The following is a 55,764-nucleotide window of genomic DNA, read 5'->3' as shown; positions in this document are numbered from 1 at the left end:
CGGAGATCGTGATCGCGCACCGGGTGGCCTCGCTGTGCTGCAGGAGGTTCGTCACCCCTTCGCGCACCACCGTCGCGAGCACGGTCCGCGACCGCGGGGCCAGGTCGGCGAGGTCCGCCTCGATCGTCGTCGCCACGCCGGCGGCGTTCAGCACGGACCGCGCCGACGCGAGCTCGTCGACCAGCGAGAGCTCGCGGTAGCTCGAAGCGACCGCACGAACGTCCGTCAGGGCCTCGCGGGTGATGCCGATGATCTCCGCCAGCTCGCGCTGCGCGCGGTCGGTGTGCTCACCGATCAGCTTGCGGGTCAGCTCCACCTTCAGGGTGATCGCCGAGAGGCTGATCCCGAGCAGGTCGTGCAGGTCGCGGGCGAACCGCAGCCGTTCCCGCGACACCGCGAGCCGCGCGAGCTCCGACCGCGCCGCCTCCAGCTGCTCGACCTGCGACGGCAGGCGGGACAGACCGAAGACGACCAGGCCCGCGACCAGCGAGGACGCCATGTAGTACGCCACCACGCCGGTGTCCCACTGGCCGATCTTGGTCACGGCGTTGGCGAGGGCGACCGCGACGAACACGAACCACCGGACGCGGCCGGGCAGCACCAGCAGGGCGCTGCCGGCGAGGAACCCCGGCATGCCCGCCCACGCGTTGGGGAAGAACGCCACCGGGACGAACGCCAGCAGCGCCAGCGCGCCGAGGGCGAGGTAGGCCTTCGCTGACCTCAGGTCCGTGCCCGGCCGGGAGAACACCCGCAGCTGCAGGTAGCCGATCGAGAGCAGGCAGGCCAGCGAACCCGCGATCCGCGTGGGCGTGGCACCGGCCTGCAGGACGTAGAGGAAGGCGTTGCCGAAGTAACCGGCGAACACCACGGTGATCACGACGTACGCCAAACGACGGGACACCGATGAGCGTTCCTGTCGCAGCGTCACAGCAGCTCCCACACGTGGGTCGGGACGCGGCCATGATACGGGCGCTTCCTGGGAAATCCCGCCTGCCGGGATCCGCGATCGGAGCAACATGGCGTCAGCTCAACGTCTCGCCGGGACGACGAGACCGGCCCCGGCAAGGTAGGCGACGACGTCGGCGACGAGAGACCGCTGCAGGTGCAGGACGTCCGCGATGTCGGCGATCGTGGTCTCGGTCTCCAGCAACCACTTCGCGATCTCCGTGGCGGGCGCGTTGTGCAGGATCACCTGGTACTGCTGGCCGGCGCACGCGAGCGCCTGGTCCCCGTTCAGCCGCTCGATCTCGGTGCCGCGCCGGATCGTGACGAGCTCGTCCTCGGTGATGTGGGGCAACCCGAACACGGCGTCCTTCGTCACCGCGACGACCGACAGGATCGGTCCCGCGCCGTCGTTGAGGCCCAGCGACGGCACGAGGCAACCACCCAGTTGGTCGAGCGTGTTCTTGAGCTTGCGCCAGATGAGGCACGGCCCGGAGCCGTTCTTCCAGCGCACGAAGTTCTCGTGCAGCGCCGAGATGTTCTCGAGCGCCACCGGCCCGAGGCTCATCCGCTGCAGGGCCTCGCGCACGAGCGGGCTGGTGTCCGCGATCTCGATGGCGCCCCACCTGCCGTGCACGGTGATGCTGTCGCCACCGTCGTCGACGAAGGCGTCCTCCAGCAACGACCACAGCGGGCGGCCGGTCGGGACGTGCGACTGGGTGGGCACCACGGAGCCTCCGCTCTGGCAGTCACATGAAGAAGGGGACGGGGTTCAGCTCGTCGAGGTGACGGGCCCGGGTCAGTCGCCCCAGTTGTACCGGCACGTCGTAGAGCCGTCCTTGAGCGAGTCTTGACCAGAACGAACGCAGCCCCGGGACGACGACCCGCACCACCGGCAACCCGAGGTCTGGCCTGGTCTGGTCGAGCACCAGCACCTCCATGCCGCGGGCCTCCAGCACCTCCCGGATCGCCAGGACGTCGTCGGCGAGGTCCCGGCGGTGGACGTGGCCGTGGTGCAGCACGTCCCGCGCGGGCACCGACGGGTCCGGGGCCAGCCACTCGTTGCCGGCGAGCCGGGTGTTCTCCACCCAGCGCCGCAGGTCGACGTCGAACTTGGACAGGTCGACGGGCTCGCAGACCGCGGGCATGCACTGGTTGAGCTCGGTGAGCGCCCGCCGTGCCGCCAGCCGCGGGTCGAGGTGCGCGCCGCAGCCGAACATGATGTCCTCGCGCGGCCCGTCCGTGCGCCGCGAGACCGCGACCATCACCGGGACGCCGAGGTCCGTGGTGACGTCGAGCAGCCACACCTCGCGGCCGATGCCCGCGTGCACCGCGCGGAGCTCGTCGACCCACGGGTCGTGGAACGAGTCCAGGTCCACGCCGGGAACGGGGGTGCGGTTGTACCACCAGATGCCGACGGCGTCGCGTTCGACCAGCTCGAGAAGTCCTTGCAGCACCGCGTCCTCGAGGCTGCTGCCGGCGGCGCAGCCGTTGGAGTCGGACGTGACACTCGGCGGGCAGGGGGCGCCGAAGAAGCACATGCCGGTGGGCAGGAACTTGTGCCGCTGCTCGGTGAGCGACCACAGCGGAGTCCAGTCCATCACCTCGTCGTCGTCGAACACCGCGGTGACGTGCTGGAACGGGGAGTGGTCCGCGTTCCACGCCTCGCGGCCGCGGTACTGCTCCGGGTGGTACAGCTGCACGGCCGAGGGGTGGATCGCGGCGTCGCCCAGAGCGGAGAAGCTGCTGCTGACCCTGGCCTCGTCCCCGAAGTAGGCGCCGCTGCGCCGTTCGACGGCCTCGCACAACGCCCCGACCTCGGCGTCGAGCGGGGTCACGCCCTTGCCGCCGGTGTCGGCGCGCAGCGACGACCGCAGGCCGTCGATGCCCTCGCCGACGGCCGCCAGGTTGGAGCCGGAGACGAAGGAGTTGAAGAACGCGGGGCCGTGGTCGTTGCGGCGGATCTCCGTGACGACGCCGGTGACCGGTCCGACGAGGTGCCGGTAGGTGTCGAGCACCTCCTGCGGCGACGACGACCGGTGGCCGCCGCCGTCGCAGGAGCGCTTCACGCGACTCGTGAGTTCGACCGGCTCGAACGCCCTGCGCGCGACGATCCCGGGGTCACCGCAGCCGGGGCACTGCGGGCGGCGCCGCACCTCGTGCTGGGTGACCTTCATGGTGAGGCTGTCGTAGTTCCAGATCGCGGTCTGCGTCTCGTGGCGGATCCCGGCCAGCCACTTCGCCGCCTCGACCGACGCGATCTCCAGCGCCATCGCCCGCAGCGACGGCAGTCCGATGGTGGGACGCGGTGCCGGGCCCCGTTGCCCGCAGCGCGCCCGGACGTGCGCCTCCGCCTTCCGGTTGACCGAGAGGCGGGTGGCGAGGCAGCGCCAGCAGGGGCCGTCGCCGGTGGAGGTGATGAAGGGGCCCACGGACACCTGCGCACCGACCGGTTTGACCAGCAGCCAGGGCGTGCCGGAGGCGCGGTGTGCGTCATCGATGTCGCGGAGCTCGGGGGTCAGGTAGTCGGCGCACGCCACGACAGTGAGGTCAGCACTCCCCGAAGTGACCGTCAAACCGTTGTGGCGCAGAGCTTGTGCGATTTCCTCGCGATCGACGTCGCCGATCGCGACCACGGACACGAGCGACGTCGTCGTCGCCTCCGCCGCGTCCGAGGGGTCGAGACCCGCCGCGTCCCAGTACGCGAGCGAGGCCTCTGTCGTGGCCGAACCGTCCTCCGTGCCGCGCCTGCCGATCAGGCCCGCCGCGGCGAGCCGCGTGAGCATGCGGGCCACCTTCTCGGCGGTCAGGCCGGCGGGGACGTCCCGCAGCAGCGCGGCGAGATCGCGGGTGCCGTCAAGCAACGGCGCCAGAGCTTCCACATGAGTGCCCGCGACGGCCGTGACCCCTGACTCGCCGATCAGGTACACCGCCTCGCCGTGCACTATCTGCGGGCGCAGGTGCCGTTTGAACCCGATGCGTTGCTCGCCCGGTTCAGCCAGTTCGCGTCTCATGCCGCGAGAACCTCGTCATCGGCCAGGTAGCTGCTGCCCGAGCCGCAGATGCCGGAGGCGTACACGATCCACCAGTCCATCGACGCCTCACGGTCGAACTGGTAGATCTTCATGTCGTCGGCGTCGTCCGAGATCGTGGGGACCGAGGTCAGGTGCTGCACCGTCGTACCGGACATTTCGTGACTCCGATGTTTGGGTCGGGGTTGATGTGGGTAATCATGCGGACCTGCGCTAATGGCCCGGTAGTTACCGGCTAATGCGCCCCGGTATGAAGTTTTCATACCCGCCCCGGGCAGAACTCACCTGACATCGATGGCCTGTGCACTAACGCCGTCCCGTTGGTCCGAGCAGACTAATCACGTGCTCGGAATCGAAGGAGGGGTCGCGATGCAGATCAAGGTCCTGGGGCCGGTCGAGGCCAAGGTGAACGGTCGCTCGGTGACGCCCACCGCGGCCAAGCCGCGGCAGATCCTGGCGCTGCTCGCGCTGCACTCCGGACAGGTCGTGTCCGTCCCCACGCTCATCGAGGAGCTGTGGGGCGACCGGCCGCCGCGCAGCGCGCGCACCACACTCCAGACCTACATCCTGCAGCTGCGCAAGCTCATCGGTGACGCGCTGGGGAGCTCCGACGAGACCGGCGCGAAGGAAGTGCTGGTCACCCGCTACGGCGGCTACCTGCTCGACGTGCCGCCGGAGGCCGTCGACGTGCACGAGTTCGAACGCCTCGGCCGAGCCGGCCAGCAGGCCTACGACGTGGAGGACTACGCGTCGGCGTCGAGGCTGCTGCGCCAGGCCCTCGACATGTGGCGCGGCACGGCCGTCGTGGACGTGCGGCCCGGCATGCCGCTCGGCATCGAGGTCGTGCGCCTGGAGGAGGCACGGCTCGGCGTGCTCGAGACGCGCATCGACGCCGAGCTGCGGATGGGCAAGCACAAGGCCCTGCTCAGCGAGCTCTCCGTGCTGACCGTGCAGAACCCGATGAACGAGAACCTGTGCGCGCAGTACATGATCTCGCTGTTCCGCGCGGGCCGGCAGTGGCAGGCGCTCGACGCGTTCAAGGCGCTACGCAACACCCTCATCGAGGAGCTCGGCGTCGAGCCCTCGTCGCGCCTGCAGACGTTGCAGCACGCCATCCTCACGTCCGACCCGCGCCTCGACAGCGCGGAGACCAGGCAGTTGCAGCGCCTGCTCGCCTGAGTTCGGCTCCAGCGGCCCCCACCACACTGTGGTGGGGGCCGTTTTGCTTTGTGCCGCAACGGTTTCTTCGAGGAACCCTCCAGTGGCCCACATGTGTGCGCTGGCAACCTCAGTCGTGGGCGCGCGAGAACTCGCCCGCTGGAGGAAAGGAAGCTAGCCGTGAGCGCACTGACCATCGAGGGCCTCAAGGAGATCCTCAACGAGGCCGCGGGCGACGACGACTCGTTCAAGCCGGGCCAGGACATTCTCGACATCCCGTTCCTCGAGCTGGGCTTCGACTCCCTCGCCCTGCTGGAGACGGTCGCGCTGATCAAGCGCAAGACCGGGGCCTCCGTCGCGGATGACGAGATGGCGTACATCGAGACGCCGCGTCAGCTGCTGGACAAGGTCAACGGACAGATCGCGGCCTGACGCCGGCGACTCGGGAACGGAGACGGACATGACGCACACCACCACGCACACGGTCATGATCGGGGCTCCCGCCAAGGTGGTGTACGACCTGGTCGCGGACGTGACGACCTGGCCGTACATCTTCGGACCCACGGTGCACGCCGAGGTGTTCGAACGGGACGGCTCGACGGAGCGGTTGCGGTTGCACGCGTTCGCCAACGGTGACGTGCGCACGTGGACGTCCCGTCGCGAGCTCGACCCGGCGAACCTGCACATCTCCTTCGAGCAGGAGCGCTCCGCCGCACCGGTGAAGACGATGGGTGGGGAGTGGCGGATCGTCCCGATCGCCGACTCGGCGACACGGGTCGATCTGCTCCACCACTTCACCGCGGCGCAGCCCGAGGCGGTCGACCTCATCCTGAACGCCGTCAACAACAACAGCGACGCCGAGCTCGCCGCCCTCAAGCGGGCGGCCGAGTACGGCGACGACTACGACAAGCTGGTGCTGTCGTTCTCCGACAGCATCACGATCCACGCGAGCCGCAAGGACGTCTACGAGTTCCTGTACCGGTCCGACCTGTGGCCGGAGCGCCTGCCGCACGTGGCGCGGCTGGACCTGAAGGAAGCCGTCACCGGGGTGCAGTCCATGGAGATGGACACCCGCAGTCCGGACGGGTCGATCCACACCACGCACTCGGTGCGGGTCTGCACCCCGTACGACGGCATCGTCTACAAGCAGACGCACACGCCGCCGATCATGGCCGCGCACGTCGGCAGGTGGACGTTCCGGGACATCGGCGACGGCATCGAGGCCGGCATCGAGGCGACCTCGCACCACACCGTCGTCATCCGGCCCGACGTGATCCAGCAGGTGCTGGGCGCCGACGGGACGATCGAGCGCGCTCGTGAGCTCATCCGCCACGCGCTGGGCACCAACAGCCTCACGACGCTCCGGCACGCCAAGGAATTCGCCGAGAACGGATGAGGTGGAGCGATGGGGTTGAGTGGCGCGGATTTGCTCACCGCCGCAGCACGCGCTGCAAGCCGCAACGGTCTCCACGTCGTGTCCATGTACCTGGAGAAGGCCGCGGCCGACCACGCGCGCAAGGGGTGCCCGTCCTCGGACGTCGCGCCCTGCGCGTACGAGATCGAGGCCTCCCGCGTACTGCTGTCGGGGTTCTGATGGAGTTCTACGACATCTCGCTGCGCCGCACCGGACTGTCCATCTCGGACAGGCTGGTCGCGGCGCGGCGCCTCGACGCGCTCGGCGTGGCGTTCGTCGACGGAGGTCGCCCCGCCCGGTCGTCCCACCCCCAGGGGTTCTTCGGCAGGGCGGCGATCGAGCTCCGGCTGCGGGCCGCCACCCTCATCGCCTCCGGAGGTCCCGAGGACCTCACCGCACTGATCGCCGCGGAGACGCCCGCGGTGGCGATAGTTGTCCAAGGGCACGGTTTCTCGGTCCTGCGGGATGCCGTGCGTCAACTCGTGCGCGCCGAACGACGAGTCGTCGTGGAGGCGCGGGACTTCTTCGACGGCTGGCTGGTCGACCCCGAGCACGCTCTGGAGGTCGTCCTCACCGCCGCGGAGGCTGGGGCGGAAACCGTGTTGCTGCACGACACCGCGGGCACGCTGTGGCCCGACCAGATCGGCGAGATCGTCGAGGCGGTCGCGGAGACCGGTGTGCCCCTGGGTTTCGGATGTCACGACGACGGCGGCTCGGCGGCGAGGCAGCTGCTCGCGGCCGAGGCGGGGGCGGGCCTCGTACAGGGGTCCTACGCCGTCGTTCGAGGTGGTCTCGATCGGGCCGTTTCACCATCGGTTCATTCGGCAGAGACAGGTATCGCTCCCGTGCCCTGTCCGAGATTGGAGCAGACCGTGTCCGCACACAAGGCGATTGGAGGTGTCCGATGAGTCGTCGCGCCGTCATCACCGGGGTGGGCGTGGTCGCACCTGGTGGCATCGGAACGAAGGCGTATTGGAAACTGCTGTCCGAAGGGCGTACGGCGACTCGCAACATCACGCACTTCGACGCGTCTCCGTACCGCTCCCGCATGGCGGGAGAAGCAGATTTCGATCCAGTGCGCGAAGGCCTCACTCCGCAGGAGATCCGCCGGCTCGACCGCGCCGCGCAGTTCGCGGTGGTCGCCGGCCGTGAGGCCATGTCCGACTCGGGCATCGAGTTCGACCAGCTCGACCCCGGCCGCATCGGTGTCTCGCTCGGCACCGCGGTCGGCTGCACGACCTCGCTGGAGCGCGAGTTCATCGTCGGCTCCGACCGGGGCAAGTACTGGGAGGTCGACGCCTCCTACGCCGTCCCGCACCTCTACGACTACTTCACGCCGTCCTCGATGGCGACGGAGCTGGCGTGGACAGTCGGCGCCGAGGGGCCGGTCTCCGTGGTCTCCACGGGCTGCACCTCCGGTCTCGACTCGGTCGGGTACGCGGCGGAGCTGATCATGGAGGGCTCCGCGGACGTCGTCGTCACCGGCGGCACCGAGGCCCCGCTCTCCCCGATCACCGTGGTCTGCTTCGACGTGATCCGCGCGTCGAGCACCCGCAACGACGACCCCACCACCGCGTGCCGGCCGTTCGACAAGACCCGCGACGGCCTGGTGCTCGGCGAGGGCTGCGCGATCATCGTGCTGGAGGAGCTGGAGCACGCCCGTGCCCGCGGCGCCCACATCTACGGTGAGATCGGCGGCTTCGCCTCGCGGTGCAACGCCTACCACATGACGGGCCTGCACCCCGAGGGCATCGAGATGTCCGACGCCATCAACATCGCGCTGAAGCAGGCGCGGGCGGACGCCACGGACGTCGGCTACATCAACGCGCACGGGTCGGGCACCAAGCAGAACGACCTGCACGAGACGGCCGCGTTCAAGCGGTCGCTCGGCGCGCACGCCTACAAGACCCCGGTCTCCGGCTTCAAGTCGATGATCGGGCACTCGCTGGGCGCGATCGGGTCCCTGGAGATCGTCGGCTCGCTGCTGGCGTTCGAGCAGGACCTCATCCCGCCGACGGCGAACCTGCACGAGCCGGACCCCGAGTGCGACCTCGACTACACGCCGCTGGTCGCGCGCGAGAAGAAGGTCAACACGGTCCTCACCGTGGGCAGTGGTTTCGGTGGATTCCAGAGCGCCATGGTGCTCAAGAAGGTGGAAGGGGCAGGCCGGTGACTCGGGCGGTGGTGACGGGAATCGGCATCGCGTCGCCGAACGGATTGGGGCCGACCGCGTACTGGCGGGCGACCCTGCACGGTGAGGCGGCGATCAGGCCGATCACCCGGTTCGACAGCGCCAACTACTGGGCGAAGATCGCCGGTGAGGTGCCGGGCTTCGAGGCAGGCCGGCACCTGCAGGGCCGGCTGCTGCCGCAGACGGACCACATGACGCGGTTGACGCTGGTGGGCACGGACTGGGCGCTGCGCGGCGCGGGCGTGCAGCCGAACGACATCCCCGACACCGACATCGCGGTGATCACCGCGGCGACGGCGGGCGGGTACGAGTTCGGCCAGCGCGAGCTGCAGAAGCTGTGGCACCAGGGCCCGGAGTACGTCTCGGCGTACCAGTCGTTCGCGTGGTTCTACGCGGTCAACACGGGCCAGATCTCCATCCGGCACGGCACGCGCGGTCCCGGCGCGGTGGTGGTGTCCGAGCAGGCCGGTGGCATCGACTCCATCGGCCACGCCCGGCGCCAGCTGCGCAAGGGCGTCCAGCTCGCCCTGACAGGCGGCATGGACTCCTCGCTGTGCCCGTGGGCGTGGGTCGCCCACCAGGCCTCGGGTTGCCTGTCCCGCAACAACAACCCGAAGCGCGCCTACCTGCCGTTCGACCGCGACGCCTCCGGGTACGTCGCGGGCGAGGGCGGCGCGATCATGGTCGTCGAGACGCCGGAGTCGGCGGCGGGACGGCCGGGGACGCGCATCTACGGCGAGATCGTCGGGTACGCCTCGACGTTCGACTCGAAGATGCCGTCGCGGGAGCCGGGCCTCAAGCGCGCGGCCGAGCTGGCGTTGCGCGACGCCGGCATGGACGCCTCGGAGATCGACGTGGTGTTCGCCGACGCGGCGGGCATCCCGGAGCTCGACAAGGCCGAGGCCGAGGCGATCAAGGGCATCTTCGGGCCGTACGGCGTGCCGGTGACGGCCCCGAAGACCATGACCGGCCGTCTCTTCGCCGGTGGCGGGTCCCTCGACGTGGCGTCGGCGATCCTCTCCATCTACTGGAGCGCGATCCCGCCGACCATCAACGTCGAGAACCTCGTGCCGGAGTACGAGCTCGACCTCGTGATGAACGAGGCGCGGCACGGCAAGATCAAGGCCGCGCTGGTGCTCGGGCGCGGCAAGGGCGGCTACAACTCCGCCATGGTGGTTCGCGAGTACAGGTGATGTCGGGCCTCGAGGGCCGCGAAGGTGTCCCCTTCGCGGCCCTCGAGCCGTCTCTGGAGGCTTTCTGTGGACGTAGCACTGATGTTTCCCGGGCAGGGGTCGCAGTACCCGCGGATGGCGGCGTCCCTGTACGGCACGGACGCCGTGTTCACCTCGGTGGCCGACGAGGTGTTCGAACTGTTCGGCGAGGTCGGCTCGGTCGCCTGCGAGGACTGGCTGTCCGGCGCCGACGTCGACCACGTCTCGCGCGCGCAGCCGTTGCTGTTCGCCCTCGACTACGCGCTCGGGCGCACCGTCCTGTCGTGGGGCGTCGAACCCGTCGCCTTGATAGGGCACTCCGCCGGTGAGGTCGTCGCGGCCACGCTCGCGGGCGTCTTCTCGTTGGAGGAGGCGGTTTCTCTCGTGCGCGACCGGGTGGTGTCGGCCGTGCCGATCCCGTCCGGCGGCATGCTGGCCGTCGCCGCGTCCGAGGCCGATCTCCTGCCGTACCTGGAGGGCGACGTCGCGATCGCCGCCGTCAACTCCGCCCGGCAGACGATGCTGGCCGGCTCCGACGCACCGCTGGCCCGCGTCCGCGCGCGGCTGGAGGCCGACGAGTACATCGTCGTGACGGTGCCGGCGTCGACGCCGTTCCACAGCCCGGCCATGCAGCCCGCCGTGGACGAGGCGCTGGCGAACTGGACCGCGTCGCCGGTCGCGCCGTCCCTGCCGCTGTACTCGGGCTACACGGGCAAGCTGATGACCGCCGAGGACGCGCTGTCGGCCCGGTTCTGGACGCGCCAGCTGACCGACGCCGTCTACTTCGGACCGGCGCTGAACGAGCTCGTGGCGATGTACGACGTGCTGCTCGTGGAGGCCGGTCCCGGCCAGACGCTGACGTCGTTCGCGCGCCGCACCAAGGCCGTGCGGTCGGGTGCCTCGCAGGTGCTGCCGTTGCTGGACGCCAACGACACGATCGAGACCGCTCGCGCTCGTCTGGCGTGAACCCGGGAACGTAAAAGGGCCGCCCTCCGGTCGGAGGGCGGCCCTTTGGCGGTGTGCTCAGTCGATTCCGCGGACGATGTGGTCTTCGTTCTCCGGTGGCCATATATCGCTGTTTTCCATACCTACGAAGGTAGGTACGGTGATTCAGCTCTCACTTGAGGAACGGTTGTCCGGTTTTCAGTCGTCGAGCAGCGCGACCGCCCGCGTCCAGCCGGCGCCGGCGCCCTTGATCTTGACCGGGAACGCGACGACGGTGAACCCGAAGTCCGGCAACGCCTCCAGGTTCGACAGGCGCTCGATCTGGCAGTACTCGCGGTCGCGGCCGGCGAAGTGCGCGGGCCACAGCACGCTCTCGTCCTTGGTCTGGAGGTAGCGCTTGACGATGTCCGGGAACGGCGCGTCGAGGCTGAACGCGTCGGTCGCGATCACCTTGACCCCCAGGTCCAGCAGGAAGTTCGTGGCGGGGCCGTCGAGTCCGGTGTAGTCGGTGAAGTAGGTCTGGGTGCCCGCGTGCTCGGCGGCGCCGGTGTCGAGGATGACGATGTCCATCGGCTTCGGCGTGTAGCCGATGCGGGCGAACTCCTTCTCCAGCACCTCGACGCCGATGACGCCGGTGCCGTGGCCGCGGACGTCGAGCTTCACGCCGGGGTTGTGGAACCACTCCAGCGGCATCTCGTCGATGTGGCGCGGGATCCCGTTGCCGTACGTGGTCTTCGAGCCGTAGTGCGACGGCGCGTCGACGTGCGTGCCGGTGTGGGAGGTCAGGCTGATCCGGTCCAGCGTCAGGAACTCGGAGTCCCGCAGCACGGACACGTCGAACTCGATGCCCAGCCGCGCCTGGAGCTGCTCGGCCATGTGTTCGGCACCCTGGGCGGCCGTGAGCACCTCGTGCGTCACCGGGTCCGCTTCGTACGCGGATGCGTCAATGTGGGAAGACAGATCGATGATGCGCATGGTGCAGAGCGTGGCGGTCGTCCCTTGAGCACGTCTCAAGAGGTGGTGGGCATGGTTTTCCCTGGTATGACACCGCTTCCGGAGGAGCTACCTCATGATCACCTTCCTCAACCGCTTCACGCTCACCGGTGACGCCGAGGAGTTCGAGAAGGCCTTCGACGAGACGGCCGCCTTCCTGCGCGAGCAGCCGGGCCTGATCCAGTACACGCTGTCGCGGCAGCTCGACGACCCGGCGTCGTACATCAACATCGCGCTGTGGGAGAGCGCCGACGCCCTGCGCGCGGCACTGGGACACCCGGACTTCGGCAACCACGCCAAGGCGATGCGCGGCCTGGCCGAGTCCACCGGTGCGATCTTCGCCCCGCGCCTGTCGTTCGAAGCCCCCGCCGGCGCCTGACGTGGGTCCGCTGCAGGGCCTGAAGATCGTCGAGTTCGGCGGCATCGGGCCGGGCCCGCACGGCGCGATGCTGCTCGCGGACCTCGGCGCGGAGGTCACGCGCGTCGAGCGCCCGTCCGGTGGCCTGTCCGTGGTGCCGGACGCCTCGCGCGACTTCCTGTTGCGCGGCAGGCGTTCGGTGTCCGCGGACCTCAAGTCCGCCGAGGGCCGCGCCGCCGTGCTGGCGCTGGTGTCCGAGGCCGACGTGGTGATCGAGGGCTTCCGGCCGGGCGTGCTGGAACGGCTGGGGCTCGGCCCGTCCGACTGCCTCGCGGTCAACCCGCGGCTGGTCTACGCGCGGATGACCGGCTGGGGCCAGGACGGCCCGCTCGCGCAGCGCGCCGGGCACGACATCAACTACCTGTCGGTGACCGGTGTGCTGCACGCGATCGGCAAGCCGCCGCTGAACCTCGTCGGCGACTTCGGCGGCGGGTCCCTGTACCTGGTGGTCGGGGTGCTGGCGGCGGTGTGGGAACGGCAGTGCACCGGGCGCGGCCAGGTCGTCGACGCGGCGATCGTCGACGGGGTGGCGTCGCTCGCGCAGATGATCTGGTCGATGCGGGCGCAGTCGGTGTGGGAGGACGAGCCCGACGCGAACCTGCTCGACGGCGGGTGCCCGTTCTACTCGGTCTACGAGTGCGCGGACGGCCGGTCCGTAGCGGTGGGGTCGCTGGAGCCGCAGTTCTACGCGTTGCTGCTGGCCGGTTTGGGACTGACCGCCGACGACCTGCCGCCGCAGATGGACCGCGACGGGTGGCCGGTACTGCGCAAGACGTTCGCCGAGGTGTTCCTGACGCGCACCCGTGACGAGTGGTCGGACGTCTTCGCGACGTCGGACGCGTGCGTGACGCCGGTGCTGACGCTCGACGAGGCCGCCGCGCACCCGCACCTGGCGGCGCGCGGGGTGTTCACGCAGGAAGGCGCCGCCGTGCCTGCACCGCGCTTTTCCCCCGACTAGATTCGGTCTCGTGGAACTGCGCATCTTCACCGAGCCCCAGCAGGGGGCGAGCTACGACGACCTGCTCCGCGTGGCGCGGACGGCGGAGGACGCCGGCTACGGCGCCTTCTTCCGCTCCGACCACTACCTCCACATGGGGCAGGTCGACGGGCTGCCCGGCCCGACGGACCCGTGGATCACCTTCGCGGGCCTGGCCCGCGACACGTCGAGGATCCGCCTGGGCACGCTGATGACGGCCGCGACGTTCCGCTACCCCGGACCGCTCGCCATCAGCGTCGCCCAGGTCGACCAGATGTCCGGCGGCCGCGTGGAGTTCGGCATCGGCGCCGGCTGGTACGAGGCCGAGCACACCGCGTACGGCATCCCGTTCCCATCGCTGGGGGAGCGGTTCGAGCGCTACGAGGAACAGCTCGCGATCATCACCGGCCTCTGGGAGACCCCGCTCGGCGGCACGTTCTCGTTCGAGGGCAGGCACTACTCGCTCACCGACTCGCCCGCGCTGCCCAAGCCCGCGCAGGACCGCGTCCCGGTGCTGATCGGCGGCAAGGGCGCCAAGCGCACCCCGGCGCTCGCCGCCTCCTACGCCACCGAGTTCAACCTGCCGTTCGTCGGCGTCGACGAGGCCGTCGAGCAGTTCGCCCGCGTCGACGCCGCGTGCGCCGAGATCGACCGCGACCCGAAGGAGATCATCCGCTCGGTGGCGCTCGTCGCGTGCGTCGGCCGCACCGACGCCGACGTCGCCCGCCGGGCCGCCGCGATCGACCGCGAGGTGGACGAGCTCAAGAAGAACGGTCTCGCCGGCACCCCCGCCGAGGTCGTCGACCGGCTCGGCGAGTGGCGCGACGCCACCGGTGTGCAGAGGGTCTACCTGCAGGTCCTGGACCTGTCCGACCTCGACCACCTGACCGACGTCGCGATGGACGTGGCGCCTCAACTGGTCTGATATATCGGATATCAGGCGAGCGCCGCGCGGACCTTCGGGTGCATCGGCAGCACGTGGTCCGCGTAGCGCCGCCGATGTCCGATGTACCGCAGCTGGAGCTGCGGGTCGTCGAGGTAGCGCCGCTCCAGCCCGTCCTCGCCGAGCACGAGCTCCAGCCCGAGCCCGAGCATGGACGGCGCGTCGAGGCCGAACCGGTCGCGCAGCACGTCGGCGGCCGCGTGGTCGCCGAACTCCAGCGCCGCCCGCCGGACGGACTCGACCGGCACCTCCAGGTACTGCTCGTCGGCGCGGACGCCGTCGCGGTGCGCGATCCCGAGCGCGGCGAGCGCCTTCTGGTGCGCACCGCCGTCGAGCCCGAGGTGGTACCTCTCCCACTCGGCGAGCTGGACCTCGCCGGACCACGTGCGAACGGGAGCGGCCGCCACCGGCCCGTTCGAGGTGAAACCGCCCGCCAGCACCGAGACACCGGCGGCGGCGAACAACTGGCGTCGGGACAGCCTCACGACGCACCCCTCCTCCGCAAGCCTGCGGCTCCCCGCCGCAGGGCTACGGAATGCTAGCGAAGGTGATACCGGGAGCGACGGGTCCAGTGCGGGTCAAAGTGCGGTCCGTCAGGGGGAGCGTGCCGTCGAGCGCCGCGAGCACAGCGTCACGGGCCAGCGGCAGCACCTCGGCCACCGTGACGTCCCGGCCGAGCTCGTGCGACAGGGAAGCGACGCCCGCGTCCTTGATGCCGCACGGGATGATGTCGCCGAACGCGTCGAGGCTCGCGTTGCAGTTGATCTCGAAGCCGTGCATGGTCACACCGCGCTGCACGCGGATGCCGATGGCGGCGACCTTGCGCTCGGGACCGCGGTCGTCGGCGGGCAGCCACACGCCGCTGCGGCCCTCGACGCGGCCGGTGTGCACGCCGAGCCGGTCGCACACCTCGATCAGGCCCTGCTCGACCCGGCGCACGTAGTCGACGACGTCGATCGGGTCGGCGAGCTTCACGATCGGGTAGCCGACGAGCTGGCCGGGACCGTGCCAGGTGATCTTGCCGCCGCGGTCCACGTCGACGACCGGGGTGCTGCCCCCGCGCGGCCGCTCCTCGTCGAGGGTGCGCTTGCCGCAGGTGTAGACGGGCGGGTGTTCGAGCAGCAGGAGGGTGTCGGGGACGGTGCCGCCGGCGCGTGCCTCCGCCACCTCCTTCTGGAGGTCCCACGCCGCCATGTAGTCGATGAGCCCCAGCTCACGAATGGCGACGGGGTCTGACGAGGCGCGACACGAGTTCACGACCCGACGTTACCAACCCCAGCGCCGTGGCCGCCAAAAGGCCGACGCCCGTCACACCCAGCACCGCGCCGACGACGTCGGTGACCCAGTGCATCTGCAGCACGACCCTGGCGAACCCCGCCACCAGCACCGCGAGCACCGCCCACAGCACGCCCCGCCTCAGCAGCACGACCATCGTGAACCCGACCGACGCGACCGCCACCGTGTGCCCGCTCGGATAGCTCGGCAGGTGGTACTCGACCGGTCGCACGCGGTCGAACAGGAACCTCGTCAGCACCGTCGCCGAGCAGATCCCGTGCAGCGCCAGCGCCTTCCACAACCGGGGGTCGCGCCGCCGCCACGCGAGCACGAACAGCACCGCCGCGAACGCCCAGCCGATCGTCGGCCCCATCACCAGGCTCACCGCGAACGCCGTCGCCCGCAGCCACTCCGGCCGTGGGAGCGCGTCGTGCACCCACACGTCGAGAGGGGTGGTCTCGGGAAGTCCCAGCAGGACCCACGAGATCACCAGCACGGCGGCGAGGGCACGAGTCACGCGACCGCCGCGCTCAACGCCGACGGCAGCGCCGGGTGCAGGAACGGGAACCCGTTCGTCTCCAGCACCTTCGGCGTCAGGCCGGGCCCGGTGAGCAGCAGCTCCTGCGCCATCTCACCGCCGAGCAGCGTCTTCAACGCGAACGCCGGCACCACCCACGGGGTGGGCCGGTTCAACGCGTGCCCGGCCGCCTTGGTGAAGTCCGCGTTCGTCGCCGGCGTCGGCGCGACGACGTTGACCGGCCCGCTGATCTCCTGGTGCTCGGTGACGAACCGGTACGCGGACACCACGTCGTCGAGCGACACCCACGGGAAGAACTGCTCGCCGCTGCCGAGCTTGCCGCCGAGGAAGAACTGGAACACGGGCTTCAACCGGCCGAACACACCGCCCGACGGTGAGATGACGACGGCGGTGCGCATCAGCACGACCCGCACGCCACCCGCCTGCGCCGCGGCCGTCGCCGCCTCCCAGTCCCGGGTCAGCCGCGCCAGGTAGGTGTGCCCGCCGGGGGCGTCCTCGTCCACGAGCCGGGAGCCGGTGTCGCCGTAGAAGTGGGCGCCCGAGGAGTTGACGAGCGCCGGAACGCCGTGCTCGACGGCCGCGGCGGACAGCACCTCGGTCGGCACGACCCGGCTGTCGTGCAGGACCTGCTTGCGCGCGTCGTCCCACCGCTTGTCGCCGATGCCCGCGCCGCACAGGTTGATGACGGCGTCGACGCCGTCGAACGTGCCGTCGCCGACGCGGCCGGCGTACGGGTCCCAGCCGCGTTCGTCGGGCGCGGCGGCCTTGCGGCGCACCAGCCTCAGCACCTCGTGCCCGGCGGCGCGCATCGACGCGACCAGGCTCGTCCCGATCAGGCCCGACGATCCCGCGATGACAACTCGCATGCCTGGATCGTTCCGCACCGGGGCATTGCGTGCACAGTGGCACGAATGTGCGGAAGGCCACCCCGCAGATCCGGGGTGGCCTTCCGCGATATCCGATATATCGGATATCGGTGCTGGTCAGAGACCCAGGTCGGCCTCGAACGCGCCCTCCTCGAGACGGTTCTTGACCGTCGTGAGGAAGCGGCCCGCGTCCGCACCGTCGACCAGGCGGTGGTCGTAGGTGAGCGCGAGGTACATCATCGAGCGGATCGCGATGGTGTCGTTGCCGTCCTCGTCGGTCATGACGACCGCGCGCTTCTTCACGACGCCGACGCCCAGGATGCCGACCTGCGGCTGCTGGATGATCGGGGTGTCGAAGAGGGCGCCGTTGCTGCCCAGGTTCGTCAGCGAGAACGTGCCGCCGGCGAGCTCGTCCGGGGTGAGCTTGTTGGAACGGGCGCGCGCCGCCAGGTCACCGATCTTGTGGGCGATGCCCGACAGGTTCAGGTCACCGGCGTTGTGGATCACGGCGTTGAGCAGGCCGCGCTCCGTGTCGATCGCCAGACCGAGGTGCTCGGCACCGTGGTAGGTGACCTCCTTGCGCTCCTCGTCGATCGACGCGTTGAGCACCGGGTGGGCCTTGAGCGCCTCGATGGCGGCCTTGGCGAAGAACGGCAGGAACGTGAGCTTCGCGCCCTCCCGCGCCTCGAACGCCTTCTTCGCCTGGTTGCGCAGGCGGGCGATCTTGGTGACGTCGACCTCGAACACCTGGGTGAGCTGGGCCGACTGCTGCAGCGACTCGCGGGTGCGCTGCGCGACGATCTGGCGCAGGCGCGGGAGCTTCTGCACGGTGCCGCGCTTGCCCGAGTTGTCGACCGCGGCCGGGGCCGCGGTGCGGGCGGCGGGAGCGGACGCGGCTGGAGCAGCGGCGGCGGGCGCGGGAGCCGGGGCCTTCTTGGCCTCGACGGCCGCGAGCACGTCCTGCTTGCGGATGCGGCCGCCGACGCCGGTGCCCTTGAGCGAGCCCAGGTCGATGCCGTTCTCCGAGGCGAGCTTGCGCACGAGCGGCGTCACGTACGGGGTGCCGTTCGCGTCGTCGCCCGACGAGGACGCGGCGGGAGCCTCCTGCTTCGGCGCGGCCTGCGGAGCCGGTGCCTGCTGCTTCGGCGCCTCCTCCTGCTTCGGCGCGGGCGCGGGAGCCTCCTGCTTGGGCGCGGGGGCTTCCTGCTTCGGCTCGGGCTTCGGCTCGGGCTTCGACTCCGGCGCGGGCGCCGAGGACTGGGCCGGGCTGCCGGAACCGACGACGGCGAGCTTGCCGCCGACCTCGACGGTCTCGTCCTCACCGGCGACGATCTCGAGCAGCGTGCCCGCGACCGGCGACGGGATCTCGGTGTCGACCTTGTCGGTCGAGACCTCGAGCAGCGGCTCGTCGACCTCGACGCTGTCGCCGACCTGCTTCAGCCAGCGGGTGACGGTGCCCTCGGTGACGGACTCGCCGAGCGCCGGCATCGTGACGTCGGTGCCCTCGGCCGAACCACCCGACTGAGCGGGCGCGGGCGCCTCGGGAGCCTCCTGGGCCTCCTCGGCGGGCTGCGTCTGCTCGGGCTCCGCCTGCTCCTGGGGAGCGGACTCCTGCGCCGGGGCGGGCGCCGAGCCGGAGGAACCGCCGTCACCGTCACCGATGACCGCGAGCTCGCCGCCGACCTCGACGGTGTCGTCCTCCTGCGCGACGATCTTCTGCAGGACGCCCGCCGCGGGGGAGGGGATCTCGGTGTCGACCTTGTCGGTGGACACCTCGAGCAACGGCTCGTCCACCTCCACCCGGTCGCCTTCCTGCTTCAACCACCGGGTGACCGTGCCCTCGGTGACGCTCTCACCGAGTGCGGGCATCTGGACGGAGAAGGCCATTGTTCGCTGACTCCTCGTGCTCTCGTGTGGCTGACTTTGTGTGGGGAACGGTCAGCCGTGCACGTGCAGCGGCTTGCCGGCCAGGGCGAGGAACGCCTCGCCGAGGGCTTCAGTCTGGGTCGGGTGGGCGTGGATCAGCGGAGCCACGTCGTCCGGGTAAGCCTCCCAGCTGTAGATCAGCTGGGCCTCACCGATGAGTTCGCCGACGCGCTCGCCGACCATGGTGATGCCGACGACCGGGCCGTCGGGCGCCTTGACGAGCTTCACGCCACCGGCGGTCTTGAGGATCTGGCTCTTGCCGTTGCCCGCGAGGTCGTAGACGAACGTCTCGGCGGACCCGTACTTCTCCTTCGCGACGGCCTCGGTGAGACCGACGGAGGCGACCTCGGGCTTGCAGTAGGTGACGCGCGGGATGCCCGCCTCGTCGATCACCTTCGGGTTCTGGCCGGCGATCTCCTCGGCCACGAAGATGCCCTGCTGGAAGCCGCGGTGCGCGAGCTGCAGGCCGGGCACGATGTCGCCGACGGCGTAGACGTTCGGCAGGTTCGTGCGCAGCCGCTCGTCGGTGACGACGAAGCCGCGGTCGATCTTGACGCCGGCCTCCTCGTAGCCGTGGCCCGCGCTGTTCGGGCCGCGGCCGACCGCGACGAGCAGCAGGTCGGCGTCGAGGACGTCGCCGTTCTCCAGCGTGACCGACACCGTCGAGTCGGTCTGCGAGGCGCCGGTGAACTTCACGCCGGTCTTGAACTTGATGCCGCGCTTGCGGAACGCGCGCTCCAGCTGCTTGGACGCGTACTCGTCCTCGGCCGGGACCAGGCGCGGAAGGGCCTCGACGATGGTCACGTCGACGCCGAACGAACGCCACACGCTCGCGAACTCCACGCCGATGACGCCGCCGCCGAGGACGACGGCCTTCTCCGGGATGAAGTCCAGGTTGAGGGCCTGGTCGCTGGTGATGACCCGGCCGCCGATCTCCAGACCGGGCAGGCTGCGCGCGTACGACCCGGTCGCGAGCACCACGTTCTTGCCGGTGTAGCGCTTGCCGTCCACCTCGACGGTGTTCGGGCCGACGAACGTGCCGGCACCCTCGACGAGCGTGACCTTGTTGGCCTTCGCGAGACCCTGCAGGCCCTTGTAGAGGCGCGAGACCACGCCGTCCTTGTACGAGTTGACGCCGGCGATGTCGATGCCCTCGAGCGACGACTTCACGCCGAACTGGTCGCCTTCACGGGCGTTGTCCGCCACCTCGGCCGCGTGCAGCAGCGCCTTGGTCGGGATGCAGCCGCGGTGCAGGCACGTGCCACCCAGCTTGTCCTTCTCGACCAGGACGACGGACAGGCCCAGCTCAGCGGCGCGGAACGCGCAGGCGTAGCCACCTGAACCACCGCCGAGGATGACGAGATCGGCGTTGGTGGCCGACTCCAGTTCCGGCGAAGTCACTTCGGATCTCCTCGGGATTACTTACTACGCGCGGGTGCGCGCGAGGTACGCGGCCATCTTGTCACTAGTTGTCCGGGCGCGGTGATCCGGCATGGTGACACCACGCCACGATCCCGATCATTCACCTACTCATAACACCCGAACCTGGCACCATGGTGGAGGGAAGCGCTGGAGGTGCTCGATGGGCTTGTTCGACCGTTTTCGCAGGAAGTCACGTCCAGGTGTGCTGCGGACGGCCTCGGGCCAGGACACGAGCCACCTCGAGAAGTGGGCGGCGAGCCGCCAGGGCGTCGAGGCCTATGTGGAGCCGAAGACGACGGTGACCGAGACCACTGTGGTGTTGGTCGCGCACGACGGCGAGTGGACCCGCCGCCGCGTCGCGTCCCCGGACGCCGCCCGCTCGTTCGCGCGCAAGCTGAGCATGCCGATCTACGACGCCGGGATCGTCGGTTACCCGAAGCGCATGCGCGACTACACCGCGCGCCAGAAGAAGCTCGGCAACGGCTAGAGCGCGGCGGCGAGCCACTCGTCGCTCACGCCGGTGTCCGCCGGGTCGGGCAGCGGCCGGCCGCTGATCGTCTCGGTCAGCACCGCGAACCGCTCCAGCAGTCCGCTGAACTTCGCGATGGCCTCGCGCGCGTGCGCGTCCACGACGGGGTCGGGTGCGGTCGTCACCAGTTCCGGCTCCGCGGCCCGCCCGGTCAGCGCGGCGAGCGAGGCGAGCAGCCGCCCGGCGATCTCGCGCCCGCGCGCCGAGCCCGGCTCGACCCCGGCCCGTTCGGCCTCCCGCGCCTCGACCTCGACCAGCCGGTGCGCCTCGACCGCCGCCATCCTCTCCGGACTGGTGGCCGCGAACGCCTCCGGCGAGGCGAAGCTCGTGTGGAGGAACTCCCGCACCGCGGCGCGGAAGTCCGCGTCCCGCACCAGGCCGGCGAGCTCGATCCACGCCTGCAGCTGGTCGGTTTCCGGTTCCCTCGGCAGCACGGGCCGCATCCGGTGCAGGTGCTCGACGAACGCCGGGTGCACGCGCAGCCCGTCGGTGACCTCGTCCCAGAACTCGTCGAGCAACCGCTCACGGTCCTCATCGGACATCGACACCAGCTCGTGCATCAACGCCACCCGCCGCGCATCGCTGCCCTCGCTGACGACGGTCCGCAGCACGGCCCGCCGCGCCCGGAGGTGCCGCAGCTGCCGTTCGACGATCCCGAGGTGCGTGGACGCGAGGTCGTGCAACGAGGTCTCGTCGGCGAGGTGCCGGCGCACGTCCTCCACGCTCGCGCCGAGGTCGCGCAGCGTCCGCACGAGCTCCAGCCGTGCGACGGCCTCGACGTCGTAGAGCCGGTAGCCGCCGTCGGTGTGGCCGGTGGGCGGGACGACGCCCTCGTCGGCGTAGAACCGGATGGCGCTCACGCTCAGCCCGGTGCGGCGGGCGACGTCCCCGATGGGGTACAGCTTCGTGGTCATGCCGTCCACCGTGGTGCCTCGAGCGGCTTGAGACTCAAGCACTTCCTCCCGCGAAACGGAACGGGCGGAGACCCCGAGGAGTCTCCGCCCGTCGCTACAGGAACGTCAGCCCTTGGCGGCGATGTCCGCCAGCACGGCCGCGATCGTGCGGACCGGGACACCGGTGCCGCCCTTGGAGATGTAGCCGTATGGGCCGCCGGTGTGGAACGCCGGGCCGGCGACGTCGATGTGCGCCCACTGCACGCCCTCGGCGACGAACTCGCGCAGGAACAGGCCCGCCGCGAGCATGCCGCCCCAGCGGTGGCCGGTCACGTTCGCGAGGTCCGCGAGGCGCGAGTCGAGGTCCGCGCGCAGCTCCTCGGGCAGCGGCATCGGCCACGCCGACTCGCCGACGGCCGTGCCGATGGCGGCCACGCGGTCGCGGAACTCGTCCGAGCCCATGACGCCCGCGGTGCGCTTGCCCAGCGCCACGACCTGCGCACCGGTCAGCGTCGAGGTCTCGATCAGGTAGTCCGGGCCGTCCTCGCACGCGCGCACGATGGCGTCGGACAGGATCAGGCGGCCCTCGGCGTCGGTGTTGAGCACCTCGACGGTCTTGCCGCCGTACATGGTCAGCACGTCGCCGGGGCGGTAGGCGTCACCGGACGGCATGTTCTCCGCCATCGGGATCGACGCGATGATCTCCAGCGGGTACTTGAGCCTCGCGGCCAGCACCATCGTGGCGACGATCGCGGCGGCACCGGCCATGTCCGAGGTCATCTCGTCCATGCCCGCGGCCGGCTTGATCGAGATGCCGCCGGTGTCGAAGGTGATGCCCTTGCCGATGAGCGCGACCTTCTTGGTGGCCTTGGCGCCCTTGTACGAGATGCGCACGAGGCGCGGCTGGCGGGCCGAGCCGCCGCCGACGCCCAGGATGCCGCCGAAGCCCTGCTTCTTGAGCGCCTTCTCGTCGAGCACCTCGACGTCGAGACCGGCGGCCGAGGCGAGCTTGGCGGCGCGGTCGGCGAACGAGCCGGGGTAGAGGTCGTTCGGCGGCGTGTTCACGAAGTCGCGCGCGATGGCGACGGACTCGGAGATCGCGACGGCGGCCTTGAGCGCGGCCTTGTTCTCCTTGGACCCGGCGGCGTGCAGGTCGACCTTCGCGACCGCGTCCTCGCCCTTGTCCGACCGGTACTCGGTGAACGAGTAGGCGCCGAGCAGCGTGCCCTCGGCCGCGGCACCGACGTGCAGCGCGGCGAGGGTGTTCACGGCGCGCTTCTTGCCGGCGAGCGCGCGGGCGGCGACGGCGGACGCGCGGCGGACCTGGTCCTCGCCCGCGGTCTTGCCGAGGCCCACGGCCAGCACGAGCGGAGCGGCGATCTTGCCGAACGTCGGGACCTTCACGAGCTCGTCGGCCTTGCCGGACGCGCGCAGCGTGCCGAGCACGTCGAGCAGCGCGCCGTCGAACGCGGCGGCGACAGCGTCGGCACCGGGGGCGAGCTCCAGACCGTCCGCACCCTGCAGGGTGCCCACGACGACTGCGTCCGCGGCGGTGGTGCTCAGGTCACCCTCGGTGAGGGCCAGCTTCGGGGCTGTCACGTGCTGCTCCAGGGTTGTGCGTTCCGGGCTAGGGATCGTGACCCATGCTAAAGGTCGGGCTGGTCCACCCAAGGTCAGGCTCGCCACGTTCGACGCAATCCGTGACGTTCACAGTTGCTCACCGTGGCGATTCGCCCGTTTCGCTCATCAGCCGACCGGGTGGTTACGGCCGGTTGCCGCATCTGAGAACGTGTACCCCGTGACCCACACGCCTCGCGAGATCGTCACCACGGTCGCGCTCGGTCTTCCCGCGGTGCTCGGTGCGGGGGTCTTCGCCGGATTCGCCCCCGCCGCAGGTCTAGCGGGCTGGTGGCTGCTCCCGGCGCTGGCCGTCTCCGCTCTCGCCGCCCTGTGCTCCGCCTTCTCGACGGCCGACCAGTCCCGCGCCTACCCGGACGCCGCCGGTGGTTACGGATACGTGCGCGCCCAGCTCGGTGTCGTACCCGCACGGCTGACGGCGAGCGCCCACCTGCTCGGGCGGTGCGCGATGGGCGCGGCGATCGCGTTGATGTTCGGCGCCTACGTGGTGCCGGACCAGCCCGTGGTCGGCGCGCTCGCGCTGCTGCTCGCCACGGCGTTGTTCGGAGCGGCCGGCTTCCGGTTCACCACCGGCGTCAGCGTCGCGGTGTCGCTGGTCGTCCTCGGCGTGCTCGCGCTCGTGGTCGCGTCGAGCTTCTCCATCCCGCCGGTGCCGTCGGCGGGCGAGGCGGGAACACCCGACGAGATCGTCGGAGTGGCGGGCCTGATGTTCACGGCCTTCGCCGGGTTCGAACGCGTCACCGCCCCGCACCGCGGCGAGCGCCTGCATCCCGTGGCGGTGCTGAAGTTCGCGATCCCGATCCTCATCGGACTGTCGTTCGTGGTCTGCCTGGCCGTGGGCGCCGGTGTGCTCCGCCAGCTGGGCAGCGCGCGCCTGGCGCTGTCGCCCGCGCCGCTGCGGGACGCGCTCGTCGCCGCCGACGCGTCGGCGCTGGTGCCGCTGGTGCAGATCGGCGCGGCGGTGGCCGGCGTGGCCGCGCTGCACTTCGTCCTCGCGTCCGCGCACCGCACGCTGACCGGCCTGACCGAGGACGGCGACCTGCCGACCCGGCTCAGGCCCGCCGCGCTCACGGCGGTCGTGGTCGCCGCCACGGCTGTCGCGCTCGTCGTCATGCCGTTCGCGACGGCGCTGGGCGTGGCGGCGTGCTCGACGTTGTTCTACTACGCCTTCACCAACGCGTCGGCCCGGATCCTGCTGCAGAACGACCGCACGTGGCCCATGCGCACCGCCTGCCTCGGGCTCGGGCTCTCGGTGCTGCTCGCGATGAGCCTGCCGATCCCCGCGCTGCTCGTCTCGATGGCGGGCGTGGGGGCCGGCACCGGGATCGTCAGCCTGTCAGCGTCACTAAGAGGAAGACGATCAGCGACGCGCCCACGCACGCCGCGAGCTTGACGACGCGGCCGTTGGTGGACGGGCTCTCCTTGACCCGCGACCAGTAGACGCCGAGGAAGATCGTCGCGGCGAACGCGGCCACCAGCACGCCGCCGACGCCGTCGCCGATCACCCACCCGTTGAGCAGGGTCACCCCGGTGCCCAGGACGAGCAGCGCGGCCTGCAGCACGGTGCGGACGTCCTCGCCCCGTGAAGATCTTTCTCCCTTGGTCATGAACCGGGACTCTATAGAGCTTCACTTAGTAGGACGTCCGAGTTTTGGGAAGAGGATTTTCCGTATCCCGACCAGCGGGTTACCGTGCTCCCATGACGAGCGAGTTGCCTTTCACCCGGACTCCCCACCCGCACCCGGCGACCCCGGAGCGCGTAGCGGAGGTACTGGCCAAGCCGGGCTTCGGGCAGCACTTCACCGACCACATGGTGACGATCCGCTGGAACCGCGAGAAGGGCTGGCACGACGCCGAAGTCGGCCCCTACAGCTCCCTCTCACTCGACCCCGCGGCAATGGTGCTGCACTACGGCCAAGCGATCTTCGAAGGGCTCAAGGCCTACCGCCAGCCCGACGGCGCGATCGCGTCCTTCCGCCCCGAGGCCAACGCCGAGCGCTTCCGCGCCTCTGCCCGCCGGATGGCGATGCCCGAGCTCCCCGACGAGCTCTTCCTCGAGTCCGTGCGGCAGATCCTCGCGGTCGACGACCGCTGGGTGCCGTCGGCGGAGGAGGAGTCCCTCTACCTCCGGCCGTTCATGATCTCCACGGAGAAGGGCCTCGGCGTGCGACCCGCGTCCGAGTACCTCTACGTGCTGATCGCCTCGCCCGCCGGCTCCTACTTCGCCGGCGGCGTCAAGCCGGTGAGCGTGTGGCTCTCGACCGAGTACGTCCGCGCGGCCCCCGGTGGCACCGGCGCCGCCAAGTTCGCCGGCAACTACGCCGCCTCCCTCGTCGCCCAGGCGCAAGCCGCCGAGAAGGGCTGCGACCAGGTCGTCTGGCTCGACGCGGTGGAACGCCGCTGGGTCGAGGAGATGGGCGGCATGAACCTGTTCTTCGTCTTCGGCGACAAGGTCGTCACCCCGGAGCTGACGGGCACGCTGCTGCCCGGCATCACCAGGAGCTCGTTGCTGGAGCTGGCCTCCGACCTCGGCCTGACCGTGGAGGAGCGCCGCGTCTCGACCGACGAGTGGGAGAAGGCCAACGCCTCCGGTGAGCTCACCGAGGTCTTCGCCTGCGGCACGGCCGCCGTCATCACGCCGGTCGGCCACGTCAAGCACGCCGGCGGCGAGTTCGACGTCGCCGACGGCGGCACCGGATCGGTGACGGCGAAGCTGCGGGAGCGCCTGACCGGCCTCCAGCACGGCCACGTCGCCGACGACCGGGGCTGGATGACCAAGCTCGGTTAGGCGATCACCAGCACGGCCAGGAGCGCGACTTCGGCGGCAGCACCGAGCACGTCACCGGTGATGCCGCCGAAGCGCTTCCCGGTGTGCTTCACCAGCAGCCACACGAGCGCGCCCGCGACGACGACGGCGACGACCGCCCGGACGCCGAGCGGGATCGCCGCGAGCGCGAGCACCGCCCACGTCCCGATGACGATCCATCGGGGCTGTGTGCCCGCGACGAGCGCACCGAGCCCCTCCGGTCGTGCGGCGGGCACGCCGCGCAGGCAGCAGAGGCCGAACGCCGCCCGGCTCGTCGCGAACGCCAGCAGGACGACGCCCCAGTGGGCGTGGGGGAGCGCCGCCGCCTGCGCCCCGAGCACGACGACCAGCGAGACGACGCCGAACGGCCCGGCGCCGCCGTCCTTCATGACGGCGAGCGCGCGTTCCGGCGGTCCGTAACAGCCGAGCCCGTCGGCGACGTCGGCGAGCCCGTCGAGGTGCATGCCCCGCGTCGCCAGCGCGACGACGCCGACGGCCAGAAAGCCCGCCACGAGCGCCGATATATTGGATATCGCGAAGAGCTCGAGCACGCCGGCGACGAACGCGCCGAGGACGACGCCGACGACCGGCGTCCAGGAGATGGCCCGCCCCGCCGCCCCGCGGTCGACGTCGTCGACGCGCAACGGCAGGACCGTCAGCCAGCTGAACGCGAGCTTCATCCCTTGTTCGTGATCCCGGCGCTCTCGAAGGTCGCCATCTCCGCGAGCACCTTCACCGCGGAGATCAGCAACGGCAGCGCCGCCACCGCGCCGGACCCCTCGCCGAGCCGCATGTCGAGCTCGAGCAGCGGCTTCAGGTTGAGGTGCCCGAGGGCGATCGCGTGCGCGGGCTCGGCCGACCGGTGCCCGGCCACCCACCACTCGCGCGCGCCCGGCGCCAGCTCCTCCGCGACGACCGCGGCCGCGCCGACGACGACGCCGTCGAGCACCACCGGGGTCTTGCGCACCGCGGCCTGGGCGAGGAACCCGGCCATCGCGGCGACGTCCGCGCCACCGGCCGCGGCCAGCAGCGCGGTGGGGTCGCTGATCACCAGGCGGGCCCGGCGCAGCGCGTCGCGGATCGCCGCCGTCTTGCGCATCCACGCCTGGTCGTCGATGCCGGTGCCGCGCCCGACGACCGCGACGGGCTCCGACCCGGTCAGCGACGCGATCAGCACGGCCGCGGACGTCGTGTTGCCGATGCCCATGTCCCCGGCGACGAGCACGTCGGCGCCCGCGTCGACCTCCTCGTCGGCGACCGCCCTGCCGGCCGCGATCGCGAGCTCGCACTGCTCGCGGGTCAGCGCGTCCTCGCGGTCGATCGACCCGGACGAGCGCCGCACCTTGTGCGTGCTGACCGCGGCCGGGGTGTCCGCGTCGACGGCCATGTCGACCACGCGCACGGTGGCGCCCGCGACCTGCGCGAGCACGTTCACCGCGGCGCCGCCGGTGAGGAAGTTCGCGACCATCTGGCCGGTCACCTCGCTCGGGAACGCCGACACGCCCTGCGCGGTGACACCGTGGTCACCGGCGAACACGACGACGCGCGGCCGCACGAACGGCTTCGGCGGCACGACGCCCTGGCAGGCCGCGACCCAGCTGCCCAGCTCCTCGAGCCGCCCGAGCGAGCCGACCGGCTTGGTCAGCACCGCGTGCCGTGCCTCGGCCTCGCGCAGAACGGTCTCGTCCGGCGGTACAACCGGCGGGAACTCGGTGCTCACCTGTCGCTCCTAACGCAGTTTCAGTGGAATGCCCGCGACGAGCAGGGTGACCTCGTCGCACACCTCGGCGACGCGCGCGTTGAGCGCGCCCAGGTGATCTCGGAAGAGTCTGCCTGAGCGCGTGGAGGGGATGACGCCGAGGCCGACCTCCGCCGTCACCAGCACGAGCCGGGTCCGGCAGGTGGCGACCGACCGCACGAGCGCGTCGACGTCGCGTTCGACAGCCTCCGCCGCACCGCCCTCCCACGCGTGGGAGTCGTCCAGCACGCTCACGAGCCACGTCGACAGGTCGTCGACCAGGATCGGAGGGTCGTCGTACGACGTCGCGGTGAGCAGCGCCGGGAGGTCGGACGGGGCCGACGCCTCGACCGTGTGCCATGTGGACGGTCGACGTGAGACGTGCAGCGCGATGCGCGCGTCCCAGTCGGGATCGTCCGGATATCTGCGCGCGGTGGCGACGTAGGTCACGGCAGCGTCCGTGAGCAGTCCTTCCGCATGCGCGGACTTGCCTGAACGCGCTCCGCCGAGCACGAGCGTCCGAGATGACAAGAGTTAGCCTTCGTCCATGGAGTACCGCTGGCGTTACCAGGATGCACACGGACGCGACGTCGCGGGCCCGGATGTGATGTTCGCGGACCAGACCGAGGCCGAGGAGTGGTTCGGCGCGCAGTGGCGCGACCTGCTCGACGCCGGGGTCGAGCAGGTCACGCTGCTGCGGTCGGAGATCGAGGTGTACGGCCCGATGAGCCTGCACCCCGCCGATTAGGACGGCCGAAGAGGACTTCAGCCCTGGGCGGTGAGCCGCGGGTCGTCGGTGACGAGGCCCTCGAGCACGCCGTCGATCTTCTCCAGGAGGTCGTCGCCGAGCTCGACGTCGACGGCCTTGACGTTCTCGACGACCTGCTCCGGACGCGACGCGCCGATGATCGCGGACGCGACGTTCGGGTTCTTCAGCACCCACGCCACGGCGAGCTGCGCCAGCGTGAGACCGGCCTCCTCGGCGATCGGCTTGAGGTTCTGCACGGCCGTCAGGACGTCGTCCCGCATCCAGCGCGAGATCATCTGCGACCCGCGCTCGTCGGCGGCCCGCGACCCCGCCGGAGCCTCGGCACCCGGCAGGTACTTGCCGGTCAGGACGCCCTGCGCGATGGGGGAGAACACGATCTGGCTGATGCCCTCGCGCTCGCAGGTGGGGACGACCTGCGGCTCGATGACGCGCCACAGCATCGAGTACTGCGGCTGGTGCGACACGAACGGCACCTTCAGCTCACGGGCCAGCGCGGCACCGCGGGTGATCTGCTCGGCCGTCCACTCGGACACGCCGACGTAGAGGACCTTGCCCTGGCGGACGAGGTCGGCGAACGCCAGCATCGTCTCTTCCAGCGGCACGGTGTGGTCGTACCGGTGAGCCTGGTAGAGGTCGACGTAGTCGGTCTGCAGGCGCTTCAGCGACGCGTTGGCCGACTCCATGACGTGCTTGCGACCGAGGCCGCGGTCGTTGGGGCCGCCGGGTCCGGTGGGCCAGTAGACCTTGGTCAGGATCTCCAGCGACTCACGCCGCTCGCCCTTGAGGGCCCTGCCGAGCACCGACTCGGCGGCGGTGTTGGCGTAGACGTCGGCGGTGTCGAAGGTGGTGATCCCCGACTCCAGCGCCGCCTTCACACACGCGTGCGCCTGCTCTTCCTCCACCTGGGAACCGTGGGTGAGCCAGTTGCCGTACGAGATCTCGCTGATGGACAGGCCGCTGCGGCCGAGTCGACGGAACTTCATACATCGGAGCTTAGCCGAAATCGTTCGTGCTGCTAATGAACTTCCGGCGCGCGCCAGACCAGCGAGTACCGCCAGAACACGCGCTGCCGGATGCGTGCGCCCGGCACGATCTCCGCGGCCGCCGCGCGGATCTCCGGCAACGTCGGAGCGGTCATCACGACCGGCATCTCGGGGTCGTGCGGCGTGCCGCCGGAGCCGGTGACGGCCTTCACGAGACCGACGACGGCGTTCGCGGGCAGCGTGAAGGCCTCCATCGCGAGGTCAGCCGGCGTCGACAGGCGGTAGAGCCCGACCACGACGAGCAGGCCGCCCGGTTTCGTCAGCCCGGCGAGCCGCGCCAGGCCCTCGCGCAACGGCAGGTGGTGCAGGCTCGCCTCGGCCGTGACGACGTCGTACCGCCCGAGGTCGTGGGTCAGCACGTCGCCGTGGATCCACCGCACCCGGCCGGTCGTGGCGCTCGCCCGTTCGACCATGCGGGCGTCGGCGTCGATGGCGGTGACCTCGCGGGCGTCGATCGACCGCGCCAGGTCACCCAGCCCGCAGCCGACGTCCAGCGCCGACCCGGCCCGCGACGGCACCTGCCGGAGCAGCCAGCGGCGGTACCACGCGTTGTGGTCCCACCTCAGCCGCTCGGGCAGCCGGAGCACGTGCCGCTACTTGATCGCCTCGCCCGGCTTCACGCGCGGCTTGGGCACGCGCAGGCGGCGCAGCTGGCTCGCGCGGATGAACGAGTACCAGCCGATGGACAGGCCCTTGATCGGCTCGGTCGGGAACTTCGCCCGCACCTTGCGCGTGACGATCCGGCCGAGGACCAGGCCCTCGATGACCATCGCGATCAGCATGAACGTCGTCGCGAGCGTCGCGTACCGCTGCACCGCCAGCGACGGCGTGAGCAGCGCCACGAACACGAGGATCGCGAGCGGCATGAACAGGCCCATGAGGTTGCGGCGCGAGTCGACGAGGTCGCGGATGTAGGCCTTCACCGGACCGCGGTCGCGCGGCAGCAGGTACTTGTCCTCGCCCGCCATCATGCGCTGACGGCGCTCGGTGGCCGCGGCACGGCGCTCTTCCTTGCTCACCTTGTTGCCGCGCATGCGCTTGAACGCCTCGCGCTGCGTGCGGGGCGGCGGCGGGACCGGACCGGAGCGCCTGGCCTGCGCCTCACGCCGCTTGGGCGTCGCCTTGCCCTTGGCCGCGGTGCGCGCCCTGTCGAGCGGCTCGGCGAGCCCGTCGCCCGATTCGGGCGTCTCGGCGATGGCGGTGTCGTCGGCATTGCGGCGCAGGAACCTCACACCACCAGGGTAAGGCAGCGGGTTCTCTGTACCTTTCGCGAGGTGCGCGTACTCATCGCTCCGGACTGCTTCGGCGGCACCCTGACCGCCCGCGAGGCCGCCGACGCCATCGCCGCCGGCTGGCACGACGCCAAGCCCGGCGACGTCGTCGTCCGTCGGCCGCTCGCCGACGGGGGCCCGGGCTTCGTCGACGTCCTGCACGCCGCCTTCGCCGACGGTGACGCCGATATCCGATATATCAGTGTCACGGGACCGCTGGGCGAGCCCGTCGAAGCCCGCTGGCTCAGCGTCCGCGCGGACGGCCGACGCGTCGCCTACGTCGAGTCGGCCGAGGCGTGCGGGCTGCACCTCATCCCGGCTGAGCTGCGTCCGCGGTCGTGCGAGACGGCGACGACGCGCGGCGTCGGCGAGCTCATCGCGGCCGCGGCGGCCGGCCACGACGTCATCACCGTCGGCCTAGGCGGCTCGGGAACGACGGACGGCGGCGCCGGCATGCTCGCCGCGCTGGCCGACGCCGGCGTCGACCTCACTGATATATCGCTCGTCGCCGCCTCCGACGTGGAGAACCCGCTCCTCGGTCCGCACGGCGCCGCGCGCACGTTCGGACCGCAGAAGGGCGCCTCGCCGGAAGCCGTCGAACGGCTCGAAGCCAAGCTCGCCGCCATGGACGTGCTCAAGCCCGTATCCGATGTATCGGGTGCGGGAGCGGCCGGTGGTCTCGGCGCCGCCCTGCTCTCGCTGGGCGCGACGGTGCGGTCGGGCGCTGGCCTGGTACGCGAGCTCACCGGTCTCGACGCCGCCCTCGACGACGCCGACGTCGTCATCACCGGCGAGGGCAGCTTCGACTGGCAGTCGCTGCGAGGCAAGCTCGTCACCGCCGTCGCCTCGGGCGCCGCCGACCGCGGCATCCCGTGCGTCGCCATCGCGGGCCAGGTCAGCGTCGGCCGCCGCGAGATGGGCGCGGCGGGCGTCCAGGAGGCCTACTCCGTCTCCGAGCACGTCGGGTCGGTGCAACGGTCGATCACGGAACCGCGCGACAGCCTCGCCGCGACGGCCCGGCACGTCGCCACCCAGTGGTCGCGCTGATGTATCGGCTCGCTCGAGCGTGGTCCACGTGACAGTCGACACCCGGGGCACCAGCGGCCGGCGTTGTGGGACCATGGGAGTGGAACAAGGCGGGGCACGCCCGTGTTGTTGATGGGTGAACCGCCCGCAAAGGACCTCTTAGGAGAGCCATGACGACCGCTCAGGATGCCGCTTCGACCTCCGAGGCGCCCAGCCACGGCGTGACGCTGACCAGCGCGGCCGCCGTCAAGGCCAAGGCGCTTCTCGACCAGGAGGGCCGCGACGACATGCACCTGCGCATCGCCGTCCAGCCCGGCGGTTGCGCGGGCCTGCGCTACCAGCTGTTCTTCGACGAGCGCTCGCTCGACGGTGACGCGCTGGTGGACTTCAACGGCATGAAGGTCGCCGTCGACCGCATGAGCGCCCCCTACGTCGAAGGCGCTGTCATCGACTTCGTGGACACCATCGAGAAGCAGGGCTTCACGATCGACAACCCGAACGCGGGCGGTTCGTGCGCCTGCGGCGACTCGTTCCACTAAGCCACACCACGCGCGAGGCCGCGTTCCCGCACTGTCGGGAACGCGGCCTCGCGCTGTGCGGACCGGGGTCAGACGCCGTATTCGGCCATGCCCTCCACCTGGTGGGCGCACCGCTCGTCGACCTGCCACGGCGCTGCGTCGCGCGGGACGGGGAGGGGGTGCTGGGGGTGGGTCAGAGCGAAGGGGAGCTGCGCGCAGTCCTCGATCAGCTCACTCATCGTGGTCGCCTCAGGGATCGTCACGTCACGAACCGTATGACGGCGGTCTGACCTGCGATAGCCCTACCAAACGGTAGTCTTCACAGCTGCACTCGCCAGGGTGAGTTGTCACGTAGCGCGACAAGAGAAAGAGGGGCCGACGTGCCGGTAGCCGTGTGCGGCAGCATCGCGACCGACCATCTGATGCACTTCCCGGGACGGTTCGCCGACCAGCTGGTCGCGGAGCGACTCGACCGCGTGTCGCTGAGCTTCCTGGTCGACGACCTGGTGGTCCGCCGCGGTGGCATCGGCGCGAACATCGCGTTCGGCCTCGGCGTGCTCGGTGTGCGCCCGGTGCTCGTCGGCGCCGTCGGCAAGGACTTCGACGACTACCGCTCGTGGCTGGAGCGGCACGGCGTCGACACCTCGGGCGTGTACGTGTCCGAAGTCGCGCACACCGCGCGGTTCGTATGCACGACCGACGACGACATGTGCCAGATCGCGTCCTTCTACGCGGGCGCCATGGCCGAGTCGCGCAACATCGAGCTCGCCCCGATCGCGGGCCGCGTCGAGAACCTCGAGCTCGTCGTGATCAGCCCGGACGACCCCGCGGCCATGCTCCGCCACGCCGAGGAGTGCCGCCAGCGCGGGTACAGGTTCGCCGTCGACCCGTCGCAGCAGCTCGCCCGCATGGACGGCGAGCAGGCGCGCGCGTTCGTCGAGGGCGCCGAGTACCTCTTCAGCAACGACTACGAGTGGGAGCTGCTGCTCCAGAAGACCGGCTGGACCGAGGCCGACGTCCTCTCCCGTGTCGGCAGGCGCGTCACCACGCTCGGGGAGAAGGGCGTCGAGATCGTCGACCGCGACGGTCTCTCGCTGCACGTCCCCGCCGTCGCCGAGGTCGCGAAGACCGACCCGACCGGTGTCGGCGACGGCTTCCGGGCCGGCTTCCTCGCGGCCACGATCGCCGGCCTGAGCCTCGAACGCGCTGCTCAGCTGGGTTCGCTGATCGCCGTCGAGGTGCTCGAGACCGTCGGCACGCAGGAGTGGGTGCTCGAGCGAGACTCGGCGCTCGCCCGCATCCGCGGCGCGTTCGGCGACGCGGCCGTCGAGGAGATCGCCCCCGTCCTGCCATGATCGGACAATGGGGACGTACCTGTTCGGCGACACCGGTGAGTCGCCCGATCCTAAGTTCGACGCGCTGAGCTCCCTGCTCGACGCGGGCACCTTCGCCCGCGTCGAGCAGCTCGGCGTCGCGGACGGCTGGCGCTGTCTCGAGGCCGGGGGCGGTGGGGGATCGGTGGCGAACTGGCTCGCCGACGTCGTCGCCCCGTCCGGGCACGTGACCGTCACCGACATCGACGTGACGAGGCTCGAGGAGCGCGACAACGTCACGGTCCTGGAACACGACCTGGTATCCAATATATTGCCGGGTAACGCGTTCGACCTGGTCCACGCGCGGTTGGTGCTCTTCCACCTCCCGGCCCGCGACGCCGTCCTGCGCAAGCTGCACGACGCGCTGCGGCCGGGCGGCTGGCTCGTGCTCGAGGAGTTCGACTACCTCCCGCTGGAGGTCCTCTCGGCGGCGCCCGACGACGCGAAGCTGATCATGCGGGTGAAGAACGCCCTGCTGACGTTGCTCGACCAGGCCGGTGCGGAGCTGGCGTGGGGCGCGCGCATCGAGAGGGCGCTGGCCGACACCGGGCTGCACGACGTCAGCGGCTCCCGTGAGGTGCAGGAGTGGGAGGGCGGCTCGCCCGGCTGCCGGTTGCTCGCCGAGACCGCGCGCCTGGTGCGCGCGAAGCTGCCGCTCACCGACGCGGAGTTCGACCGCTACCTGGAGCTGATGGCCGCGCCCGAGACCGTCGTCAGCTCCTACGCGATCTGCGGCGCCCGGGGACGCCGGTAGGACCCCGGCGCGTTCCGGGACCGGAAGGGCCCCTCCGGGGAGGGGCCCGACCCGCTACAGCTTGACCGGGTAGTGCGGCTCCGGCACCTGCGGGCTGATGCGGGCCTCGACGAAGATGCCGTGCCAGATCATGAACACCAGCAGCGCCCAGATGCGGCGGCTGTGGTCGAGCACGCCGGAGCGGTGCTCCTCGATCAGGCGCAGCACCGCGTTCTTGTCGATGTACTGCTCGGTCTGCGACGACCGCACGACGTCGACGGCCCAGTCATGCATCTCGTCCTTGAGCCAGTGCCGGATCGGCACGGGGAAGCCGAGCTTGCGCCGGTTCAGCACGTGCGCGGGCACGATGTCGCGGATCGCCTTGCGCAGCGCGAACTTCGTGGTGTCCGGCGTGATCTTCAGGTCGCTGGGGATCTGCGACGCGATCCGGAACACCTCGGGGTCGAGGAACGGGACGCGCAGCTCCAGCGAGTTCGCCATGGTCATCTTGTCGGCCTTGACCAGGATGTCGCCGCGCAGCCACGTGAACAGGTCGACGTGTTGCATGCGCGTGACCGGGTCCCAGCTCTGCGACTCGCGGTACGGCTGGGCCGTGACGTCCTGGTGCGAGACCGCCGGGTCGTAGGTCTTGAGCACCTGGCGCAGGTGGTCGTCGAGGAAGATGCGCGCGTTGCCGTAGTAGCGCTCCTCCAGCGTGAGCGCGCCCCTGCGCAGCAGGTCCTTGCCGCGGACGCCGTGCGGGATCTTCGTCGAGACCTTGCCCATCGCCTTGCGCAGCGCGCCCGGCACCTTCTCGAACGCCGCCAGCGACAACGGCTCGCGGTAGATCGTGTACCCGCCGAACAGCTCGTCCGCGCCCTCGCCCGAGAGCACCACCTTGACGTGCTGGCGCGCCTCGCGGGCGATGAACCACAGCGGCACCAGCGCCGGGTCGGCCACCGGGTCGTCCAGGTACCAGGTGATCAGCGGCAGGGCGTCCATCATCTCCTGCGCGCTGACCGTGCGGACCACGTGCTTCACACCGATCAGCGCCGCCGACTCCGCGGCCACGTCGATCTCGGAGAAGCCCTGGCGCTCGAAGCCCGTCGTGAACGTGATCAGGTCCGGGTTGTGCTCCTTCGCGAGCGCCGCCACGACCGTCGAGTCGATGCCGCCGGACAGGAACGAGCCGACCGTCACGTCCGCGCGCATGTGCTTGGCGACCGAGTCGCGCAGCGCGGCGGTGATGTCGTCGTAGAGCGCGTTCGCCTCGGCCTCGCCGCGGACGGTGCGGATCTTGAAGTCCGCCGGGAAGTAGCGCTCGAACTTCGGCCTGGTGCCCGGCGTGAGCGTGAACGAGTGGCCCGACTCGACGCGGGAGATCTGGTCGTGCAGCGACGCGGGCTCCGGCACGTACTGCAGCGTCAGGTAGTGCTGCAGGCCCTTGACGTTCATCTTCGGCTCGATGCCGATGGTGGGCGCGATCTCCAGCAGGATCTTCTTCTCGCTGGCGAACGCGACGCCGCGCTTGCCCTGCGCCCAGTACAGCGGCTTGATGCCGAACGGGTCGCGGCCGCCGAACAGCACGCCGCGCTCGGAGTCCCAGATGATGAAGGCGAACATGCCGCGCAGCCGCGAGATCGCCGCCGGGCCGAAGTAGTGGTACGCCGCGACGATGGTCTCGGTGTCGCCGTCGGTGTGGAAGACCGCGCCGTGCTTCTCGGTGAGCTCGGCCCGCAGCTCCAGGTAGTTGTAGACCTCGCCGTTGAAGTTGATCGTGTACCGGCTCGGCGACTCCGGCGGGCCCCAGGTCAGGGGCTGGTGGGAGTGCTCGATGTCGATGATGGCGAGGCGGTTGAAGCCGAAGACGACCTCGTCGACCCGCCGGGTGCCGCTCTCGTCCGGTCCGCGGTGGCGCATGCAGCGCAGCGCCGCCTCCACCGCCGGCCGTGCGTTCTCCGCCTCGTTCTCGCTAGGGCAAACAAGTCCTGCCAGGCCGCACAAGGCTCTTGCACCTCTCAAGAAACATGAAGGGGAAGACCACGGGGAAGTCCTCAGTATGCCGAAGGGGCTCCGTGTGACCGAAACTGCACCGCAGCGGCGGTGCCCCCGAGGGGTGAGCGCAGTTCCGCTGGGCTACGCTCCCGCTTGATCCGTTGGCATGGAACGAGGAGGCGGGCGAGCAGTGGGCCTGAAGGAGGGCACCAGGGCATCCCGGCTGGCGAAGACCGCCGGGCTGGTCGGCCTGGTCGGTATCGGGGCCACCGGTTGCTCCACGGACGAGGTGCTGCGCTTCGGCTGGCCGGTGGCCGTCACGCCGCAGGCCGAGAGGATGCGCGAGCTCTGGACCTGGTCCGTGATCGCCGCGCTCGTCGTCGGCGTCATCGTGTGGGGCCTGATCGCGTGGTCGGTGGTGTTCCACCGCAAGAAGTCGGAGGAACTGCCCCGTCAGACGGCGTACAACCTCCCGCTGGAGATCGTGCTCATCGTCGTGCCGACGGTGATCGTGGCGGTGTTGTTCTACTTCACCGCCATCACGCAGAACTACGTCACGGACAAGTCGGGCAAGCCCGACGTGAACGTCGACGTCATCGCGTTCCAGTGGAACTGGGAGTTCCAGTACCCGGACCACAAGACCGAGGACGACAAGGTCGTCAGCACGGTCGGCACCTCGGGCGAGGTCCCGGTCCTGGTGCTGCCGGCGCACAAGCGCATCCAGTTCACGCTGCGCTCGACCGACGTCATCCACTCGTTCTTCGTGCCGGAGTTCCACTTCAAGCGGGACGTCTTCCCGCTGCCGGAGAAGAACAACCAGGACAACGTCTTCCAGATCGACCAGATCGACCGTCCGGGTGCGTTCGTCGGCCGCTGCGCCGAGCTCTGCGGCTCGTACCACGCGGTGATGAACTTCGAGGTCCGCGCCCTGGAAGAGGCCGACTTCGAGAAGTACATCGAGCTGCGCAAGGAAGTGAACTCCAAGACGGGCAAGCCGTACACCACGGCTGAGGCTCTCTCGCAGGTCAACTGCGGCGAGCTCTGCGCTCCGCTGGCCACCACGACCACCCCGTTCAACACCGACCGGACGGCCCGCGAGGCCTCCGGCGCGGGTCAGAAGTAGGGACACGCCCCGCGATGAAGATCGAAGCTCGCGTATTCGACCTGGTGATGGCCTTCTCGTTCCTGATGGCCGTCGTCTACGGCTACTGGACGCACGCGGCGACCGGCCACGTCGAGCCCACCGGCACGGTGGCGCTCGCCCTGACCGGCGGCCTGGCCCTCATCTCCGGCACCTACTTCCGGTTCGTCGCCCGCCGCATCGAGGTGCGGCCGGAGGACAACCCGGACGCCGAGGTCTCCGACGGCGCCGGTGAGCTGGGCTTCTTCAGCCCGGGCTCGTACTGGCCGGTCGGCCTCGCGGCCGCGGCGGCGACCACGGGTGTCGCGGTGGCGTTCTGGCACGTGTGGCTGCTGGTGATCGCCGTCATCCTCGTGCTGATCGCGGTCGGCGGCCTGGTGTTCGAGTACCACACCGGCCCGAACCACGACTGATATCCGATATACCGGATTTCGCCGAGGCCCTCTCCTTCACGGAGGGGGCCTCAGTCGTTTTCCGGAACCGATATCCGACATGTGACATATCGCATATCGGATATCGATCTTCGAAACCGATGTATCGCATATCGGATATTTGACCGAAGTGCGGCCTGGTATATCGCACATCGCATGCGAAAGGGCCCTCCACACCGTGTCGGCGTGGAGGGCCCTTTCAGCTGGTCCCAGGCGGGGCTACGCGGCGGCGGTGACCTTCTCCGGCGTCTTCTGGTACGCGTCGACGTACTCCTGGCCGCTCAGGTCGAGGATGCGGTAGATGATCTCGTCGGTGACGCTGCGGAGCACGGGCAGCGACTCCTGCATGCCGTCGTAGCGGCTGAAGTCGAGCGGCTCGCCGAAGCGGACGGTCACCGGCACGACCTTGGGGAACCTGCTGCCGACCGGCTGGACCTTGTCCGTGCCGATGATGCCGACCGGGATGACCGGCGCCCCGGACTCCAGCGCCATGCGGGCGACGCCCGTGCGGCCGCGGTGGAGCATGCCGTCGAGCGAACGCGTGCCCTCGGGGTAGATGGCGAAGGCGTCACCGCGGGCGAGGATCTCGGCGGCCGTGTCGAGCGCGGCGCGGGCGTCGCGGCCCTTGCCGCGGTGCACCGGCACGTGGCCGAGCGAGGAGAAGAACCAGCGCGACAGCGAGCCCTTCACGCCGGTGCCCGTGAAGTACTCCGCCTTCGCGAGGAACGACACGCGCCGCGGCACGACCATCGGGATCACGACGCTGTCGATGAAGCTGAGGTGGTTGGCCGCCAGGATGACGGGGCCGTCGGTGGGGATGTTCTCCAGACCGTCGACCACCGGGCGGTAGACGAGACGGGCTGCGCGCGCGACGACGTGCTTCATCACCGGGTAGAGGACCATGCCCACAGCATTCCAGGTGAGGATTGCCACGAGGTTGCCACGTGGTGCGCATCTCCGCCCGATCACTCGCTCGGACTACGCCCATGAGGCGGTCGTGCGGCCTGGGTCACCCGTCGATGACGAGGTGTGACGAAAGAGACGCCGGGCACCGGTCACGACTCGGGCGTCCGGGGCGAAACAGGCGGACGCGGTCACCGGGGACGAGCCGCGCGAACGAGGCGCCGGAAACGAGGAGTTCACGGGGAGCCGCCCCGAGTGGGTGGGCACGGGCCTCGCCGCACCCACCCGTCGCTAGCCCTTCAGGGACTGTGAGAGCTCCACCCAGCGGCTCAGCAGTGCCGCCGCCTTGCCTGAGTCCACGGCGTCCGCCGCGCGGCTCAGCGAGGCCGTCAGGTCGGCGTGCAGGTCGTCGGAGAACCCGGCGTGCGCCGCGATGGCGCCGGCCGCGTTCACCAGCACCGCGTCGCGCACCGAACCCGTCCTGCCGGCCACCAGGTCGCGGACCACCTGGGCGTTGACGGAGGCGTCGCCGCCCTTCAGGTCCTCCTCGCGCGCGGGCTTCACGCCCAGCACCGCCGGGTCGATCGTCTCCGTGCGCACCACGCCGTCCTGGGCCAGCCAGGCGGACGTGGTCGTGGTCGTGGTGATCTCGTCGAGACCGTCGTCACCCCGCACGACCAGGGCGGTGTGGTTGCGGCGCGCGAACACGCCGGCGATCAGCGGCGCCGCGGCCGCCCGCGCGCAGCCGATCAGGCCGACGGTCGGCTGCGCCGGGTTGGTCAGCGGCCCGAGCAGGTTGAACGAGGTCGGGATGCCGATCTCGCGCCGCACGGGACCCGCGTGCCGGAAGCCGGGGTGGAACACCGGCGCGAAGCAGAAGCCGACGCCCAGCTCGCGCACGGTGGCCTGCACGCCCTCCGGCGGCAGGTCGATGGCGACGCCCAGTGCCTCCAGCACGTCCGCCGTGCCGCACTGCGACGACGCCGCGCGGTTGCCGTGCTTGACCACCGGGACGCCCGCCGCGGCCGTCACGATCGCGGCCATCGTCGAAATGTTCACCGAACCGGAATGATCGCCCCCGGTGCCCACGATGTCGGTCGCCCGCACGTCCACGGTGAAGCGGCGCGCGTGGGTGAGCATCATCGTCGCGAGGCCGTCGACCTCCTCCGGCGTCTCGCCCTTGGCGCGCAGCGCGACGATGAACGCCGAGATCTGCGCCGGGGTCGCCTCGCCCGACATCACCCGGTCCATGCCCCAGGCGGTGTCGTCGGCGGTCAGGTCGACGCCGTCGAGCAGGCGGTTGAGCAGTGACGGCCAGGTCCGTTCGCCCATGCCGGGCTCAGCCCTTGACGACGGGAACAGCCGAGCCCCGCAGCACCTCGGCCACGGTCTCGGCGGCGGCCAGCGGGTCGAGCGGGTGCACCAGCACCGCGTCGGCCTGCGACCACGTCGCGAGCCAGCGGTCGTCCTTGCGGCGCACCGCGACCACGACCGGCGGGCAGTTCGCGATCTCGTCCTTGAGCTGGCGGGACAGGCCCATGCCGCCGGTCGGCTGCGCCTCGCCGTCGAGGATCAGCAGATCGACGGTGCCGTTGTCGACCTCGTAGAGCACGTCGGCAATGGCACCGACCTCGACGTAGTCCACGCGCGGCAGGTCGGGGGCCGGACGGCGGCCGACGGCAGTGATGATCGTCTCACGCACCTCGGGCCGGTGGCTGAACACCAGGATCTTCGTGGTCTGCGTGCTCATCTCTCGATCCTCCGCTGCGACTTGCCGACTGCGGTCCACACCAGGCGACCCCGGAAAAGTGACCAAGGTCGCCGCGATGCTATCGGGCGGCCGCCGGTGGTGGTTGCAGGGCGTCCCACCCCAGGGCGTCGCCGCCCAGCCGCTGCGCCAGCGACGCCATCCGCGAGCGCTCCTGCGCGCAGTGCAGGGCGTCCAGCTTCTGCACCCTGCTCGCGTGCGACACCTCTCCCTCGACGAGCACCCAGCCGTCCGGTGTGAGCAGCTCGCGCGCACGTTCCACCTGGTCAGCGGGGATGCGGAGGTGGTGCCGGAGCACCGCCGGCTCGTCGGCGCGCCACCGCGGCGACCGCGCCAGGGCGGCCGAGTCGGCCTCCACGAGGTCGAACGCCTCCACCACGACGACGAGGTCCGGGTCGTCGACGGACAGCTGCGGTCCGGCCTCCCCGCGCAGCAGTTCCCGCAACCGGCCCAGCAAGCCCATCCCCGGATCTCCTCCACGTTCACGCGCTCTGTGACCCAGCCGACCCATGATCCGCCCAGGACCCGATGGGCGAGCCGAAAAAGCGCAAGCAATAATGCTGCTCGTGACCACGGCAGCGCCTTCAATCGGCCAGCGCGTGCACTCGCTGAACCGCCCGAACATGGTCAGCGTCGGCACGATCGTCTGGCTGTCCAGCGAGCTCATGTTCTTCGCTGGCCTCTTCGCCATGTTCTTCACGGTGAAGGCCCAGAACGACACGGGGGCCTGGCCCCCAGCTCCCACGCACCTGAACGTCCCCTACGCGTCGGTCTTCACGATCATCCTGGTCGCGTCGTCCTTCACGTGCCAGTGGGGCGTGTTCGCGGCGGAGCGGGGTGACGTCTTCGGCCTGCGTCGCTGGTACATCGTGACGCTGATCATGGGAGCGATCTTCGTCGGCGGCCAGGCGGGTGAGTACATCACCCTCGTCGAGGAGGGCACGACGATCCCGTCGTCCGCCTACGGCACCGTCTTCTTCCTGACGACGGGCTTCCACGGCCTGCACGTCATCGGCGGTCTGATCGCGTTCGTCTACCTGTTGATCCGGACGAAGCTCAGCAAGTTCACGCCGGCGCAGGCCACCTCGGCGATCGTCGTGTCGTACTACTGGCACTTCGTCGACGTCGTGTGGATCGGTCTGTTCGCCGTCATCTACATCGTGCCCTGACCCAGCCCGGCACACAGCAAAGCCACGAGCTCCCGAACTGACAGCAAGGGTTGCCGCACACCATGACCACCACGACGAAACGCCCCCGCGGCGCCCGCACCAAGCTGCGCCGCCGGGTCGCCGGACTGCTCGCACTGGGCTTCGGCCTGCTGAGCGCCGGCATGCTGTTCGCCGCCTTCGCGCCCCAGGCGCAGACCGCTCAGGCGCAGCAGGAGGACGCCCTGGTCCGCCAGGGCGAGCAGATCTACCTGAACACCTGCCTGAGCTGCCACGGCAAGTCTCTCGAAGGTGTGAAGGACCGCGGGCCGAGCCTCGTCGGCGTCGGCGACGCCGCGGTCTACTTCCAGACTTCCTCCGGCCGCATGCCCATGGCGCGGCAGGAGGCCCAGGCCACCCGCAAGCCCGCGAAGCTCTCCCCTGAGGAGATCAACGCGCTGATGGCCTACATCACCGCGAACGGCGGCGAGGGCCCGAAGAAGCCCTCCGAGTCCGGTGAGGCCCTGCGCGGCGACAACCCGGCGCGCGGTGGCGAGCTCTTCCGCCTCAACTGCGCCAGCTGCCACAACTTCACGGGTCGTGGTGGCGCGCTGTCGTCCGGCAAGTTCGCGCCGGCGCTCGACGGGGTGGCCGAGGAGCAGATCTACACGGCGATGCTGAGCGGCCCGCAGAACATGCCGAAGTTCGGCGAGCGGCAGCTCACGCCGGAGGAGAAGAAGGACATCATCGCGTACGTCAAGTCGGTGACCGACGGGAACAACAACTCCGGCGGCAACGCCCTTGGCGGCTTCGGACCCGTGTCCGAGGGATTGATCGCGTTCATCGTGGGGATCGCCGCGCTCATCGGCGTGACCCTCTGGATCGGAGCCAAGGCATGAGCGGCGACAAGCCGGTCGAGCTGCCCAGCGAGGCAGAGCTCGCGGAGATGAGCCGGGACGACCTCGTCAAGCTCGGCACGAAGATGGACGGCGTCGAGCTCGTCCACTACGAGGACAAGTGGCCGGTCCCCGGCACCCGCGCCGAGCGTCGTGCGCAGCGCGTGGTCGCGCTGTGGTTCGCGATCTCCGCGCTGTCGGGTCTCGCCTTCCTCGGCGTGTTCCTGTTCTGGCCGTGGGAGTACGAGTCCCCCTCGAACGAGAGCGGCCACTTCCTGCACAACCTGTACAACCCGCTGATCGGCCTGTTCCTGGGCCTGTCGGTGGTGGGTCTGGGCGTCGGCGCGCTGCTCTACACGAAGAAGTTCATCCCGGACGAGCTCGCGGTGCAGCAGCGCCACGACGGTTCGTCCACCGAGGTCGACCGCGCCACCCTGGTCGCCGAGCTCTCCGACGCCGGTGCGCGCAGCGGCATCGGCCGGCGCAGCCTGATCAAGCGCACCGCGGGCCTCGGCGCCGGCGTGCTGGGCCTGGGCGTGGCGGCCGTCCCGCTGGGCGCGCTCATCAAGAACCCGCACGCCGACAGCGAGACCAAGAACTCGCTGTGGCACACCGGCTGGAAGGCCGAAAAGGGCGAGAAGGTCTACCTCCGCCGCCACACCGGTGACTTCCACGAGGTCTCCCTGGTGCGTCCCGAGGACGTCGAGCCCGGCGGCTTCGAGACGGTCTTCCCGTTCCGCGAGTCCGAGCGGAACGACGAGCACGCCCTCGTGGCGGCCCTCAAGCGGTCCGACGCGCCGGTCATGCTCATCCGCATGCGGCCGAACCAGGCCATCACCAAGCGTGCGGGCCAGGAGGACTTCAACTACGGTGACCTGTACGCGTACTCGAAGATCTGCACGCACCTGGGTTGCCCGACGTCGCTGTTCGAGCAGCAGACCGGTCTGCTGCTCTGCCCGTGCCACCAGTCGCAGTTCGACGTGTTCGAATACGCCAAGCCGCGCTTCGGCCCGGCGACCCGTCCTCTTCCGCAGCTTCCGATCACTGTGGACGAAGAGGGATACTTGGTAGCCCGCAGTGACTTCATCGAGGCTGTGGGTCCGGCGTTCTGGGAGCGGAAGTCATGAGTGCCATCACCACGCCGACGAAGCCGGCCAACGCGGCCGCGCGCGTCGCCGGAGCGGCGGCCAACGCTGCCGACGAGAGGTTCCACGCAGCCTCTGGCCTGCGCAAACAGCTGAACAAGGTCTTTCCGACGCACTGGTCGTTCCTGCTCGGTGAGATCGCGCTGTACAGCTTCATCGTGCTGCTGCTGTCGGGCACGTACCTGGCGCTGTTCTTCGACCCGTCGATGACCGAGGTCACCTACAACGGCGCGTTCGAGAACCTGCGCGGCATCGAGATGTCCCGGGCGTTCGCGTCCACTCTCGACATCTCGTTCGAGACGCGCGGCGGCCTGTTCGTCCGCCAGGTGCACCACTGGGCGGCACTGCTGTTCATGGGCGCGATCGTCGTCCACATGTTCCGGATCTTCTTCACCGGCGCGTTCCGCAAGCCGCGTGAGATCAACTGGGTCATCGGCATCGTGCTGTTCATGCTCGGCGCGATCGAGGGCTTCCTCGGCTACTCCCTGCCGGACGACCTGCTCTCCGGCACGGGCCTGCGCGTCATGGCGGCGCTGCTGATCTCGTTCCCGGTCATCGGCACCTGGCTGAACTGGCTGATGTTCGGCGGGGAGTTCCCCGGCACGGACATCATCCCGCTGCTCTACACCGCGCACATCCTGCTGATCCCGGCCATCATCCTCGGCCTGATCGCGGCGCACCTCGCGCTGGTCTGGTACCAGAAGCACACGCAGTTCCCGGGCGTGGGCCGCAAGGAGACCAACGTCGTCGGCGTCCGCATCATGCCGGTGTTCGCCGCCAAGGGCGGTGGCTTCTTCGCCATCGTCGTCGGTGTCATCGCGATCATGGGTGGCGTCTTCCAGATCAACCCGATCTGGAACATCGGCCCGTACAACCCGGCGCAGGTCTCCGCCGGTTCGCAGCCCGACTGGTACATGGGCTGGACCGACGGCCTGGTCCGCATCTGGCCGGCCTGGGAGTTCTACCTGGGCAACTACACGATCCCGGCGCCGTTCCTGCCGTTCATCCTCGGTCTGCCGTTGCTGACCGGCATCGCGGCGGCGTACCCGTGGATCGAGCGCAGGATGACCAAGGACTACGCGCACCACAACCTGCTGCAGCGCCCGCGTGACGTTCCCGTCCGCACCTCGCTGGGCTGGATGGCGATCACGTACTTCATGGTCCTGCTGCTCATGGGCGCGAACGACATCTTCGCCTACCAGTTCGACATCTCGTTGAACCTGACGACGTGGATGGGCCGGATCGGCATGCTGGTCCTGCCGCCGATCGCGTACTTCATCTCGTACCGCGTCTGCCTCGGCCTGCAGCGCGGTGACCGCGAGGTGCTCGAGCACGGTGTCGAGACCGGCATCATCAAGCGCCTGCCCCACGGCGAGTTCATCGAGATCCACCAGCCGCTCGGCCCGGTGGACGACCACGGCCACCCGATCCCGCTCGCCTACCAGGGCGCGTCGGTGCCGAAGAAGATGAACAAGCTCGGCTCGGCCGGTCACCCGGTCGTCGGCAGCACGTGGTCGCCGGACCCGGTCGAGGAGACCGTGGCCCTGGAGAACGCGCGCGCGAAGAGGCACATCTCCGAGGAGATCAGCGCCGAGAACAAGACGGGTGAGCTGGCGGGCAAGCCGTCCGACCCGAAGGCCTGATCCCGCAGAACCGCGAAAGGCCCCCGTGGAGCTTCCACGGGGGCCTTTCGGTGTGTCCGGGGTCCTACTGGGCGTCGTCGAGGCCGATGGCGAACGCCGCCTCGTCGTCGCGCTTCGAGTAGCTGCGGAACGCGATGTGCGTGTCGGTGTTGAGCACGCCCGCGACCTTGCTGATCTTGCCGGGGACGAGGGCGGCGAGGTCCTCGTGCTTGCTGACGCGCACCAGCGCGATCAGGTCGACGTCGCCCGCGCAGGAGTACACCTCCGTGACTCCGTCGATGTCGGCGATCTCCTGCGCGGCCTCGGGAATGCGTTCGGCGGCGGCCTGGATCAGCACGATGGCGGTGACCACGGCGTCCTCCTCGGGTCTCAGATGTCTCGAGCACCCGTAGTCTGCCCTACCCGGTGATCGCGGGCGTGGGTCGGCGGCTTCAGTTCCAGTGGTCGTGGATCGGGCGTGCCCCGGCGGCCTGCTCCGCCCACGGGACCCAGGCCGCGGCGGCGCCCGCGGGGGAGGACCAGGGTTCGTCCGCGTACACGAGGCGGGTGCCCGGCTGGTCGAGCCAGCGCAGGACCACGCCGGTCTCCTCGGGGGGTGCGCCACGTAACGGGCCGGCCGTCGGCACCACGGTCTCCGCAGAGGCGACGAGCGCGTCCACCACCGGCATCGGGCGGGTGCCGCGGGGAGCGACGCCCGCGGAGGCCAGGCGGCCGTAGCGGACCACGGAGAACTGCCAGCCGCCCTCACGGTCCGGGCGGGCCGCCACGAGCTGCGGCAGCGCGGCCAGGGCAGCGAGGCGCTGGGCCCTGTCGAGGGAGCGGACCAGGCCCGCGAGGCGGTCGCGGCGGCGGGCGGCCTCCTCGAACCGTTCCGCCGAGACCAGGCCGCCCAGCTGGTCGATCAGGATGCGCAGCGGGTCGGCGCTGCGGCCGATCACCAGGTCCTGCACCGCGACGACCGCGGGGGCGTACTCGTCGACGCTCTGGTGGCCCGCGCACGGGGCCTGGCAGCGGCCCAGCTCCGCCAGGGCGCAGGGGGAGGCGCGCTGGTTCGTGGCCGAGATCTTGATCTTGCAGGAGCGCAGCGGGACGGCGTCCAGCAGGGCGTCCGCCACCGACTCCGCTGCCTGGCGGGTGCGGAACGGGCCCAGCGCACCGTCCTTGGGGGTCCTGACCAGCGAGATGCGGGGAAACGGCTCCTCGGTCAGGACCAGCCACCACGCGTGGTGCGGGTTCTTGGAGCGGCGGTTGTAGGCGGGACGGTGCGCGCGCAAGAGGCGGAGCTCGCGCACCTCGGCCTCGAGCGGGTGGGCGCACTCGACGGCGTCGACGCGCACCGCGAGCGCGACCATCTCGCGCAGCCTGCGGCGGCCCTCGCTGGCGGTGAAGTACTGCCGGACCCGGCGGCGCAGGTCCGAGGCCGTGCCGACGTAGAGGACCTCCTCCTTCGGGCCGCGGAAGAGGTAGACGCCGGGCCGGGACGGCAGGTGGGAGGCGAGGGAGCGCTTGCGGCGCTGTTCCGGGGTGACCTCCGGCAGGTAGGCCAGCAGCTCCTCCAGGGAGTGCACGCCGACGTTGCCGACCCGCTCCAGCAGGGCGTGCAGCACCTCGACGGTCGTGCGGGCGTCGGCCAGCGCGCGGTGCGTGGGCTTGGTCTCCGTGCGGAAGAGGTCGGAGAGCGCGGACAGGCGGCACGACGGGGCCTCGTCGCGGCTCAGCACGCGCCGCGCCAGCTTGACCGTGCACACCACGGCCGGTTTCGGCCAGCGGTAGCCGTGGCGCTCGCACGCCGCCTTCATGAAGCCGACGTCGAAGCCCGAGTTGTGCGCCACCAGCACCGCGCCCTCGGCGAACTCCAGGAACGCGGGCAGCACCGTCCGCATGGTCGGCGCGCCCGTGACCATCAGCTGCGTGATGCCGGTCAGCTGCGCGACCATCGGCGGGATGCCCCGTTCGGGGTCGACGAGCGTGCCGAACTCGCCGAGCACCTGGCCCGCCCGGATCTTCACCGCGCCGATCTCGGTGACGGCGTCCTCCTCGGCGCTGCCGCCCGTCGTCTCCAGGTCGAAGACGACGAAGGTCGTGTCGCGCAGGGGCGTCCCGAGCTCGTCGAAGGACAGTTGTCCGGTCACGGCGCTGACGGTAGCGGCGGGGTCTGACAATTTTCGGCGGTGCTCCTCCCGGGCGCCTTGACCTGCGGCTGCTCCATTGGAGTGGTGTGGGGTGATCTTGTCCTGATCGTTGTTCCCACGGGCGGAGATGTCCGTGCGCTGCTCGAGCGCGGGGGCTCTAGCCTGTGGGGGTGTCCGACCCGATGCCCGAGCCCGCGACCGACCAGCCCGCCGACGAGGCGGGTGAGTCCGCGGACGAGGCCGTCGCCGAGTCCGCTGTGGACTGGTCGGCTCTGCCGGAGCCGCTGCGGGTGAGGCTCGCGGAGCTGGGCGCGGACGCGCTGGGCGAGATGGCGAAGGTCGACGTGCCGCAGCAGCTGCGTCCGGTGGCGAAGTTCGCGCCGACCAAACGCGCGCGGCTGGGCGGGGCGCAGGTCGTGGCGGGGCTGCGGGACTCCGCGAACTTCCGCACCGCCGTCGTGGAGTGGCTGCGCAAGAACCGGCCGTCGACGCTGGAGGTGACCGCGCCGGACCCGGTGACGGCGGCCGCCGCGGCGGTGCTGACCGGCGACGAGGTCGCCCCGCACTACGTGGAGCTGGTGTCGCGGCGCGTGGGCGACGCGACGCTGCGGGCCGAACGCGACGCGGCCGTCGTGCGCGCGGAGCGGATGGAGAGCGAGCTGGAACGGCTGCGGGCCGAACGCAGCCAGCTCGGCAACGCCGCCGAACGCGTTCGCGCCGACGCCGAGGTCGAGCTCGAACGCCTGCGCAAGCGGTTGCGCGAGCAGGGCGTGAAGCTGCGCGAGGCCAAGGACGCCGCCGAGGCCGCCGCCGCCGAGGCGGACAAGGTCCAGGTGCGCGCCGCCGACGAGGTCAAGCGCATCACCGCCGAACGCGACCGCGAGCGCGAACGCGCGGAGACCGAACGCGGCAAGGCGCAGCGGGCCATCGCGGACGCCGAGGTGGCCCGCCAGTCCGCCCGCGAGGCCCGGCAGGCCGACGAGGTGCGGCTCGCGTTGCTCGTCGACACCCTCGACGGTGCCGTGACGGGACTGCGCCGCGAGCTCGCCCTCGGCGGCTCCGGTCCCCGCCCGGCCGACCTCGTGCGGGGTGCCAGCGCGTCGCAGGGGACCGTGGGGCGCGTCGAGGACCCGGCGGCGCTCGACCGGTTGCTGGCGTTGCCGGCGGTGCACCTCGTGGTGGACGGCTACAACGTCACGAAGACCGGCTACCCGGAACTGTCCCTGTCGGACCAGCGCGACCGGCTCGTGCACCAGCTGGCGGTGCTCGCCGCGCGCACGGGCGCCGAAGTCACGTTGGTGTTCGACGGCGCAGGGGTGGTGGCCGTGCCGGCGGCGGCCCCTCGTGGCGTGCGCGTGCTCTTCAGCGATCCCGGTGTTCTCGCTGATGACGTGATCCGCGCGCTGGTCACCGCGGAGCCCGAGGGGCGGCCCGTGGTGGTGGTGACGTCGGATCGCGCGGTCGCGGACTCGGTGCGCCGTCGTGGCGCGCACCCGGTGCCGTCGGCCGTGTTGCTGGCCCGTCTCGGGCGTGTTTGATCACCCGGTAGCCTGACGCCGTCGATCTTGGCGGTTTCGGTTCTGGCGAAGGGGATCGGCGACCTCATGTCGCTCAAGCTCACCCGTGGTTTCCTGGCTCTCGTCGTGCTGCTCTCGGTCACCCCGGCGGTGTCGTTAGCCGCCCAGCCGGCTGATCCGGCGCGCGCGTACGCGGACCTGACAGCGCAGGCCACCAAGCTCAACGAGGAAGTGCTGCGCGCGCAGGAGGACCTCGTCCAGCGCCGCGCCGAGCTCGACCGCGCGAGCGCGACCGTCGCGGCCGCGCAGCAGATCGAGCGGCAGGCCAAGGCCGACGAGAACGACTTCCGCGGCCAGGTCGACCTCATCACCCAGGCGTCGTTCGAGGGCGCCCGGTTCAACCAGCTGTCGGCGCTGCTCGTCGCCGACTCGCAGCAGGACTTCCTGAACCGCCTGGAGATGATGCGGATCCTCGCCACCGACAGGGCCGAGTCGCTGGCGCGGCTGTCCGGCGCGGTGGAGAAGGCCCGGCAGGCGCACCAGGTGGCGGAGACCGCCCGTGCCCGCGCCGCCGAGGCCGCCACGTCGGCCGAGCAGCTCAAGGCGGACCTCGACGGGCGCAAGTCCGCGTTGCAGACCCAGATCGACCAGGTGCGTTCGGCGCTGACGCGGTTGCCCGCTCCCGTCGCCGCGAAGCTGAGCGATCCGGGCGACCGGTCGGCGGTCGGCGTGCCCTCCGGGGTGGCCGGGCTCGCCCTCGCGTTCGCGCTGGCGCGGCGCGGCGACGACTACCTCTACGGCGGCACCGGGCCGCGGTCGTGGGACTGCGCCGGGCTGACGATGAAGGCCTACGCGGCGGCCGGGGTCTCGATCCCGCGCACGTCCGGGGGACAGGCCTCGGTCGGGCGTCCGGTGGGGCGCGGCGAGGTCCGCGCCGGTGACCTGATCGTCTACTACACGAGCCGCTCGCACGTCGCCCTGGCCGTCGACAACGGCCGTGCCGTGCACGCCTCCACCGAGGGGCAGCCGGTGAAGATCGCGCCCATCGACGCCATCGGGCCGATCGCGGTCATCCGGCGCATCGAGGGCTAGCGTTGCGCCGGTGAAGCACCTCCGGACGTTGCTGGCGATCACGGTCGCCCTGACGTTCCTGCTCGGCCTGACCGTCGCCACCCGTCCCGTCGAACAGCGGCCGGTCGAGAGCGCGCAGTGCGAGAAGACCGTGCTGACGACGTCGTCGGGCACGGTGACCAGCAGTTCCTGCGACAGCGCGCTGGCGACAAGGGCGTCGGCGGTGCTGGACGAGTCCGTCCGCGGGGTCGCCGATATATTGGATATCAGTCCGGGGAAGGTCTCCTGGGTCCAGCGCGTCGAGGTCGTCGTGCCGGCGTCGGACCGGGAGCTGGTGGCGCTCGTCGGACCGGCGTTCGCGGACATGGCCGGGATCGCGATCCGCGACGGGGCCGGCCAGCGCGTGGTCCTCAACCGGACCCGTGCGGCGGCGTTGTCGGATCTCGAACTGCGCGTGCTGCTGCGCCACGAGATCACGCACGTGGCGACCCGCGACCTCACCTCGGACTCCGCCCCGCTGTGGCTGGTGGAGGGGTTCGCGGACTGGGTGGCGTTCCACGGCCTGGGGCTCTCGCTGCGCCAAGCCGCGCCGGCCCTCACCCCGGACGTCACGGCGCTGCCGACCGACTTCGGCGGACCGGGGCGCGACCTCGCCTACCAGCAGGCCTACTCGATCATGGTCTACCTGGAGTCGGCGCTGGGCGAGCACGGCGTCGTCGACTTCTTCCTCCAGCACGCGTCGATGTCCGCGGCCGACCTGGACGACGTCGACGTCGCGGGCTGGCGCGCGTTTCTGCGGACGAGCATCGGATAGCGTTGGCCCGTGCGCCGAACCTTGCTGGTGACCAACGACTTCCCGCCCCGCCCCGGTGGCATCCAGTCCTACCTGCACGCTCTGGCGACACGGCTGCCCGCGGACTCCCTCGTCGTGTACGCGCCGAAGTGGAAGGGCGCCGAGGAGTTCGACGCACGTCAGCCGTTCCCGGTGGTGAGGCACCCCACGTCGTTGATGTTGCCGACGCCGGACGTCCTCGCGCGCGCTCGTGACATCGCCCGCGCCGAGTCGTGCGAGGCGGCGTGGTTCGGCGCCGCGGCGCCGCTGGCGTTGCTGGCGCCGTCACTCGGCCTGAGCCGCGCGGTGGCCTCGACGCACGGGCACGAGGTCGGCTGGTCGATGTTGCCGGTGGCGCGGCAGGCTTTGCGGGCCATCGGGTCCGGTGTGGACGTCGTCACGTACGTCAGCAAGTACACGCGGTCGCGCTTCGCGGCGGCGTTCGGCGCGATGGCGGCACTGGAACACCTGCCGTCCGGTGTGGACACCGAGCTGTACCGCCCGGACCCGGCCGCGCGCGCCGAGATCCGCCGCCGTCACGGCCTGGGCGACCGGCCCGTCATCGTGTGCGTGTCGCGGCTGGTGCCGCGCAAGGGCCAGGACGTCCTGATCCACGCGCTGCCGCTGATCCAGCGCGCGGTGCCGGACGCCGCGTTGCTGATCGTCGGCGGCGGCCCGTACCGCGGCACGCTGGAGAAGCTGGCCGCCGGCAACCGCGACGTGGTCCTGACCGGATCCGTGCCGTGGGAAGAGCTGCCCGCGCACTACAACGCCGGTGACGTGTTCGCGATGCCGTGCCGCACCCGCGGCCGCGGCCTCGACGTCGAAGGCCTCGGCATCGTCTACCTGGAGGCCTCGGCGACGGGCCTGCCCGTGGTGGCCGGCCGGTCCGGCGGCGCACCCGAGACCGTGCTGAACGGCACCACGGGCAACATCGTCGACGGGCTCGACGTCGAGGACGTCGCCGCGAAGGTCGGCGCGCTGCTCGCCGACCCGGAGATGGCCGCGAAGATGGGCCGCGCCGGGCGGGAGTGGGTGAGCGACCACTGGCGGTGGGACCAGCTCGCACACCGCCTCGAAGGCCTGATCGGCTGACGAAGGCCACCGCACCGATATCCAGTACGCGATATCCAGTACGCGATATATCGCGGCTCCTCGTCGGACAAGCCGGTATGTGATGTATTGGATATCGGCGGCTCGAAGACAACGTTGTCATTCGCGGCTGGGCCTGGCCCGTATGCGATATATCGCCGCTCATCCGAGGTGCCGGTATGCGATATATCGGATATCGCGGGTGCGTCAGGCCAGCTCGCGGGCCCGGTTCTCCAGCGCCCGCAACCCCAGCTCGGCGCTCCGCCGCACGGCCTCGTCCGCAGCGGCCCGCGACTCGGCAGACCGGGCGAGCTCACCCAGCACCACGGCCAGGCTGATCAACGCCCGGACCTCGCCGGAGGCGTAGCCGATCCGCCGGGCCGTGGCCAGGGCCTGCTCGAACAGCGCCACCGCAGCCTCCGGCTCGGCCATGGCCCGGCGCACCTCGCCGAGCGTGATCCGGACCGCCGTCGCCACCTGCGCGTCGCCGCCGTCCGCCACCAGCGACAGGGCGCGGGAGGCGAACGCCAGCGCCGCCTCCGGGTTGCTCTCCGCCAGCTCGACGGCGGCCAGGTTGTCGAGGGCCTCGGCGTCACCGGCGGGCACGTTGCCGAGGTCCAGCGCGCGGTCGAGGTGGGCGCGGGCCTCGGCCAGGCGGCCCTGCAGGCGCAGCGCCATGCCCAGGTAGGCGTGGCTGTCGGCGTTCGGGGCGAGGGCCAGTGCCTGGGAGAAGTGCTCGACGGCGCCGTCGACGTCGCCGAGCTCGATGGCGAGCTGGCCGAGGTTGTACAGGCCGGTGCTGACGCTGTCGGCCGAGTGCAGCATCGCCAGGCAGCGGACCAGTGCCTCCCTGGCGAGGCCCAGCTCTCCCGAGCGGCGGTGCACGAGGCTGAGGTTGTTCAGCACGCTCGCCTCGGCGTCCTCGTCGCCGAGCGCGCGGTACAGCTCGATCGCGTGGTCGTGGTGCTCGACCGACAGCGCGTACTCGCCGAGCCGCAGGTAGAGGGTGCCGAGGTTGGCGTGCATCGCGGCTTCGGCCGGGCGGTGCTCCGCCGCCTGCGCCGCGGCGAGGGCGTGGCGGGCGGTCGCGAGCCACTCGCCGACGTGCTGGCCGATCCACAGGTAGCCGCGCAGCGCGTCGGCCAGCTGCCACGCCAGCGGGGCCGGGCCGTGCTCGGCGGCGTGCCGGATGGCGGCGGCCAGGTTCGGGCGTTCCGCGTCGAGCCACACCAGGGCCTCCGCGGCGCCGGCGATCCGCGGGACCGGACCGGCCGGGGACGTCGGCAGCCGCACGATGCCGGGGTAGAGCAGCTCCGCGCACCGTTCGACGCCGCGCAGGTAGTGGTGCAGCAGCGCGGTCCAGGCCAGGTCCTGCTCGGCAGGGCTGTCCGCCTCCTCGCACAACGCGGCGGCGTAGCGCACCAGCTCGTCGTGCAACCGGTAGCGGCCCGGCCCGGAGGACACCACCAGGCGCGCGATCTCCAGCACCGTCAGCAGGCCCTCGGCGTCCACGTCGGCCAGCGCCGAGGCCGCCTCCGCCGTGAAGTCCGGGCCGGGCACGACCGACAGCAGCCGGAACAACCGGCGCGGCGCGGGCGGCAGGGCGGCGGAGGCCAGCTCGATCGGCGAGCCCGGGATCGTCACGTCGCCGCGCCCGGCCAGGTACGCCGCCGCCACCCGCAACGCCAGCGGCAGGTGCCCGCACCGCTCCGCCAGCTCGGCGTGGTCACCCGGTCCGAGCAGCGACGACAGCAGCGCGGCCGACTCCGCGGGCGGGAACACGTCCACCGGCACGGTCCGCGCGCCGTTCATCGCGATCAACCCGCGCAGGTCGTCGCGCGACGTCACGATCACCCGGCACGACGACGTCCCCGGCAGCAGCGGCCGCACCTGGTCCGGCGCGGAGGCGTTGTCCAGCACCAGCAGCATCCGCCGGCCCGCCAGCAACGACCGCAGCACCGTGCTCTGCTCGTCCGCGTCCGCCGGGATCTCGTCCGGCGGCACCCCGAGCGCCCGCAGGAACCGCGACAGCACGTCCACCCCGTCGACCGGCGGCCCCAGCGCGTACCCGCGCAGGTCGACGTACAGCCGCCCGTCGGGGAACCGGTCCCGCAGCAGGTGCGCCACGTGCACCGCCAGCGTCGTCTTGCCCACGCCCGGCGGTCCCGCCAGCGTCACGATCGGCACCGACCCGCCCGTGAGCAGGCCCGAGACCCGCTCGACGTGCCGGGCGCGGCCGGTGAAGTCCGCGATGTCGTCCGGCAGCCGCAGCGGGGCCGGCGCCCGTTCCGGCAGCCGCGAGGCCACCGGCGCGGCCAGCTCCGGCGCGCCCACCAGGATCGCCTGGTGCAGCGACCGCAGCTCGGCGGACGGGTCGATGCCCAGCTGCTCGTCGAGCGCCCGGTCGAGCTGCCGGAACGCCTCCAGCGCCTCCGCCTGCCTGCTGCCGCGGTACAGCGCGAGCATCAGCTGCGCCCAGAACCGCTCGCGCAGCGGGTGGTCCCTGGTCAGCGCGAACAGCTCCGGCACGATGCCCGCGTGGTTGCCCAGCGCGAGCTCCACGTCCACCCGCTGCTCGTGCACCGTCATCAGCAGCTCGGTCAGTCGCGGCGAGTGCTCGGCGTACAACGTCTCCGACGGCACGTCCGACAGCACCGGCCCGCGCCACAGCTCCAACGCCTCGGCAAACGCTTTCCGCGCTGTGGTCAGGTCGGCGGAGGCGACGGCGGCTCGTCCCCGCGCCGCCGCGTCGGCGAACCGGTGCACGTCCACGGCCAGCGGGTCGACCCGCATCCGGTAGCCGTCGGCGGCGGTCTGGATCAACGACGGGTCGCCCAGCGCGGCGCGCAGCCGCATGACGTACGTCTGCACGGCGCCACGGGTGCGCGCGGGAGGGGTGTCGCCCCACACGTGCCCGACGAGCTCCGTCACCGGGACGACGCGGTTGGGCCTGAGCAGCAACGCCGCCAGCAACGCCCGGTGCTTGCCCGCGCGGAGCACCACCGGCGTGCCGTCCAGGCGCACCTCCATCGGGCCGAGCAGCCGGAACTGCGGACCCGGAGCCATCGCCTTCCCCTCGTGGTCGCCGGAAGATCCCCTCTGCCCGACAGCCTATGGGCGTGCTGTCGCGGAGTGACATCGACGCGTCAGCGAAACGTCAGCGCCGTACGGCAATCTTCTCCACGTCCCGGTCGGGGGGCCGGGGCGACAACTTCTCGGGTTCGGCGGAGGTCTCCGCGGATCACGATCGCTGGGGGTCGAAAGGCCCAGGAGCTCTCTCTCAGCTCCTGGGCCTTTCGCGTACCTCCCGGACCTACTTCGCGTAGATCGCGTCGATGTCCGACGCGTAGGTCGTCGCCACGACCGACCGCTTCAGCTTCAGCGACGGCGTCATCTCGCCGCCCGCCTCGGTGAAGTCCACCGGCAGCACGCGGAACTTGCGGATCGCCTCCGCCTTCGACACGGT

General features: G+C 70.9%; 58 protein-coding genes (2 of these 58 only partly in view). 28 read left to right on the top strand and 30 right to left on the bottom strand.

The features are described from left to right. From VF330_RS02170 to VF330_RS02155, 4 genes are all read right to left on the bottom strand, one after another. Positions 1-901 carry the beginning of a sensor histidine kinase gene (locus VF330_RS02170; RefSeq protein ID WP_330849758.1) on the bottom strand. The gene continues 1,340 nt to the left of window position 1, outside the view, so only the first 901 of its 2,241 coding nucleotides appear in the window; the start codon lies at positions 899-901; its stop codon lies off the left edge, out of view. A 126-nt stretch (positions 902-1,027) separates the two neighbouring features. After that, on the bottom strand, positions 1,028-1,672 hold the full coding sequence (locus VF330_RS02165) for a hypothetical protein (protein WP_330849757.1): 645 nt from the start codon (positions 1,670-1,672) through the stop codon (positions 1,028-1,030). 19 nt (positions 1,673-1,691) lie between these two features. Continuing rightward, the gene (locus VF330_RS02160) at positions 1,692-3,956 is read right to left on the bottom strand and encodes a TOMM precursor leader peptide-binding protein (protein ID WP_330849756.1); all 2,265 of its coding nucleotides are present in this window, start codon (positions 3,954-3,956) and stop codon (positions 1,692-1,694) included. Continuing rightward, positions 3,953-4,132: a hypothetical protein gene (locus tag VF330_RS02155; protein ID WP_330849755.1), complete on the bottom strand. Its 180-nt coding sequence runs from the start codon at positions 4,130-4,132 to the stop codon at positions 3,953-3,955. The genes VF330_RS02160 and VF330_RS02155 overlap by 4 nt, the downstream gene beginning before the upstream one ends. 211 nt (positions 4,133-4,343) lie before the next feature. On the opposite strand from VF330_RS02155, the gene VF330_RS02150 reads away from it, so the two are divergent. The 7 genes from VF330_RS02150 to VF330_RS02120 all read left to right on the top strand — a co-directional run bounded on the left by VF330_RS02150 (position 4,344) and on the right by VF330_RS02120 (position 10,914). Beyond that, entirely contained in the window at positions 4,344-5,153 is an 810-nt protein-coding gene (locus VF330_RS02150; RefSeq protein WP_330849754.1) for an AfsR/SARP family transcriptional regulator, read from the top strand. A 159-nt stretch (positions 5,154-5,312) separates the two neighbouring features. Further along, on the top strand, positions 5,313-5,564 hold the full coding sequence (locus tag VF330_RS02145) for an acyl carrier protein (protein ID WP_325517320.1): 252 nt from the start codon (positions 5,313-5,315) through the stop codon (positions 5,562-5,564). 28 nt (positions 5,565-5,592) lie between these two features. Next, positions 5,593-6,528, top strand: coding sequence for an aromatase/cyclase (locus tag VF330_RS02140; protein WP_330849753.1), 936 nt, complete (start codon positions 5,593-5,595; stop codon positions 6,526-6,528). A 197-nt stretch (positions 6,529-6,725) separates the two neighbouring features. Beyond that, the gene (locus VF330_RS02135) at positions 6,726-7,454 is read left to right on the top strand and encodes a hypothetical protein (RefSeq protein ID WP_330849752.1); all 729 of its coding nucleotides are present in this window, start codon (positions 6,726-6,728) and stop codon (positions 7,452-7,454) included. Continuing rightward, complete coding sequence (locus VF330_RS02130) at positions 7,451-8,719, top strand: beta-ketoacyl-[acyl-carrier-protein] synthase family protein (protein ID WP_330849751.1); 1,269 nt, start codon at positions 7,451-7,453, stop codon at positions 8,717-8,719. Before VF330_RS02135 ends, VF330_RS02130 begins: the two co-directional genes overlap by 4 nt. After that, a complete protein-coding gene (locus VF330_RS02125; protein ID WP_330849750.1) occupies positions 8,716-9,930 on the top strand; it encodes a ketosynthase chain-length factor in 1,215 nt (404 codons plus the stop codon). The genes VF330_RS02130 and VF330_RS02125 overlap by 4 nt, the downstream gene beginning before the upstream one ends. Positions 9,931-10,011: 81 nt before the next feature. Then, positions 10,012-10,914: an acyltransferase domain-containing protein gene (locus VF330_RS02120; RefSeq protein ID WP_330849749.1), complete on the top strand. Its 903-nt coding sequence runs from the start codon at positions 10,012-10,014 to the stop codon at positions 10,912-10,914. Between the two features lie 177 nt (positions 10,915-11,091). On the opposite strand, the gene VF330_RS02115 is transcribed toward VF330_RS02120, so the two are convergent. Next, positions 11,092-11,868 (bottom strand): cyclase family protein, encoded by a 777-nt coding sequence (locus VF330_RS02115; RefSeq protein ID WP_330849748.1) that lies wholly within the window; start codon positions 11,866-11,868, stop codon positions 11,092-11,094. 94 nt (positions 11,869-11,962) lie between these two features. Here VF330_RS02115 and VF330_RS02110 point away from each other — a divergent pair, with 94 nt between their 5' ends. The 3 genes from VF330_RS02110 to VF330_RS02100 are packed head-to-tail and all read left to right on the top strand — an operon-like array spanning position 11,963 to position 14,205. Further along, positions 11,963-12,265 (top strand): antibiotic biosynthesis monooxygenase family protein, encoded by a 303-nt coding sequence (locus tag VF330_RS02110; protein ID WP_330849747.1) that lies wholly within the window; start codon positions 11,963-11,965, stop codon positions 12,263-12,265. 1 nt (position 12,266) lies between these two features. Continuing rightward, complete coding sequence (locus VF330_RS02105) at positions 12,267-13,262, top strand: CaiB/BaiF CoA-transferase family protein (protein WP_330849746.1); 996 nt, start codon at positions 12,267-12,269, stop codon at positions 13,260-13,262. Between the two features lie 10 nt (positions 13,263-13,272). Further along, positions 13,273-14,205 carry an LLM class F420-dependent oxidoreductase gene (locus VF330_RS02100; RefSeq protein ID WP_330849745.1) on the top strand — a complete coding sequence of 311 codons (933 nt, stop codon included), beginning with the start codon at positions 13,273-13,275 and terminating at the stop codon, positions 14,203-14,205. An 11-nt stretch (positions 14,206-14,216) separates the two neighbouring features. Here VF330_RS02100 and VF330_RS02095 read toward each other — a convergent pair whose 3' ends face one another. The 6 genes from VF330_RS02095 to lpdA form a co-directional block, all read right to left on the bottom strand. After that, the gene (locus VF330_RS02095; RefSeq protein ID WP_330849744.1) at positions 14,217-14,708 is read right to left on the bottom strand and encodes a hypothetical protein; all 492 of its coding nucleotides are present in this window, start codon (positions 14,706-14,708) and stop codon (positions 14,217-14,219) included. 43 nt (positions 14,709-14,751) lie between these two features. After that, the gene (gene lipB, locus VF330_RS02090; protein ID WP_330849743.1) at positions 14,752-15,480 is read right to left on the bottom strand and encodes a lipoyl(octanoyl) transferase LipB; all 729 of its coding nucleotides are present in this window, start codon (positions 15,478-15,480) and stop codon (positions 14,752-14,754) included. Beyond that, positions 15,437-16,015, bottom strand: a complete 579-nt coding sequence (locus tag VF330_RS02085) for a phosphatase PAP2 family protein (protein WP_330849742.1) — start codon at positions 16,013-16,015, stop codon at positions 15,437-15,439. Before VF330_RS02085 ends, lipB begins: the two co-directional genes overlap by 44 nt. Next, positions 16,012-16,902, bottom strand: a complete 891-nt coding sequence (locus VF330_RS02080; protein ID WP_330849741.1) for a TIGR01777 family oxidoreductase — start codon at positions 16,900-16,902, stop codon at positions 16,012-16,014. The genes VF330_RS02085 and VF330_RS02080 overlap by 4 nt, the downstream gene beginning before the upstream one ends. Before the next feature lie 117 nt (positions 16,903-17,019). Further along, entirely contained in the window at positions 17,020-18,789 is a 1,770-nt protein-coding gene (sucB, locus tag VF330_RS02075) for a 2-oxoglutarate dehydrogenase, E2 component, dihydrolipoamide succinyltransferase (RefSeq protein ID WP_330849740.1), read from the bottom strand. A gap of 51 nt (positions 18,790-18,840) precedes the next feature. Continuing rightward, entirely contained in the window at positions 18,841-20,229 is a 1,389-nt protein-coding gene (gene lpdA / locus VF330_RS02070) for a dihydrolipoyl dehydrogenase (protein WP_330849739.1), read from the bottom strand. Positions 20,230-20,410: 181 nt separating this feature from the next. On the opposite strand from lpdA, the gene VF330_RS02065 reads away from it, so the two are divergent. Further along, the gene (locus tag VF330_RS02065) at positions 20,411-20,737 is read left to right on the top strand and encodes an oxidoreductase (protein WP_330849738.1); all 327 of its coding nucleotides are present in this window, start codon (positions 20,411-20,413) and stop codon (positions 20,735-20,737) included. On the opposite strand, the gene VF330_RS02060 is transcribed toward VF330_RS02065, so the two are convergent. Together VF330_RS02060 and VF330_RS02055 are read right to left on the bottom strand one after the other, a co-directional pair. Continuing rightward, on the bottom strand, positions 20,734-21,693 hold the full coding sequence (locus VF330_RS02060) for a MerR family transcriptional regulator (RefSeq protein ID WP_330849737.1): 960 nt from the start codon (positions 21,691-21,693) through the stop codon (positions 20,734-20,736). The two genes, VF330_RS02065 and VF330_RS02060, sit on opposite strands and share 4 nt — an antisense overlap. Before the next feature lie 105 nt (positions 21,694-21,798). Further along, positions 21,799-23,271, bottom strand: a complete 1,473-nt coding sequence (locus VF330_RS02055; protein ID WP_330849736.1) for a leucyl aminopeptidase — start codon at positions 23,269-23,271, stop codon at positions 21,799-21,801. 199 nt (positions 23,272-23,470) lie between these two features. On the opposite strand from VF330_RS02055, the gene VF330_RS02050 reads away from it, so the two are divergent. After that, the gene (locus VF330_RS02050) at positions 23,471-24,703 is read left to right on the top strand and encodes an amino acid permease (RefSeq protein WP_330849735.1); all 1,233 of its coding nucleotides are present in this window, start codon (positions 23,471-23,473) and stop codon (positions 24,701-24,703) included. Here the strand turns inward: VF330_RS02050 and VF330_RS02045 are convergent. After that, complete coding sequence (locus tag VF330_RS02045) at positions 24,639-24,917, bottom strand: hypothetical protein (protein WP_330849734.1); 279 nt, start codon at positions 24,915-24,917, stop codon at positions 24,639-24,641. The genes VF330_RS02050 and VF330_RS02045 overlap by 65 nt on opposite strands. Before the next feature lie 92 nt (positions 24,918-25,009). Between VF330_RS02045 and VF330_RS02040 the strand changes: the two genes are divergently transcribed. Then, positions 25,010-26,098: a branched-chain amino acid aminotransferase gene (locus VF330_RS02040; protein ID WP_330849733.1), complete on the top strand. Its 1,089-nt coding sequence runs from the start codon at positions 25,010-25,012 to the stop codon at positions 26,096-26,098. Here the strand turns inward: VF330_RS02040 and VF330_RS02035 are convergent. The 3 genes from VF330_RS02035 to cobU are packed head-to-tail and all read right to left on the bottom strand — an operon-like array spanning position 26,095 to position 28,385. Beyond that, positions 26,095-26,796 carry an adenosylcobinamide-GDP ribazoletransferase gene (locus tag VF330_RS02035; RefSeq protein WP_330849732.1) on the bottom strand — a complete coding sequence of 234 codons (702 nt, stop codon included), beginning with the start codon at positions 26,794-26,796 and terminating at the stop codon, positions 26,095-26,097. The genes VF330_RS02040 and VF330_RS02035 overlap by 4 nt on opposite strands. Next, positions 26,793-27,836, bottom strand: coding sequence for a nicotinate-nucleotide--dimethylbenzimidazole phosphoribosyltransferase (gene cobT, locus VF330_RS02030; RefSeq protein ID WP_330849731.1), 1,044 nt, complete (start codon positions 27,834-27,836; stop codon positions 26,793-26,795). Before cobT ends, VF330_RS02035 begins: the two co-directional genes overlap by 4 nt. 9 nt (positions 27,837-27,845) lie before the next feature. Continuing rightward, a complete protein-coding gene (gene cobU / locus VF330_RS02025; RefSeq protein ID WP_330849730.1) occupies positions 27,846-28,385 on the bottom strand; it encodes a bifunctional adenosylcobinamide kinase/adenosylcobinamide-phosphate guanylyltransferase in 540 nt (179 codons plus the stop codon). Between the two features lie 16 nt (positions 28,386-28,401). On the opposite strand from cobU, the gene VF330_RS02020 reads away from it, so the two are divergent. After that, the gene (locus VF330_RS02020; RefSeq protein ID WP_330849729.1) at positions 28,402-28,602 is read left to right on the top strand and encodes a hypothetical protein; all 201 of its coding nucleotides are present in this window, start codon (positions 28,402-28,404) and stop codon (positions 28,600-28,602) included. 17 nt (positions 28,603-28,619) lie between these two features. Here VF330_RS02020 and VF330_RS02015 read toward each other — a convergent pair whose 3' ends face one another. From VF330_RS02015 to VF330_RS02005, 3 genes are read right to left on the bottom strand one after another with little or no spacing between them, the layout of a single operon-like run. After that, complete coding sequence (locus VF330_RS02015; protein ID WP_330849728.1) at positions 28,620-29,606, bottom strand: aldo/keto reductase family protein; 987 nt, start codon at positions 29,604-29,606, stop codon at positions 28,620-28,622. Positions 29,607-29,638: 32 nt separating this feature from the next. Continuing rightward, positions 29,639-30,253, bottom strand: coding sequence for a class I SAM-dependent methyltransferase (locus VF330_RS02010; RefSeq protein WP_330849727.1), 615 nt, complete (start codon positions 30,251-30,253; stop codon positions 29,639-29,641). 6 nt (positions 30,254-30,259) lie between these two features. Beyond that, positions 30,260-30,898 carry a DUF3043 domain-containing protein gene (locus VF330_RS02005; protein ID WP_330849726.1) on the bottom strand — a complete coding sequence of 213 codons (639 nt, stop codon included), beginning with the start codon at positions 30,896-30,898 and terminating at the stop codon, positions 30,260-30,262. A 42-nt stretch (positions 30,899-30,940) separates the two neighbouring features. Here VF330_RS02005 and VF330_RS02000 point away from each other — a divergent pair, with 42 nt between their 5' ends. Together VF330_RS02000 and VF330_RS01995 are read left to right on the top strand one after the other, a co-directional pair. After that, the gene (locus tag VF330_RS02000; RefSeq protein WP_330849725.1) at positions 30,941-31,984 is read left to right on the top strand and encodes a glycerate kinase; all 1,044 of its coding nucleotides are present in this window, start codon (positions 30,941-30,943) and stop codon (positions 31,982-31,984) included. Positions 31,985-32,133: 149 nt separating this feature from the next. Next, positions 32,134-32,502 (top strand): HesB/IscA family protein, encoded by a 369-nt coding sequence (locus VF330_RS01995; RefSeq protein WP_330849724.1) that lies wholly within the window; start codon positions 32,134-32,136, stop codon positions 32,500-32,502. A 68-nt stretch (positions 32,503-32,570) separates the two neighbouring features. On the opposite strand, the gene VF330_RS01990 is transcribed toward VF330_RS01995, so the two are convergent. Beyond that, on the bottom strand, positions 32,571-32,744 hold the full coding sequence (locus VF330_RS01990) for a hypothetical protein (RefSeq protein ID WP_330849723.1): 174 nt from the start codon (positions 32,742-32,744) through the stop codon (positions 32,571-32,573). A 159-nt stretch (positions 32,745-32,903) separates the two neighbouring features. On the opposite strand from VF330_RS01990, the gene VF330_RS01985 reads away from it, so the two are divergent. Both VF330_RS01985 and VF330_RS01980 read left to right on the top strand, forming a co-directional pair. Next, entirely contained in the window at positions 32,904-33,836 is a 933-nt protein-coding gene (locus VF330_RS01985; protein WP_330849793.1) for a carbohydrate kinase family protein, read from the top strand. Between the two features lie 7 nt (positions 33,837-33,843). Continuing rightward, on the top strand, positions 33,844-34,608 hold the full coding sequence (locus tag VF330_RS01980; protein WP_330849722.1) for a class I SAM-dependent methyltransferase: 765 nt from the start codon (positions 33,844-33,846) through the stop codon (positions 34,606-34,608). Positions 34,609-34,662: 54 nt separating this feature from the next. Here the strand turns inward: VF330_RS01980 and asnB are convergent, their stop codons facing one another. Next, complete coding sequence (gene asnB / locus VF330_RS01975) at positions 34,663-36,591, bottom strand: asparagine synthase (glutamine-hydrolyzing) (protein WP_330849721.1); 1,929 nt, start codon at positions 36,589-36,591, stop codon at positions 34,663-34,665. Positions 36,592-36,772: 181 nt separating this feature from the next. On the opposite strand from asnB, the gene coxB reads away from it, so the two are divergent. Further along, positions 36,773-37,705 (top strand): cytochrome c oxidase subunit II, encoded by a 933-nt coding sequence (gene coxB / locus VF330_RS01970; protein WP_330849720.1) that lies wholly within the window; start codon positions 36,773-36,775, stop codon positions 37,703-37,705. Positions 37,706-37,719: 14 nt separating this feature from the next. Continuing rightward, positions 37,720-38,136, top strand: a complete 417-nt coding sequence (locus VF330_RS01965; RefSeq protein ID WP_330849719.1) for a cytochrome c oxidase subunit 4 — start codon at positions 37,720-37,722, stop codon at positions 38,134-38,136. Positions 38,137-38,373: 237 nt separating this feature from the next. Here the strand turns inward: VF330_RS01965 and VF330_RS01960 are convergent, their stop codons facing one another. The 4 genes from VF330_RS01960 to VF330_RS01945 all read right to left on the bottom strand — a co-directional run bounded on the left by VF330_RS01960 (position 38,374) and on the right by VF330_RS01945 (position 41,288). Beyond that, on the bottom strand, positions 38,374-39,057 hold the full coding sequence (locus VF330_RS01960; protein WP_330849718.1) for a lysophospholipid acyltransferase family protein: 684 nt from the start codon (positions 39,055-39,057) through the stop codon (positions 38,374-38,376). A gap of 291 nt (positions 39,058-39,348) precedes the next feature. Continuing rightward, a complete protein-coding gene (trpD, locus tag VF330_RS01955) occupies positions 39,349-40,389 on the bottom strand; it encodes an anthranilate phosphoribosyltransferase (RefSeq protein ID WP_330849717.1) in 1,041 nt (346 codons plus the stop codon). 7 nt (positions 40,390-40,396) lie between these two features. Then, positions 40,397-40,807, bottom strand: coding sequence for a hypothetical protein (locus tag VF330_RS01950; protein ID WP_330849716.1), 411 nt, complete (start codon positions 40,805-40,807; stop codon positions 40,397-40,399). Positions 40,808-40,886: 79 nt separating this feature from the next. Then, positions 40,887-41,288, bottom strand: a complete 402-nt coding sequence (locus tag VF330_RS01945) for a hypothetical protein (RefSeq protein WP_330849715.1) — start codon at positions 41,286-41,288, stop codon at positions 40,887-40,889. A 94-nt stretch (positions 41,289-41,382) separates the two neighbouring features. On the opposite strand from VF330_RS01945, the gene VF330_RS01940 reads away from it, so the two are divergent. The 4 genes from VF330_RS01940 (at position 41,383) to VF330_RS01925 (ending at position 45,654) form a co-directional block, all read left to right on the top strand. Continuing rightward, positions 41,383-41,994: a heme-copper oxidase subunit III gene (locus VF330_RS01940; RefSeq protein ID WP_330849714.1), complete on the top strand. Its 612-nt coding sequence runs from the start codon at positions 41,383-41,385 to the stop codon at positions 41,992-41,994. Positions 41,995-42,056: 62 nt separating this feature from the next. Further along, entirely contained in the window at positions 42,057-42,869 is an 813-nt protein-coding gene (locus VF330_RS01935; RefSeq protein ID WP_330849713.1) for a c-type cytochrome, read from the top strand. Further along, a complete protein-coding gene (locus VF330_RS01930; RefSeq protein WP_330849712.1) occupies positions 42,866-43,993 on the top strand; it encodes a ubiquinol-cytochrome c reductase iron-sulfur subunit in 1,128 nt (375 codons plus the stop codon). Before VF330_RS01935 ends, VF330_RS01930 begins: the two co-directional genes overlap by 4 nt. Next, on the top strand, positions 43,990-45,654 hold the full coding sequence (locus tag VF330_RS01925) for a cytochrome bc complex cytochrome b subunit (RefSeq protein ID WP_330849711.1): 1,665 nt from the start codon (positions 43,990-43,992) through the stop codon (positions 45,652-45,654). Before VF330_RS01930 ends, VF330_RS01925 begins: the two co-directional genes overlap by 4 nt. A 64-nt stretch (positions 45,655-45,718) precedes the next feature. On the opposite strand, the gene VF330_RS01920 is transcribed toward VF330_RS01925, so the two are convergent. Both VF330_RS01920 and VF330_RS01915 read right to left on the bottom strand, forming a co-directional pair. After that, complete coding sequence (locus VF330_RS01920; RefSeq protein ID WP_045309335.1) at positions 45,719-46,006, bottom strand: Lrp/AsnC family transcriptional regulator; 288 nt, start codon at positions 46,004-46,006, stop codon at positions 45,719-45,721. A 79-nt stretch (positions 46,007-46,085) separates the two neighbouring features. Beyond that, on the bottom strand, positions 46,086-47,786 hold the full coding sequence (locus tag VF330_RS01915) for a DEDD exonuclease domain-containing protein (RefSeq protein ID WP_330849710.1): 1,701 nt from the start codon (positions 47,784-47,786) through the stop codon (positions 46,086-46,088). A gap of 182 nt (positions 47,787-47,968) precedes the next feature. Between VF330_RS01915 and VF330_RS01910 the strand changes: the two genes are divergently transcribed. The 4 genes from VF330_RS01910 to VF330_RS01895 are packed head-to-tail and all read left to right on the top strand — an operon-like array spanning position 47,969 to position 52,301. Beyond that, positions 47,969-49,324, top strand: coding sequence for an NYN domain-containing protein (locus VF330_RS01910; protein ID WP_330849792.1), 1,356 nt, complete (start codon positions 47,969-47,971; stop codon positions 49,322-49,324). Between the two features lie 27 nt (positions 49,325-49,351). Then, entirely contained in the window at positions 49,352-50,395 is a 1,044-nt protein-coding gene (locus VF330_RS01905) for a C40 family peptidase (RefSeq protein ID WP_330849709.1), read from the top strand. Positions 50,396-50,405: 10 nt separating this feature from the next. After that, positions 50,406-51,188 carry a basic secretory protein-like protein gene (locus tag VF330_RS01900; protein WP_330849708.1) on the top strand — a complete coding sequence of 261 codons (783 nt, stop codon included), beginning with the start codon at positions 50,406-50,408 and terminating at the stop codon, positions 51,186-51,188. 9 nt (positions 51,189-51,197) lie between these two features. Beyond that, positions 51,198-52,301 carry a glycosyltransferase family 4 protein gene (locus tag VF330_RS01895; RefSeq protein ID WP_330849707.1) on the top strand — a complete coding sequence of 368 codons (1,104 nt, stop codon included), beginning with the start codon at positions 51,198-51,200 and terminating at the stop codon, positions 52,299-52,301. 204 nt (positions 52,302-52,505) lie between these two features. On the opposite strand, the gene VF330_RS01890 is transcribed toward VF330_RS01895, so the two are convergent. Further along, entirely contained in the window at positions 52,506-55,364 is a 2,859-nt protein-coding gene (locus VF330_RS01890) for an AfsR/SARP family transcriptional regulator (protein ID WP_330849706.1), read from the bottom strand. 247 nt (positions 55,365-55,611) lie between these two features. Then, positions 55,612-55,764, bottom strand: the 3' end of a protein-coding gene (locus VF330_RS01885) for a long-chain fatty acid--CoA ligase (RefSeq protein ID WP_330849705.1). Its footprint extends 1,644 nt past the window's final position; 153 of the gene's 1,797 nt are visible here — the last part of the coding sequence; the start codon falls outside the window, past its right edge; it ends in the stop codon at positions 55,612-55,614.

Source organism: Lentzea sp. (assembly GCF_036380075.1).
Taxonomy (GTDB): Bacteria; Actinomycetota; Actinomycetes; order Mycobacteriales; family Pseudonocardiaceae; genus Lentzea.
This window is presented reverse-complemented; position numbering and strand designations above follow the sequence as displayed.

What these genes read in the sequence shown, in the direction of transcription:
- VF330_RS01985 (WP_330849793.1), top strand. Translation starts at nt 32,904, where the DNA reads ATGCACTTCCCGGGACGGTTCGCCGACCAGCTGGTCGCGGAGCGACTC.
- VF330_RS01980 (WP_330849722.1), top strand. Translation starts at nt 33,844, where the DNA reads ATGGGGACGTACCTGTTCGGCGACACCGGTGAGTCGCCCGATCCTAAG.
- VF330_RS01910 (WP_330849792.1), top strand. Translation starts at nt 47,969, where the DNA reads ATGCCCGAGCCCGCGACCGACCAGCCCGCCGACGAGGCGGGTGAGTCC.
- VF330_RS01925 (WP_330849711.1), top strand. Translation starts at nt 43,990, where the DNA reads ATGAGTGCCATCACCACGCCGACGAAGCCGGCCAACGCGGCCGCGCGC.
- VF330_RS01960 (WP_330849718.1), bottom strand. Translation starts at nt 39,057, where the DNA reads ATGGTCCTCTACCCGGTGATGAAGCACGTCGTCGCGCGCGCAGCCCGT.
- VF330_RS01935 (WP_330849713.1), top strand. Translation starts at nt 42,057, where the DNA reads ATGACCACCACGACGAAACGCCCCCGCGGCGCCCGCACCAAGCTGCGC.
- sucB (WP_330849740.1), bottom strand. Translation starts at nt 18,789, where the DNA reads ATGGCCTTCTCCGTCCAGATGCCCGCACTCGGTGAGAGCGTCACCGAG.
- VF330_RS01995 (WP_330849724.1), top strand. Translation starts at nt 32,134, where the DNA reads ATGACGACCGCTCAGGATGCCGCTTCGACCTCCGAGGCGCCCAGCCAC.
- VF330_RS02110 (WP_330849747.1), top strand. Translation starts at nt 11,963, where the DNA reads ATGATCACCTTCCTCAACCGCTTCACGCTCACCGGTGACGCCGAGGAG.
- VF330_RS01890 (WP_330849706.1), bottom strand. Translation starts at nt 55,364, where the DNA reads ATGGCTCCGGGTCCGCAGTTCCGGCTGCTCGGCCCGATGGAGGTGCGC.
- VF330_RS02135 (WP_330849752.1), top strand. Translation starts at nt 6,726, where the DNA reads ATGGAGTTCTACGACATCTCGCTGCGCCGCACCGGACTGTCCATCTCG.
- VF330_RS02040 (WP_330849733.1), top strand. Translation starts at nt 25,010, where the DNA reads ATGACGAGCGAGTTGCCTTTCACCCGGACTCCCCACCCGCACCCGGCG.
- VF330_RS01945 (WP_330849715.1), bottom strand. Translation starts at nt 41,288, where the DNA reads ATGGGCTTGCTGGGCCGGTTGCGGGAACTGCTGCGCGGGGAGGCCGGA.
- VF330_RS02150 (WP_330849754.1), top strand. Translation starts at nt 4,344, where the DNA reads ATGCAGATCAAGGTCCTGGGGCCGGTCGAGGCCAAGGTGAACGGTCGC.
- VF330_RS02120 (WP_330849749.1), top strand. Translation starts at nt 10,012, where the DNA reads ATGTTTCCCGGGCAGGGGTCGCAGTACCCGCGGATGGCGGCGTCCCTG.
- VF330_RS02140 (WP_330849753.1), top strand. Translation starts at nt 5,593, where the DNA reads ATGACGCACACCACCACGCACACGGTCATGATCGGGGCTCCCGCCAAG.
- VF330_RS02130 (WP_330849751.1), top strand. Translation starts at nt 7,451, where the DNA reads ATGAGTCGTCGCGCCGTCATCACCGGGGTGGGCGTGGTCGCACCTGGT.
- VF330_RS02155 (WP_330849755.1), bottom strand. Translation starts at nt 4,132, where the DNA reads ATGTCCGGTACGACGGTGCAGCACCTGACCTCGGTCCCCACGATCTCG.
- trpD (WP_330849717.1), bottom strand. Translation starts at nt 40,389, where the DNA reads ATGGGCGAACGGACCTGGCCGTCACTGCTCAACCGCCTGCTCGACGGC.
- VF330_RS01930 (WP_330849712.1), top strand. Translation starts at nt 42,866, where the DNA reads ATGAGCGGCGACAAGCCGGTCGAGCTGCCCAGCGAGGCAGAGCTCGCG.
- VF330_RS01950 (WP_330849716.1), bottom strand. Translation starts at nt 40,807, where the DNA reads ATGAGCACGCAGACCACGAAGATCCTGGTGTTCAGCCACCGGCCCGAG.
- VF330_RS02065 (WP_330849738.1), top strand. Translation starts at nt 20,411, where the DNA reads ATGGGCTTGTTCGACCGTTTTCGCAGGAAGTCACGTCCAGGTGTGCTG.
- VF330_RS01940 (WP_330849714.1), top strand. Translation starts at nt 41,383, where the DNA reads ATGCTGCTCGTGACCACGGCAGCGCCTTCAATCGGCCAGCGCGTGCAC.
- VF330_RS02045 (WP_330849734.1), bottom strand. Translation starts at nt 24,917, where the DNA reads ATGACCAAGGGAGAAAGATCTTCACGGGGCGAGGACGTCCGCACCGTG.
- VF330_RS02160 (WP_330849756.1), bottom strand. Translation starts at nt 3,956, where the DNA reads ATGAGACGCGAACTGGCTGAACCGGGCGAGCAACGCATCGGGTTCAAA.
- VF330_RS01965 (WP_330849719.1), top strand. Translation starts at nt 37,720, where the DNA reads ATGAAGATCGAAGCTCGCGTATTCGACCTGGTGATGGCCTTCTCGTTC.
- VF330_RS02020 (WP_330849729.1), top strand. Translation starts at nt 28,402, where the DNA reads ATGGAGTACCGCTGGCGTTACCAGGATGCACACGGACGCGACGTCGCG.
- VF330_RS02015 (WP_330849728.1), bottom strand. Translation starts at nt 29,606, where the DNA reads ATGAAGTTCCGTCGACTCGGCCGCAGCGGCCTGTCCATCAGCGAGATC.
- VF330_RS02080 (WP_330849741.1), bottom strand. Translation starts at nt 16,902, where the DNA reads ATGCGAGTTGTCATCGCGGGATCGTCGGGCCTGATCGGGACGAGCCTG.
- VF330_RS02115 (WP_330849748.1), bottom strand. Translation starts at nt 11,868, where the DNA reads ATGCGCATCATCGATCTGTCTTCCCACATTGACGCATCCGCGTACGAA.
- VF330_RS02060 (WP_330849737.1), bottom strand. Translation starts at nt 21,693, where the DNA reads ATGACCACGAAGCTGTACCCCATCGGGGACGTCGCCCGCCGCACCGGG.
- VF330_RS02035 (WP_330849732.1), bottom strand. Translation starts at nt 26,796, where the DNA reads ATGAAGCTCGCGTTCAGCTGGCTGACGGTCCTGCCGTTGCGCGTCGAC.